The 57,671-nt window shown below is 37.3% G+C and carries 48 protein-coding genes (2 of these 48 running past the window's edge); 32 read left to right on the forward strand and 16 right to left on the reverse strand.

Annotated elements, in window-relative coordinates; all coding sequences use genetic code 11:
- The 10 genes from PXG98_RS01260 to argH all read left to right on the forward strand — a co-directional run.
- A protein-coding gene (locus PXG98_RS01260) for an MptA/MptB family glycosyltransferase (RefSeq protein WP_276388560.1) crosses the window boundary here: on the forward strand, positions 1 to 103 show its 3' end. The gene continues 1,259 nt to the left of window position 1, outside the view; 103 of the gene's 1,362 nt are visible here — the last part of the coding sequence; the start codon falls outside the window, past its left edge; the stop codon is at positions 101 to 103.
- Between the two features lie 214 nt (positions 104 to 317).
- Positions 318 to 932, forward strand: coding sequence for a GNAT family N-acetyltransferase (locus PXG98_RS01265; protein WP_276388562.1), 615 nt, complete (start codon positions 318 to 320; stop codon positions 930 to 932).
- Positions 929 to 2,119: an argininosuccinate synthase gene (locus tag PXG98_RS01270; protein WP_276388563.1), complete on the forward strand. Its 1,191-nt coding sequence runs from the start codon at positions 929 to 931 to the stop codon at positions 2,117 to 2,119. Before PXG98_RS01265 ends, PXG98_RS01270 begins: the two co-directional genes overlap by 4 nt.
- Positions 2,112 to 3,086: an N-acetyl-gamma-glutamyl-phosphate reductase gene (gene argC, locus PXG98_RS01275; RefSeq protein ID WP_276388565.1), complete on the forward strand. Its 975-nt coding sequence runs from the start codon at positions 2,112 to 2,114 to the stop codon at positions 3,084 to 3,086. Before PXG98_RS01270 ends, argC begins: the two co-directional genes overlap by 8 nt.
- A 15-nt stretch (positions 3,087 to 3,101) precedes the next feature.
- Positions 3,102 to 3,896, forward strand: a complete 795-nt coding sequence (gene proC / locus PXG98_RS01280) for a pyrroline-5-carboxylate reductase (protein WP_276388567.1) — start codon at positions 3,102 to 3,104, stop codon at positions 3,894 to 3,896.
- Between the two features lie 12 nt (positions 3,897 to 3,908).
- On the forward strand, positions 3,909 to 5,036 hold the full coding sequence (locus PXG98_RS01285; RefSeq protein WP_276388569.1) for an aspartate aminotransferase family protein: 1,128 nt from the start codon (positions 3,909 to 3,911) through the stop codon (positions 5,034 to 5,036).
- Positions 5,033 to 5,977: a Rossmann-fold NAD(P)-binding domain-containing protein gene (locus tag PXG98_RS01290; protein ID WP_276388570.1), complete on the forward strand. Its 945-nt coding sequence runs from the start codon at positions 5,033 to 5,035 to the stop codon at positions 5,975 to 5,977. Before PXG98_RS01285 ends, PXG98_RS01290 begins: the two co-directional genes overlap by 4 nt.
- A 23-nt stretch (positions 5,978 to 6,000) precedes the next feature.
- The gene (gene argB, locus PXG98_RS01295) at positions 6,001 to 6,783 is read left to right on the forward strand and encodes an acetylglutamate kinase (RefSeq protein WP_338150217.1); all 783 of its coding nucleotides are present in this window, start codon (positions 6,001 to 6,003) and stop codon (positions 6,781 to 6,783) included.
- Positions 6,780 to 7,850 carry a M20 family metallo-hydrolase gene (locus PXG98_RS01300; RefSeq protein WP_276388572.1) on the forward strand — a complete coding sequence of 357 codons (1,071 nt, stop codon included), beginning with the start codon at positions 6,780 to 6,782 and terminating at the stop codon, positions 7,848 to 7,850. Before argB ends, PXG98_RS01300 begins: the two co-directional genes overlap by 4 nt.
- Positions 7,851 to 7,880: 30 nt before the next feature.
- Positions 7,881 to 9,164, forward strand: a complete 1,284-nt coding sequence (gene argH / locus PXG98_RS01305) for an argininosuccinate lyase (protein ID WP_276388573.1) — start codon at positions 7,881 to 7,883, stop codon at positions 9,162 to 9,164.
- Between the two features lie 16 nt (positions 9,165 to 9,180).
- Here the strand turns inward: argH and PXG98_RS01310 are convergent, their stop codons facing one another.
- From PXG98_RS01310 to PXG98_RS01330, 5 genes are all read right to left on the reverse strand, one after another.
- Complete coding sequence (locus PXG98_RS01310; RefSeq protein ID WP_276388575.1) at positions 9,181 to 10,023, reverse strand: pseudouridine synthase; 843 nt, start codon at positions 10,021 to 10,023, stop codon at positions 9,181 to 9,183.
- Between the two features lie 62 nt (positions 10,024 to 10,085).
- Positions 10,086 to 11,036, reverse strand: a complete 951-nt coding sequence (locus PXG98_RS01315) for a carbon-nitrogen hydrolase family protein (RefSeq protein ID WP_276388577.1) — start codon at positions 11,034 to 11,036, stop codon at positions 10,086 to 10,088.
- Positions 11,036 to 11,941, reverse strand: coding sequence for a geranylgeranylglycerol-phosphate geranylgeranyltransferase (locus tag PXG98_RS01320; RefSeq protein ID WP_276388579.1), 906 nt, complete (start codon positions 11,939 to 11,941; stop codon positions 11,036 to 11,038). The genes PXG98_RS01315 and PXG98_RS01320 overlap by 1 nt, the downstream gene beginning before the upstream one ends.
- A 10-nt stretch (positions 11,942 to 11,951) precedes the next feature.
- Entirely contained in the window at positions 11,952 to 12,890 is a 939-nt protein-coding gene (locus tag PXG98_RS01325) for a mevalonate kinase family protein (protein WP_276388581.1), read from the reverse strand.
- A gap of 59 nt (positions 12,891 to 12,949) precedes the next feature.
- Positions 12,950 to 14,032: a diphosphomevalonate decarboxylase gene (locus PXG98_RS01330; protein WP_276388583.1), complete on the reverse strand. Its 1,083-nt coding sequence runs from the start codon at positions 14,030 to 14,032 to the stop codon at positions 12,950 to 12,952.
- 43 nt (positions 14,033 to 14,075) lie between these two features.
- Here PXG98_RS01330 and PXG98_RS01335 point away from each other — a divergent pair, with 43 nt between their 5' ends.
- Positions 14,076 to 14,600 (forward strand): TspO/MBR family protein, encoded by a 525-nt coding sequence (locus PXG98_RS01335; RefSeq protein ID WP_276388584.1) that lies wholly within the window; start codon positions 14,076 to 14,078, stop codon positions 14,598 to 14,600.
- On the opposite strand, the gene PXG98_RS01340 is transcribed toward PXG98_RS01335, so the two are convergent.
- On the reverse strand, positions 14,597 to 15,139 hold the full coding sequence (locus tag PXG98_RS01340; RefSeq protein WP_276388587.1) for a DUF1697 domain-containing protein: 543 nt from the start codon (positions 15,137 to 15,139) through the stop codon (positions 14,597 to 14,599). The two genes, PXG98_RS01335 and PXG98_RS01340, sit on opposite strands and share 4 nt — an antisense overlap.
- A gap of 105 nt (positions 15,140 to 15,244) precedes the next feature.
- Between PXG98_RS01340 and glpK the strand changes: the two genes are divergently transcribed.
- Together glpK and PXG98_RS01350 are read left to right on the forward strand one after the other, a co-directional pair.
- Positions 15,245 to 16,741: a glycerol kinase GlpK gene (gene glpK / locus PXG98_RS01345; protein ID WP_276388589.1), complete on the forward strand. Its 1,497-nt coding sequence runs from the start codon at positions 15,245 to 15,247 to the stop codon at positions 16,739 to 16,741.
- An 11-nt stretch (positions 16,742 to 16,752) separates the two neighbouring features.
- On the forward strand, positions 16,753 to 17,484 hold the full coding sequence (locus tag PXG98_RS01350; protein ID WP_276388591.1) for an MIP/aquaporin family protein: 732 nt from the start codon (positions 16,753 to 16,755) through the stop codon (positions 17,482 to 17,484).
- 2 nt (positions 17,485 to 17,486) lie between these two features.
- On the opposite strand, the gene PXG98_RS01355 is transcribed toward PXG98_RS01350, so the two are convergent.
- The 7 genes from PXG98_RS01355 to PXG98_RS01385 form a co-directional block, all read right to left on the reverse strand.
- Positions 17,487 to 18,761 (reverse strand): BaiN/RdsA family NAD(P)/FAD-dependent oxidoreductase, encoded by a 1,275-nt coding sequence (locus PXG98_RS01355; protein ID WP_276388593.1) that lies wholly within the window; start codon positions 18,759 to 18,761, stop codon positions 17,487 to 17,489.
- Entirely contained in the window at positions 18,761 to 19,519 is a 759-nt protein-coding gene (locus PXG98_RS01360; RefSeq protein WP_276388595.1) for a glycerophosphodiester phosphodiesterase, read from the reverse strand. The genes PXG98_RS01355 and PXG98_RS01360 overlap by 1 nt, the downstream gene beginning before the upstream one ends.
- 55 nt (positions 19,520 to 19,574) lie before the next feature.
- The gene (locus PXG98_RS01365) at positions 19,575 to 21,371 is read right to left on the reverse strand and encodes an alpha-amylase family protein (protein WP_420909543.1); all 1,797 of its coding nucleotides are present in this window, start codon (positions 21,369 to 21,371) and stop codon (positions 19,575 to 19,577) included.
- A 79-nt stretch (positions 21,372 to 21,450) separates the two neighbouring features.
- Positions 21,451 to 23,283, reverse strand: coding sequence for a glycoside hydrolase family 13 protein (locus PXG98_RS01370; protein ID WP_276388599.1), 1,833 nt, complete (start codon positions 23,281 to 23,283; stop codon positions 21,451 to 21,453).
- Between the two features lie 112 nt (positions 23,284 to 23,395).
- The gene (locus tag PXG98_RS01375) at positions 23,396 to 25,708 is read right to left on the reverse strand and encodes a glycoside hydrolase family 65 protein (protein ID WP_276388601.1); all 2,313 of its coding nucleotides are present in this window, start codon (positions 25,706 to 25,708) and stop codon (positions 23,396 to 23,398) included.
- A 23-nt stretch (positions 25,709 to 25,731) separates the two neighbouring features.
- The gene (gene pgmB / locus PXG98_RS01380; protein WP_276388603.1) at positions 25,732 to 26,406 is read right to left on the reverse strand and encodes a beta-phosphoglucomutase; all 675 of its coding nucleotides are present in this window, start codon (positions 26,404 to 26,406) and stop codon (positions 25,732 to 25,734) included.
- Between the two features lie 18 nt (positions 26,407 to 26,424).
- Entirely contained in the window at positions 26,425 to 27,450 is a 1,026-nt protein-coding gene (locus tag PXG98_RS01385; RefSeq protein ID WP_276388605.1) for a LacI family DNA-binding transcriptional regulator, read from the reverse strand.
- 349 nt (positions 27,451 to 27,799) lie between these two features.
- Here PXG98_RS01385 and PXG98_RS01390 point away from each other — a divergent pair, with 349 nt between their 5' ends.
- From PXG98_RS01390 to PXG98_RS01465, 16 genes are all read left to right on the forward strand, one after another.
- Positions 27,800 to 30,865 carry a SusC/RagA family TonB-linked outer membrane protein gene (locus PXG98_RS01390; protein WP_276388606.1) on the forward strand — a complete coding sequence of 1,022 codons (3,066 nt, stop codon included), beginning with the start codon at positions 27,800 to 27,802 and terminating at the stop codon, positions 30,863 to 30,865.
- 18 nt (positions 30,866 to 30,883) lie between these two features.
- Complete coding sequence (locus PXG98_RS01395; protein ID WP_276388608.1) at positions 30,884 to 32,470, forward strand: RagB/SusD family nutrient uptake outer membrane protein; 1,587 nt, start codon at positions 30,884 to 30,886, stop codon at positions 32,468 to 32,470.
- A gap of 118 nt (positions 32,471 to 32,588) precedes the next feature.
- Positions 32,589 to 34,073 (forward strand): xylulokinase, encoded by a 1,485-nt coding sequence (locus PXG98_RS01400; protein WP_276388609.1) that lies wholly within the window; start codon positions 32,589 to 32,591, stop codon positions 34,071 to 34,073.
- 1 nt (position 34,074) lies between these two features.
- Positions 34,075 to 35,400, forward strand: a complete 1,326-nt coding sequence (gene xylA / locus PXG98_RS01405) for a xylose isomerase (RefSeq protein ID WP_276388610.1) — start codon at positions 34,075 to 34,077, stop codon at positions 35,398 to 35,400.
- A gap of 97 nt (positions 35,401 to 35,497) precedes the next feature.
- The gene (locus PXG98_RS01410; protein WP_276388611.1) at positions 35,498 to 37,150 is read left to right on the forward strand and encodes a sodium/sugar symporter; all 1,653 of its coding nucleotides are present in this window, start codon (positions 35,498 to 35,500) and stop codon (positions 37,148 to 37,150) included.
- A gap of 382 nt (positions 37,151 to 37,532) precedes the next feature.
- A complete protein-coding gene (locus PXG98_RS01415; protein WP_276388612.1) occupies positions 37,533 to 40,892 on the forward strand; it encodes a VCBS repeat-containing protein in 3,360 nt (1,119 codons plus the stop codon).
- The gene (locus PXG98_RS01420; RefSeq protein WP_276388613.1) at positions 40,855 to 44,136 is read left to right on the forward strand and encodes a VCBS repeat-containing protein; all 3,282 of its coding nucleotides are present in this window, start codon (positions 40,855 to 40,857) and stop codon (positions 44,134 to 44,136) included. Before PXG98_RS01415 ends, PXG98_RS01420 begins: the two co-directional genes overlap by 38 nt.
- Positions 44,137 to 44,141: 5 nt before the next feature.
- Positions 44,142 to 45,491 carry a vanadium-dependent haloperoxidase gene (locus PXG98_RS01425; protein ID WP_276388614.1) on the forward strand — a complete coding sequence of 450 codons (1,350 nt, stop codon included), beginning with the start codon at positions 44,142 to 44,144 and terminating at the stop codon, positions 45,489 to 45,491.
- The gene (locus PXG98_RS01430) at positions 45,491 to 46,384 is read left to right on the forward strand and encodes a GyrI-like domain-containing protein (RefSeq protein WP_276388615.1); all 894 of its coding nucleotides are present in this window, start codon (positions 45,491 to 45,493) and stop codon (positions 46,382 to 46,384) included. The genes PXG98_RS01425 and PXG98_RS01430 overlap by 1 nt, the downstream gene beginning before the upstream one ends.
- 1 nt (position 46,385) lies before the next feature.
- A complete protein-coding gene (locus PXG98_RS01435) occupies positions 46,386 to 47,234 on the forward strand; it encodes an NHL repeat-containing protein (RefSeq protein ID WP_276388616.1) in 849 nt (282 codons plus the stop codon).
- 67 nt (positions 47,235 to 47,301) lie between these two features.
- On the forward strand, positions 47,302 to 47,844 hold the full coding sequence (locus PXG98_RS01440; RefSeq protein WP_276388617.1) for a lipid-binding SYLF domain-containing protein: 543 nt from the start codon (positions 47,302 to 47,304) through the stop codon (positions 47,842 to 47,844).
- Between the two features lie 104 nt (positions 47,845 to 47,948).
- Positions 47,949 to 48,695: a porin family protein gene (locus tag PXG98_RS01445; protein WP_276388618.1), complete on the forward strand. Its 747-nt coding sequence runs from the start codon at positions 47,949 to 47,951 to the stop codon at positions 48,693 to 48,695.
- Between the two features lie 4 nt (positions 48,696 to 48,699).
- Positions 48,700 to 49,749 carry a hypothetical protein gene (locus PXG98_RS01450; protein WP_276388619.1) on the forward strand — a complete coding sequence of 350 codons (1,050 nt, stop codon included), beginning with the start codon at positions 48,700 to 48,702 and terminating at the stop codon, positions 49,747 to 49,749.
- Between the two features lie 142 nt (positions 49,750 to 49,891).
- Positions 49,892 to 50,305, forward strand: coding sequence for a hypothetical protein (locus PXG98_RS01455; RefSeq protein WP_276388620.1), 414 nt, complete (start codon positions 49,892 to 49,894; stop codon positions 50,303 to 50,305).
- 10 nt (positions 50,306 to 50,315) lie between these two features.
- Entirely contained in the window at positions 50,316 to 50,867 is a 552-nt protein-coding gene (locus tag PXG98_RS01460) for a DUF4136 domain-containing protein (protein WP_276388621.1), read from the forward strand.
- A 36-nt stretch (positions 50,868 to 50,903) separates the two neighbouring features.
- The gene (locus tag PXG98_RS01465; RefSeq protein ID WP_276388622.1) at positions 50,904 to 51,830 is read left to right on the forward strand and encodes a transporter; all 927 of its coding nucleotides are present in this window, start codon (positions 50,904 to 50,906) and stop codon (positions 51,828 to 51,830) included.
- Between the two features lie 4 nt (positions 51,831 to 51,834).
- On the opposite strand, the gene PXG98_RS01470 is transcribed toward PXG98_RS01465, so the two are convergent.
- The gene (locus PXG98_RS01470) at positions 51,835 to 52,476 is read right to left on the reverse strand and encodes a hypothetical protein (RefSeq protein ID WP_276388623.1); all 642 of its coding nucleotides are present in this window, start codon (positions 52,474 to 52,476) and stop codon (positions 51,835 to 51,837) included.
- A gap of 54 nt (positions 52,477 to 52,530) precedes the next feature.
- Complete coding sequence (locus tag PXG98_RS01475) at positions 52,531 to 54,237, reverse strand: amidohydrolase (protein ID WP_276388624.1); 1,707 nt, start codon at positions 54,235 to 54,237, stop codon at positions 52,531 to 52,533.
- Between the two features lie 142 nt (positions 54,238 to 54,379).
- Here PXG98_RS01475 and PXG98_RS01480 point away from each other — a divergent pair, with 142 nt between their 5' ends.
- Positions 54,380 to 55,393 (forward strand): DUF481 domain-containing protein, encoded by a 1,014-nt coding sequence (locus PXG98_RS01480; RefSeq protein ID WP_276388625.1) that lies wholly within the window; start codon positions 54,380 to 54,382, stop codon positions 55,391 to 55,393.
- 4 nt (positions 55,394 to 55,397) lie between these two features.
- Here the strand turns inward: PXG98_RS01480 and PXG98_RS01485 are convergent, their stop codons facing one another.
- Positions 55,398 to 56,069, reverse strand: a complete 672-nt coding sequence (locus tag PXG98_RS01485) for an ion channel (protein WP_276388626.1) — start codon at positions 56,067 to 56,069, stop codon at positions 55,398 to 55,400.
- A gap of 301 nt (positions 56,070 to 56,370) precedes the next feature.
- Between PXG98_RS01485 and PXG98_RS01490 the strand changes: the two genes are divergently transcribed.
- Both PXG98_RS01490 and PXG98_RS01495 read left to right on the forward strand, forming a co-directional pair.
- Positions 56,371 to 57,033, forward strand: coding sequence for a hypothetical protein (locus tag PXG98_RS01490; protein WP_276388627.1), 663 nt, complete (start codon positions 56,371 to 56,373; stop codon positions 57,031 to 57,033).
- A 236-nt stretch (positions 57,034 to 57,269) separates the two neighbouring features.
- On the forward strand, positions 57,270 to 57,671 hold the 5' portion of the coding sequence (locus PXG98_RS01495; RefSeq protein ID WP_276388628.1) for a lipid-binding SYLF domain-containing protein. It continues 156 nt past the right edge of the window; 402 of the gene's 558 nt are visible here — the first part of the coding sequence; the start codon lies at positions 57,270 to 57,272; its stop codon lies beyond the right edge, outside the window.

Raw genomic sequence — 57,671 nt, forward strand, 5'->3', positions numbered from 1 at the left:
AAATTATATTCTGTTATTAATTGAGTATTTCGTATTATTTGCCATCATGGTCTATGAAATATTTATTAAAAAAGGTGAATTATTATCAATTCAGAAAAATTGATCTTCAAACCTTGCCAGTTCCATCAAATTTGTACATTTGAATTGAAATGAAAATAGAAACACAAATATTATTATTCCCTAAGCACGCCAATTCTACGCGTCCAGTATTCCGTTTTCGTCCCCGCCCGTAAGGGTGTTCCATTCTCATGGAAATAGGTGAGTCCATTTCCGCAATAAGCATTTAACCATTTTATATTATCTAAAAACAGCTAGCAATGGAAATAATAATTGCTAACGAGTCGCATTTTAAATACGCCAAAATAATAAGTGATACCATCTCAGAATCAGCCAAGGTTCGGGGCACTGGAATTGCCCAAAGGACACCTGAATATATAATTAAACGATTGGAAAATGGAAACGCAGTAATTGCCTTGGAGGGAGATCAATTTGCTGGTTTTTGCTATATCGAGGTTTGGGGCCATAAAAAGTTTGTTGCTAACTCAGGACTAATTGTGCATCCTGATTTCAGGAACCAAGGTCTAGCCAAAAAAATTAAAAAAGCAATTTTTGAACTTTCCAAACAGAAATTTCCAGATGCAAAAATTTTTGGAATTACCACTGGGCTTGCAGTAATGAAAATGAACTATGAACTGGGATATAAACCAGTGACATTTTCGGAGCTCACAGAAGATCCTGCATTTTGGAAAGGCTGTCAGACTTGTAAGAATTTTGACGTACTCACCAGAACAGACCAAAAAATGTGTTTGTGTACGGGAATGCTTTATGATCCGGTTGCTGCCAAGTCAGAAGAAAAGAAAGTAAACGCAAAAAGTTTTAAAAGGTTGAAAAGTATTAAAGAGCACCTTTTTTTAAAAAGAAAAAATAAATGAAAAATTTAGTATTAGCCTATAGCGGAGGGCTAGACACCTCATATTGTACCAAATATTTGTCTAAAGAAAAAGGCTTCCAAGTACATGCCGTTAGCGTAAACACCGGGGGGTTTTCGGAAGCAGAATTGACGGAAATGGAAAAAAAAGCATTACTCCTAGGAGCCAGTTCTTTTAAGGCCATTGATGCCATAGACGGTTTCTATAATAAGGTTGTGAAATACCTCATTTTCGGAAATGTCCTGAAAAATAATACCTACCCACTTAGCGTAAGCGCCGAAAGAATTATTCAGGCAATGGAAATTGTCCTTTATGCCAAAAAAATCGGAGCGCAGTATATTGCCCATGGGAGTACTGGTGCTGGTAATGATCAGGTCAGATTTGATATGATTTTTCAAATTATTGCTCCTGAAATCGAAATTATTACTCCTATAAGGGACATGACCCTCTCTAGAGAGGAAGAAATTACCTATTTGCAAGAGAATGGTATAGACTTTTCATGGGAAAAGGCCAAATACTCTATAAACAAAGGTCTTTGGGGAACGTCAGTTGGTGGTGAAGAAACATTAGGTTCTGCCAAGGCATTACCATCTTCGGCCTACCCTTCTCAGTTAGAAGATTCTGAGCCGAAGGAAATTAGTCTTGGATTTGAAAAAGGAGAGCTAGTATCCCTAGACGGTGTGGTTAAAGATCCAATAAGTAACATTCAAGAATTATCCGAAATAGCCTCAAGATTTGCTATAGGCAGAGACATACATGTGGGAGATACGATAATTGGAATAAAAGGAAGGGTTGGTTTTGAGGCAGCTGCCCCACTATTAATTATAAAAGCGCATCATCTATTAGAAAAACACACCTTGAGTAAATGGCAGCAATATCAAAAAGAACAATTAGGAACTTTTTATGGAATGCTACTGCATGAAGGAAATTACATGGATGAAGTTATGCGAAACATTGAAGCTTTTCTGTCAGATACGCAAAAAAACGTTTCTGGCGAGGTTTTTCTGACACTTCATCCCTACAGATTTGAATTAAATGGAATCCATTCTAAGTTTGATTTAATGAATGCCTCCTTTGGACATTATGGAGAAACGAACAAAGCCTGGACTGGCGAGGATGCTAAAGGCTTTATTAAAATGTTATCTACCCCTGCAAAAATATCTAATCAAATCTCTGGCAAACATGCTTAAAATTGGAATAATTGGTGGCTCTGGTTACACTGGAGGCGAACTTATCAGGCTTTTAGTAAATCACCCAAAAGTGGAAATTGATTTTGTCTATAGCACTACTAAAGCCGGTAAACCTGTTACGGAAACACATTTAGATTTGATAGACCAGAGTGAAATCAAATTTACGGATATAATTAATCCAAAAGTAGACATTCTCTTCCTTTGCCTTGGGCATGGTAATTCAACTAAATTTCTAGCAAAAAACACAGTTTCAGAAGACACAAGAATAATTGATCTAAGCAATGACTTCAGATTAAAAGAAAATGCGACCTACAAAGGCTTAGATTTTATTTATGGTCTTCCTGAACTAAATAAAGAGGCAATTAAACAAGCGAAAAATATAGCTAATCCAGGTTGTTTTGCCACCTGTATCCAACTAGCCCTGCTGCCTTTGGCCGCATCGGGAGAACTTAAAGACGATATCCATATAAACGCTACCACAGGTAGTACTGGAGCTGGTGTAATACCCAGCGCTACTACTCATTTTAGTTGGAGATCTAATAATTTATCTTGGTATAAACCTTTTACCCACCAACATCTGGGTGAAATAGAGCAGAGTGTAGATCTTCTGCAACCCAAGAAAGGAACAATACATTTTTTACCTAATCGGGGGAATTTCGCAAGAGGCATTTTCGCAACGGCGTATACCAAATATGACGGTAGTATTACGGATGCCCAAACTCTTTTTCAAGACTTCTACCGAGATGCTGTATTTACAAAAATGGCTTCTCAAGAAGTAAGCCTTAAACAAGTGGTTAATACCAATTACTGTCATCTGCATCTCCTAAAGCACAAGAATCTTCTCCTGATGACCTCAGTGATAGATAACCTCCTAAAAGGGGCCTCAGGACAGGCAATACAAAATATGAATTTAATGTTTGGCTTCCCTGAAAATATGGGACTTCAATTAAAAGCAATGATTTATTAAAAAAAAAAGTACAATATGAAAATAGCGATTATTGGCGCAGGGAACTTAGGACTTTCCATAGCAAAAGGGATACTACACACAAACGGTGCTACTACGATGTATCTCACTAAACGCAATATTGAAAGCATTAAAGAGTATGAGAAATATGGAAATGTTAGCGTAACTCAGAACAATAGAGAGGCCGTTACCAATTCTGATATTTTGGTTTTTGCAGTACAACCCGGACATTTTGCGGCTATCCTTTCGGAAATAAAAGATTTACTAAATGACAATCATGTGGTAATATCTACCATTACAGGTTTTGGTATAGATAAAATAGAAAGCATTCTGGGAGAAGATAAATATATAATTAGAAGTATGCCAAATACGGCCATTTCAGTAGGAAAATCAATGACATGTATTTGTAGTAACCATGCAGGTAAAAAGAGAATAGAGCTAGCGAAAGCCATATTTAATAGAATGGGGCACTCCATGGAAATTCCTGAATCTCAAATGCAGGCAGCAACCGTAATCTGTGCAAGTGGTATTGCCTTCTGGATGCGACTCATTCGGGCTACAACCCAAGGAGCTATACAATTAGGTTTTGATGCAAATGAGGCGCAAGAGCTGGCTATGCACACCTGCGACGGCGCCGCCGGTTTATTAATTGCCTCAGGCAATCATCCAGAGGAAGAAATAGATAAAGTTACTACCCCAATGGGCTGTACTATTCAAGGATTAAATGAAATGGAGCATCAAGGTCTTAGTTCTTCTCTGATACGTGGTATTGTTGCTTCTTTTGAAAAAATAAGTGAATTTAAAACCAAGTAAAAAGTTGAATCCATGAATTTATTTGATGTTTATCCTCTATATAAGGTTACCCCCGTGGCTGCTAAAGGTTTGGTAGTAGTTGATGACAAAAACCAGAAATATTTGGATTTCTATGGAGGACACGCGGTTATCTCTATTGGCCATTCACACCCGCATTATTTAATGCGAATAACAACACAATTAGATAAGATCGGATTTTATAGCAACTCAGTACAAAATCCTATACAACAGGAGTTGGCCAAAAAACTAGGAGAGCTATCTTCATGTGAGGATTATGATCTTTTTTTATGTAATTCAGGGGCGGAAGCCAATGAAAATGCTCTAAAACTAGCCTCTTTTCATACCGGTAATTCTCGCGTAATTGCCTTTACCAATAGTTTTCATGGTAGAACTTCCGCCGCAGTCGCTGCAACAGATAACACTAAAATAAACGCCCCCATAAACAAACAACAAAAGGTCAGTTTTCTTGATTTTGAAGACATTCAAGGATTTGAGGAAGAATTAGATAAAGGCGATGTCTGTGCGGTTATTATGGAGAACATTCAGGGAGTTGGTGGTTTAGACCAGCCATCTTCCTCCTTTATTAAAAAGGTATGCGCTATTTGTAAGGAAAAAAAAGTTGTTTTTATAGCCGATGAAGTACAATCCGGATATGGTAGAAGTGGTTTGTTTTTTGCCTTTCAACACCATGGAATAGAACCTGATATAATTACAATAGCCAAGGGCATGGGTAATGGATTTCCTATTGGAGGTGTATTAATTCATCCAGTAATTAAGGCCTCTTATGGGCTTTTAGGAACTACTTTTGGAGGAAATCATTTGGCCTGTGCTGCAGGACTTGCCGTACTAGAAGTTATTGAAAAAGAGAATCTCATTGAAAATTCAAAAAAAATGGGAGACTATTTTATAAGTAAGGCCAAAGACATTCCTGAGGTAAAGGAAATTAAAGGTAAAGGACTTATGCTAGGGCTTAAGTTTGATTTTGAAATAGGAGAACTCAGAAAGAAGCTAATCTTTAATCAACACATCTTTACCGGTGGTGCCAAGGATAAATACATTCTGAGAATTCTTCCTGCATTAAATGTTTCCAAAGAACAAATAGACGTGTTTTTTAATGCCTTAAAGATTGAATTATCATGAAAAACTATCTAACCACTAAAGACATTGATTCATTGCCACAATGGCTTTCTGATGCTTTTAAGATTAAACAAAATCCTTTGGCAAATAATAAATTGGGGTTAAATAAAACCTTGGGCTTATTCTTTTTTAACAATAGTCTTAGAACTCGATTAAGTACTCAAAAAGCAGCCATTAATCTTGGTATGGATGTTATGATAATGAATTTTGGAGAAGAAGGTTGGGCCCTAGAATATAAAGACGGCAGCATTATGGATAAAGGAAGTGCTGAGCATGTCAAGGAAGCCGCTCAGGTTCTTTCGCAGTACTGTGATATTATCGGAATAAGAGCATTTGCCGGATTAAATAACAAAAAATTAGATGAAGAAGAACTAATACTAAATTCATTTAAAAAATACACCACAGTACCCGTCATTAACATGGAAAGCTCGCTAAGTCATCCATTGCAGGCATTAGCGGACGTGATTACCATAACGGAGCATAAAAAAAATGTGAGCCCTAAAATTGTCCTCTCCTGGGCACCTCATCCTAGGGCTTTACCTCATGCAGTTGCCAATAGCTTTGTAAAAATGATGCATCTAAACAAAGCTGATTTACTAATTACCCATCCTGCCGGATATGAATTAGATCATAGGATTACCATGAATACTCCAATAGAATACAATCAGGAAAAAGCCCTTGAGAATGCCGATTTTGTCTATGTAAAAAACTGGAGTAGTTATAATGATTATGGCATGGTCATGAATACTAGTCCAAACTGGATGATTACTTCAAAAAAGTTAGACCAGGCCAAGTTTATGCACTGCTTGCCAGTTAGAAGGAATGTTGTAGTAGAGGACTCCGTCTTAGACGGAAACCAATCACTGGTAATTGAACAGGCTAATAATAGGACCTATGCAGCACAGTTGGTCTTACAAAAGCTCCTAGAAGACCAACGCATTTAAAATGAAGCCATGATAAAGTTAAAATGATGAAAGAGACGCTTGTTGTAATTAAAATTGGGGGAAATATTATTGAAGATACCGTGACTCTCGAGGCTATTTTGGATTCTTTCGCCAATCTGAAAGGGCCAAAGATTTTGGTCCATGGTGGAGGTAAAAAAGCTACTGAACTAGGAAATAAGCTTGGAATCACAACCACTATGGTTAATGGGAGAAGAGTTACTACTTCAGAAAGCCTGGAATTGGCCGTAATGGTTTATGCCGGATTAGTTAACAAAAATATTGTTGCACAGCTACAGGGCAAAGGATGTGACGCCCTTGGATTATCTGGGGCCGATGCTAATGTAGTCACAGCTAAGAAAAGAAGGGTCAAGGAAATTAATTTTGGGTATGTGGGTGATGTCTCTAAGGTAAATTCCCAGGTAATTTCGAAATTTCTTTATGCCAACATTAGTCCTGTCTTTTGTGCCTTATCCCATGATGGGCATGGACAATTATTAAACACCAATGCAGATACTATTGCGGCAGAAATTGCATCATCTATGAGCAAGGATTTTGAGGTGACACTTTTTTATTGCTTTGAAAAAAAAGGGGTTTTAAAAAATATAGACGAGCCGGATTCCGTGATTAAAAATATTACTAAAGAAAGCTATAAAGAATTATTAGCCGCAAATACAATATCTGAGGGAATGCTTCCAAAAATAGACAACTGCTTCTATGCATTGTATAACAAAGTTTCTAAAGTCTGTATTGGAAATCTCCATATGATAGGAGGAAAAGAAAAACTTTTTACAACGATAAGCTTATGAAAACATCATTGTCCAAATTAACAGAAAATGCGATAGTACTGTTAAAAGAACTTATAAAGGAGTCTTCTTTTTCAGGACATGAGGACAAGACTGCAGAACTTATACAAGACTGGTTCAATTCTTATAAAATACCTTTTCAGAGAGCTAACAACAACATTTATGCTTTCAATGAGGCTTTTGATGCTTCCAAGCCAACAATCTTGCTTAATTCTCATCATGATACGGTGAAACCCAACTCCGCCTATACAAAAGACCCTTTTACTCCTATTGAGGAGGATGGAAAACTCTTTGGACTTGGAAGCAATGACGCCGGTGGTTGTCTGGTGTCTCTGATAGCTGCATTTACCTATTTCTTCCATCAAGAAAACCTGAATCACAATATAATTATTGCCGCTACTGGAGAGGAAGAGAACTCCGGGCCAAATGGCTTAAATAGTCTTTTAAAGATACTTCCACACATAGATGTAGCAATTGTTGGAGAGCCCACGCAAATGCAATTGGCAATTGCTGAAAAAGGATTAGTTATTTTTGATGGCATCGTTCATGGAACGCCATCCCATGCAGCTCATCCCAATACTAATAATGCTATTTATAATACCATTTCGGTATTAGATTGGTTTAAAAAATACACTTTCTCAAAAACCTCAGAAGTATTAGGGGATGTTAAACTTACGGTGACTCAGATAAGCGCTGGAAGCCAGCACAATGTGGTTCCGGCAAAGGTTGATTTAGTAATCGATGTCCGCGTTAACGACTGCTATACCAATAAAGAAATTTCAGACCTGTTACTAAGTGAAGCGCCGTGTGAATTAAAAGCAAGATCCTTGCGACTTAATTCCTCGTCTATTCCTAAAGATCACGCATTGGTGCAATCTGGCATTATGCTGGGAAGGTCAACCTATGGCTCTCCTACTCTATCCGATCAGGCGGCTCTTAGTTGTCCTTCTTTAAAACTTGGACCTGGCGATAGCACAAGATCACATACAGCAGACGAGTTTATTTGTATCCAGGAAATTGTGGAAGGAATAGAGTTATATATTGAAATATTAAAAGGGTTTCTCCTTTAACGTAAATAAATAGAACTTAAAAATTACCAGATGAAACTTTGGGACAAAGGCTTTAGTACCGATAAAAAAATAGACCACTTTACCGTTGGCAATGATAGAGAGCTCGATTTACTCCTTGCCAAACACGACGTGGAGGCTTCGTTAGTGCATGCCAAAATGCTCGAAAAAATAGGTATTATTACCAAAAAAGAACGGATTGTGCTAACCAAAGAATTAAAACATATCGGAACATCCGTAAGAAAAGGAGAGTTCACTATTGAAGATGAATTCGAGGATGTACATTCCAAAATAGAATTTCTTCTTACCCAGAAACTCGGTGATATTGGGAAAAAGATTCATACGGCGCGCTCCAGAAATGATCAGGTTCTGGTAGCCATGCAATTGTATATAAAAGAAGAGTTGACAGAAATAAAATCAATGATAAATGATCTTTTCGAGCTGTTGATTAAGTTGGCCAGCAGGTATCAGAACATTCTACTACCTGGTTATACCCATTTACAAATTGCAATGCCATCGTCCTTTGGACTATGGTTTTCTTCATACGCCGAAAGTTTAATAGACGATGTGTTTTTAGTAAATGCCGCCGTAAAAATAACAAACCAAAATCCATTGGGTAGTGCAGCAGGTTACGGGAGTTCTTTCCCAATAGACAGGAAATATACAACCAAACAATTGGGATTTGAAACTATGAAATACAACGTAGTGGCAGCACAAATGGGAAGAGGTAAGGTAGAAAAATCTGCTTCTTTCGCCATTTCTTCCATTGGAAGTACCATAGGCAAAATGGCAATGGATATTTGTCTTTACATGAATCAAAACTTCAATTTTATTTCTTTTCCTGATTCCCTTACTACGGGGAGCAGTATTATGCCGCATAAAAAGAATCCCGATGTTTTTGAACTAATCCGGGCTAAATGCAATAGTATACAGGCTATTCCTAATCAAATAAATCTTATTACAACAAATTTGCCAAGTGGTTACCACAGAGATTTACAAGCGGTTAAACCATTAATGATTTCTTGTATTCAGGATATAAAATCTTGCTTGGAAATGCTGCATTTTAGTTTAGAAAACATTCAGGTTAATAAGGATATACTAAGCAATCCTATGTACGACTATCTTTTTAGTGTCGACACCTTGAATGAGTTAGTGCTTTCCGGTATGCCCTTTAGAGATGCCTATAAAAAAATGGGAGAAGACATAGCCTCAAACCAATTTGTTCCCAAAAGAGATATACAGCATTCCCACGAAGGTAGTATAGGCAATCTATGCCTTGAAGAAGTTAGTGCGAAGATGAAAAATGCCCTAAAGTAATTCCGAAAATAAATAACTATTGGTTCATTCCGAGGTTAATTACTTCTTGTTTTGTAAGATGCCTCCAATGTCCACGAGGTAAATCCTTTTTGGTTAAACCTGCAAAAATAACTCTGTCTAGTTTAATGACATCGTATTCTAAGTGCTCGAAAATTCGACGAACAATTCTGTTTTTGCCACTGTGAATTTCAATTCCAACTTCCCTTTTTGGCGAACCGGTAATATAACTTACTTCGTCTACTTTAATTGGGCCATCTTCTAAATGCAGACCCTCTTTAATCTTTTTAAGATCTTCTGCTCTTAAACTCTTATTCAATTCTACATGATATATTTTACGAATACCATATTTTGGATGGGTAAGCTTTTTTGCCAAGTCTCCATCATTTGTAAAGAGTAAGAGGCCGGTAGTATTCCTATCTAAGCGACCAACAGGTACAAGTCTAGATTTAGAAGCCTTCGATACCAATTCCATTACGGTTCTTCTCCCTTTTTCATCACTGGTAGTCGTAATAAAATTCTTAGGTTTATTTAATAGAACATATTCCTTTTTTTGTGGGTTTAACAAGCGGCCGTCAAACTTTACCACATCAGATAGTTTCACCTTAAAACCCATTTCTGTGATGGTTTTACCGTTAACGGTAACATTACCGGAAGCAATATAGGTATCCGCATCCCTCCTTGAGCAAACTCCAGAATTGGCAATATAACGATTAAGTCTTATTAAATCAGGATTGGAAACCTGAGGTTTAGACTTTGGAGCAGAATACTTTTTAGGTCCTTTTTTAAAGGATTTCGTGTCCTTATAACGCTTGTCTTTAGGACTAGAATTCTTATCCTTATTGTTGTCAAATTTACCCATGGGCTATTTTTTTTGCAAAGGTAGTGAAGGCAATTGAATGTTAATCTACAACCACCGAAATATTAATCCTTGGTATTTAAAACAGATTGTCTTTCTCTATTGACGGATAAACAGGTAACATCCGGTCTGGAATAGTGTCCTGAGGGATCAAAATTCTGCCTTTCTTCGTAAATTCTGTTAAAATCGATAGTCTCGTAAAAAATATCTTCTTTTCCAATAATTGGCTCCATAAGCCATTCACCATCCGGACCGGCAACACAAGAACCTCCATTTGCCAAGACTTGTGGCATTTGCATTAATAGATGTTCTCTGAATGGAGTATCTTCCGGAAGTGCTTCCTTAGTCATTATTGAAGATACAGAAACTACATAACTCCTAGATTCGCGAGCGATAAACCTTGTAACATCCTTGGTGTTATGATCACTTCCGGGCCATACGGCTATATGTAGATTTTCCCCTAAAGCATACATACTTGAGCGGACCATTGGCATCCAATTCTCCCAACAATTTAGCCCGCCAACGGTAAAACTCTTTAGCTTATGTGTTTTTAAACCATTACCATCTCCAGGAGACCATGTAAGCCTTTCGTCATATGTGGGTTGCAATTTTCTATGCACAGATTGTATAATTCCATTGCTATCGATATAAATCAAAGAACAGTACAGACTATGACCACCTCGATCTGCAGGGCGTTCTATAGCCCCTAAATAGACTGCCAACTTAAACTCCTTGGCCAATTTACAAACAACATCTATATCTCCGGCCTCTATCTGGATAGCTGCCCTTGCATAAGCAGCGTGAAGCTTCTTGTTTATGGGTAGGTTCCACCCTGCACCATTCGTATACGCCAACCAAAAAGGATAGCCCGGTAGCAATCCCTCGCCAAATACAACTAAATCTGCGTCTTCGGCAGCAGCCTTTTCCATGGAAACACAAATTTTATCTATAGTCCCCTTTTTATCCAGCCATACCGGACTAATCTGCGCCAAGGCAATTTTTAATAAATTTTGCATTATACTATTCGATTTAAAACCAGGTCTATGTCTATCAATAAAATACTAAAAACCCCTAGAACAATAATAAATTTAAGAATATTGTGTAATCTAATATAGTCTTCTTTCCCTTTGGCCTTCCATAAGAGATATAAAAAACCAATCAAGAAAAAAATACAACTTATAAAATAAATATACATATATCCCACATCAAACTTATTTATCAATAAAAGAGCCGGGATAATGGTTAAGCCAATCAAAATGGAAATAATCATTTTAGAAAATGATACGCCATACAATATTGGGATTGTCCTGTAACCCTGAACAAGATCCCCAGCTATATTTTCCATATCCTTTATCACCTCCCTGGCAAGAATTATAAGAAATAAGAAGATTGCATGTACAAAAATTACTGGTTCAAAATTTCTATAATAGACCAGAATGGCAAAAAAAGGTACTATAATCAAGATTGCAGAGACCATATTCCCAAGAAAAGGAATCTTTTTAAAACGATGAGAATATAACCATATACCAAAAATGTAGATGGAGAAAAAAACTACCGCTCTAAAGGAAACATAGCTAGCAAAAAAAACGGCCAAAAAATTAAAAACAAAATAGGCGCTTAGTTTTGTTCGTTGATTAACTAGCCTATCTAACATAGTCTTATGAGGCCTGTTAATCAAGTCTTTCTCCGAATCATAAAAACTATTAATAATATATCCTCCGGAAATAACCAATGCAGAAGCCAAAACTAGTACAAATAAATTAGGATCAAAGATTATTTGTCTTAAAGGTAGATCGGGCGCCAAAATATAAACCGATGCCATATATTGAGCCAAGGTTATCATCAGTACATTATAACCTCTTATTATTGAAAATAAGCTCAGGCCTTTTAAAAGCAAGAGTTTATTTTTTCTACTAAGCATTTTGAATTTTCTAGAAGTTATATACAACTTCTAAGTGATGGTCTTTTAAGGCAATACGTGCTTTTTCTAGATCTTCCGTAAAACCTAAAATATAACCTCCACCACCAGAGCCACATAATTTTAAATAATAATCGTTAGTTTCAATCCCTTGCTTCCATAGCTTATGAAACTCTTTTGGTATCATAGGTTTAAAATGATCCAAAACAACATTAGATAACTGCTTTAGATTGCCAAAGAGGGATTTTACATTGCCGCTTACGAAGTCTTCCACACAGGCGTCTGTATGTTTGATAAATTGATCCTTTAGAACGTTTCGGAAACCTTCTTGTTTCATTTTTTCCATAAATATCTGGACCATAGGCGCTGTTTCCCCTATTATACCACTATCCAAAAGAAAGACTGCTCCTTTCCCATTTAAATTTTGCGAGGGAATGCTTGTAGATTCAATGTTATCCCGAGAATTAATTAATATTGGCAGACTTAAATAACTGTTTAAAGGATCTAAACCGGAAGATTTTCCATGGAAGAAAGATTCCATCTTACCAAAAATTTCTTTTAGTTTCAACAACTTTTCGCGCGTTAAATTCTCTAAGACAGTAATTTTATTAATTGCATATTTATCATAAATAGCAGCTACGAGTGCACCACTACTTCCTATCCCATAGCCTTGAGGAATAGAGCTGTCAAAATACATCCCCTTCTCAACATCTTGTTTTAGGCTATCTAATTTGAAAGAGATTAAACCTGGCTCACTACGCTGTAAATTTTCTAAATACGTATAATAGTTCCGCAAACTATCATTAGACTCCTGAGCGTTAGCAGATAGGGTGTCTTCAGACTTTAGAGCACCTTTAAAAAAATTATAAGGTATGGAAAGACCTTTGGAGTCTTTAATAATTCCATATTCTCCGAACAATAGAATTTTAGAATAAAATAAGGGTCCTTTCATTTATTACTCTCAATTACTTCTCTAATATAACGCCAATTAGTCTTATATATGTCTTTAAATCACATTTTTTTAGCGCCACTACCAACATGGTCGCAAATATAGTGTCCATTTTCGCAATACGCAACGAGTTCTTTTTCAATGAAATCCTTAATAATTTCCTTCTCTTCCTCTGGATATAACAAATGAACATTGGCTCCTGCATCTAAGGTGAAACATAGATGGCTTCCACTCTTTTGCCTATGTTCCCAAACCCTTTCAATAATTTCTAACGTATTTGGTTTCATTAAAACAAAATAAGGTAAACTACTCATCATCATCGCGTGGAGATTGAGGGCTTCACTCTCTACAATTTCTATAAATTTCTTTAAATCACCGCTTGCAAAAACCGGTTTTAATTTACTTAGATTAGCCTGTGCCTGTTCAAAGCGCTGTTTTGCATAGGGATGATCATTCATCAAATTATGTCCAACAGAACTGCTAACAGTTTTAACCCCTTTGTGGACCAAGAGAATGGTGTCTTGGTAGTTTTTAAAAACCTTGTGTACCTCAAAAGGGTATTCAATACCATACAAATTAGAACTATTTGGGATAGACTTTTGAATTCCCCATTCTACGAGGCTCCCTTTTATACTTCTGCAAGCACTACCAGAACCTAAACGAGCGAGGAAAGAAGCTTTTCGATAGAAAAATTCATCTGTCATAGATTTATTAAACCGTCTTTCCATTTCCATTAGACATAAAGCCAATGCGGCCATGCCACTAGCTGATGAAGCAATTCCACTACTGTGAGGGAATGTATTGGAAGTATTTATTTCAAAATTATAATCCCGCACAAAAGGCAAATAAGGTTCAATTCTTAAAAAAAAAGTTTCAACTTTTGGAAGGAAAGAATCCTTTAGCTCTCCTTCAAAAAAAACCTTGATTCTTAAGTCTTTATCCGCTTTACTTTTTTTAATATATGTGAGAGTAGTCTCTGATTTACAGTTATTTAGAGTAAAACTGACAGAGGCATTTGCTGGTATTTGTGAAGGGTACTTACCCCAGTATTTTACGAGAGCAATATTACTGGGAGCACTCCACTGAGTTTTTCCCGCATCGGCTGAAAAAGCATACGACGGTAAGACAAAGTCAGATTCGGTCATATTTCTAATAATTTCTGCAAAGATAGTTTTTACCTACTTTGCCATGGCCTCTATTAAAATAAATTACTATTTTAGACAACTTCAGCACAGACTATTGAAAAAAACACTAACATATATAGCCATCTCTGTAACCATTTGTTTGGCTATTGGTTTTTTATCCGGATTTGCAACACAGTCCTCCGTAAATGATTGGTACCTGGAGTTAAACAAACCTAGCTTCACCCCTCCTAATTGGCTCTTTGGACCAGTCTGGACAATATTATATGTTTTGATGGGAGTTGCAGCCGGACTAGTTTGGGCCAAAGGATTCTATCATGTATGGGTTAAAACGGCACTCTATAATTTTGGCTTTCAATTATTAGTTAATGCCCTTTGGAGTATTGTTTTTTTCGGATTAAAAAACCCCTTTATTGCCTTGTTAATAATCTTGGTATTATTGGCTTTGATTTTGTTAACTATAAAATGGTTTAATGTAGTAAGTAAAACGGCCGCCTATTTATTAATCCCTTACTTTATCTGGGTCTGTTTTGCCACTATTCTCAATTATAAAATTTGGGAATTAAATTAAACTTTTAACAGTTCATAGAGCTTCATCATAGTTCTTTGGTTTCTTGCGGTAGCCGAAACATCCAGTATTTTTTCAATTCTGCTCGTATTAAATTTAGCTTTGCCCATGCCTTTAAAACACTCTAAATAAACATAGTTCTTATACAGTTTAAATCTTTCGAATTCGTAGGCAGATTGCTCTAATTGAGACTTTTTTTCTGGTATTACCTCTTCTTTTAAAAAAATGTAGTAAATCTTACTTTGGGATTCTTGAAGCCCGTCCTGAAATGGGGTAGTGTTAATGGCCTTTTTAACTTCTTCTTCATTAAGAACCAAAATTGGAACAGCATATCCAAAATATTTTTGAAACTCCTTTTCAAGTATTCCCTCTAATTCCTTATGGTTTTTCTTCTTAGAACTAAAAACAATATTTCCACTTTGAATATATGTCTGTACCTCTGTAAAATTTAACGCTACGAAAAATTCTCGCAGCGCCTGCATACGAATGAGGTTATGACCGCTCACATTAATCCCTCTCAACAAAGCTAAATACTTAGGCATATTATTTATGAATACTTTCCTAAAGTAAGAAATTATGAAGTATTAAATAAATAAAGTACATTTAGTAACTTTCTAAAAACTAAAAAATCCAAGTACTATTTTGCTATGGAAACCTTTATTCTAGCCTTAGATCAAGGAACTACTAGTTGTCGCGCTGTTATTTTTGACAAGAGTGGTAATATTATTTCATCTGCCCAAAAAGAATTTACGCAATTCTTTCCCAAACCTGGATGGGTAGAGCACGATGCCACTGAGATATGGACAACTCAACTAACAATGGCTACTGAGGCCGTTGTAAAAAAAAGTCTATCCTCAGAAAATATTGCCGGTATTGGTATTACTAATCAGAGAGAAACGGTGGTGGTATGGGATAGGTTTACAGGAAAACCAATTTATAACGCCATTGTTTGGCAAGATAAAAGAACCGCAGACTTTTGTGATGAGCTTAAAAATAAAGGGAAATCTGAATGGATTAGACAAAAAACCGGACTTGTAATTGATGCCTATTTTTCAGGAACAAAAGTAAAATGGATTTTAGACAATGTAGAAGGAGCACGGGCGAAAGCAAATGCCGGAGATTTGGTGATGGGAACAATAGATTCTTGGTTGATTTGGAATATGACCAAAGGAGATTTACATATAACCGATGTTACCAATGCCTGCAGAACCCTGCTTTTTAACATAAACACTTTGGATTGGGATGAAGAATTGCTAGATCTTTTTACGATTCCGAAATCGATGCTACCTCAGGTTAAACAGTCTAGTGAAATATATGGACATACTCATAATAGTCTTTTTGCAGCGAAAATTCCAATTGCCGGGATTGCCGGAGATCAACAAGCTGCACTTTTCGGGCAAATGTGTACTAGGGCAGGTATGGTTAAAAACACCTATGGAACTGGCTGTTTTATGCTAATGAACATTGGAGATCGACCAATTGTTTCGAAGAATAACTTGCTTACTTCCATTGCCTGGCAGATTAATGGCAAGACCGAATATGCCCTGGAGGGTAGCATTTTTATTGCGGGAGCAGTAGTTCAATGGCTGAGAGACGGCCTGAAAATTATTAACTCTTCAGACGAAGTTGAAAAACTGGCTTCTATGGTAGAGGATTCCGATGGGGTCTATTTTGTACCTGCATTTGCGGGCCTTGGAGCGCCACATTGGAATCAACACGCTCAGGGGACAATGTTTGGTCTTACCAGAGGAAGTACCGATGCTCATATTGCCAGAGCTGCATTAGATGCCATTGCATTCCAAACCATGGATATTTTAAAAGCTATGGAAGCAGATTCTGGAATTTCCATTAAAGAACTGCGGGTTGATGGCGGTGCAACAGTGAACAACCTCCTCATGCAATTTCAGGCCGACGTTTTAAATACCACAACAGTAAAACCAAAAATTGTAGAGACTACGGTAATGGGTGCAGCTTTTTTAGCCGGATTAGCCATAGGCTACTGGCAAGACCTTGAAGAAATCCAGGATATTTGGGAAACAGATGTCAGCTATATCCCCAAACAAGATAGAACTGAAATAAAATCTCAGATTAAGGGCTGGTATAGGGCTATTGATGCCTTAGAACACTGGTCAAAATCTGACTAATTTAGAGAACAATGACAGCATTTAATGCAGAAATTATAGGCACATTTTTATTGATATTACTCGGCTGCGGCGTTAACGCAAATGTCTCTTTAAAGCAAACCTACGCAAGTGGAAGTAGCTGGATGGTTATTTCCACTGGCTGGGCTTTTGCTGTCTTTGTTGGTGTTGTAGTTGCCGCACCGGCAAGTGGAGCGCATTTGAATCCGGCTGTTACTGTTGGCTTAGCATCGGCAGGTGTTTTTTCATGGCAATTAGTTCCAAGCTATATTTTGGCCCAATTAATAGGTGCTTGCATGGGGGCTTTTGCCGTGTGGATGGTATATAAAGAACATTTTAAAATTACGATGGAAAAGGAATCTATTTTTGGTGTTTTTGCTACGAGTCCTGCCATAAACAAGCCTTTGTCTAATTTAATGGGGGAGTTTTTTGGGGCCTTTGTTCTGGTATACGCTGTTCTATTCTTCACCGATGCTTCTATCCTAGAATCGGATTCAAAAATTGGTCTTGGCTCCTTGGGTGCTCTTCCGGTAGCCCTGGTAGTATGGGGTATAGGTCTGTCTCTAGGAGGTGTTACGGGCTATGCCATCAATCCGGCACGAGATCTTGGCCCAAGAATTATTCATGCCATCCTTCCAATACCAAATAAAGGTTCTAGCAATTGGTCTTACGCATGGATTCCTATAACAGGCCCGCTATTGGGAGGAGTTTTTGCCGCTGTATTGTTTTTGATTTTTCCTGCCTAAGCTTAGTTTAGGTAGGTATTGGCTATTGCTTTGGCAGCAATATACCCCCCTGTCCAAGCGTTTTGAAAATTAAATCCTCCAGTAATAGCATCTATATTTAGCACTTCTCCGGCAAAGTAAAGAGAGGGGTGTATCTTACTTTCAAAGTTTTTAAAGTCTACCTCCTTTAGCTCTACGCCACCTGCCGTTACGAATTCTTCTTTAAAAGTACTTTTTCCATTAACGCTAAATTCTGTTGCCGATAGCTGTTTAGAAAGCTTCTCTAATTTAAGCTTGGAAATTTCTGCCCACTTTTCTTCTGAACTAAGACCAGCACTTTTAACTAATTTCATCCACAATCTAGATGGGAGACCAAAGGCTTTTGTTTTATAAATCGTCTTTTTGGATTCTCTGGTGCGGAGATCGTTGAGGCTAACATACAATTCATTTATACTTAGATCTGGCAACCAGTTAACTACTATTTTAAATTTATAATCGCATTCGTTTAATTCTCTTGCAGCCCATGCTGATAATTTAAGAATGGCCGGGCCACTTAAGCCCCAATGCGTAATCAAGAGAGGTCCCGAAGAAATAAAACTATTGCCTCTGCTCTTTTGCCTACTGCCTTTAAAAAAATTTATCTGTAATTTCACTTCTGCGATAGTGCTTAGTCCTGGGATGTCCTCAATTAACTTATCTTTAATATTAAAAGTAAACAAAGACGGAACAGGTGGCACTATAGTATGTCCCAAGCTCTCTATAGTCTTCCAAGTTTTTGGGCTACTTCCCGTACAAACCACCAAGTTACTACAGTAAAAATCTCCCTTATTCGTTTCTAAGGTCCATCCAGGATCTATTTTATCTTCCCCCTTGTAATTATTTACAATTTCAACTACTGTTGTCTCTTTGAAAAGAAGTATGCCTTTAGACTTAACTTCCTTTTCAAAACAATCAATTATGGTTTGGGAAGAGTTTGAAACTGGAAATATTCTACCATCATCTTCTGTTTTTAAAGAAACATTCCGACGCTCAAAAAAATCAATGGTGTTGTTCGTAGAAAAGTTATAGAAAGGTCCGAGAAGTTCTTTTTTACCCCGTGGATAATGTTTAACCAATAAGGAAGGTTCATAAGCCGCATGGGCGACATTGCATCTACCCCCTCCTGATACTTTTACTTTGGCGAGGGTCTTACTGCTTTTTTCTAAGATCGCAATTTTTAGACTTGGATTAAACTCCCCAATATTTATGGCGCAAAAATATCCAGCTGCACCACCACCAACAACTATAACATCGTACATTATTTTGCTCTTTCCGGAAAATTTGTAAATATGCCATCTACACCAAAGCTCCGCATTTTTTCAATTTCCTCTGGTTCATTTACGGTATAGGTATACACCTTAAATCCAAGCTCCTGAATATTTTTAACCATTCTTTTTTTCAAGGTTTTATAGTATGGGTTTATGGCTATTGCACTTAGGGCTTTTGCCGTGGAAACGGCATCCAAAGGATTTTTATCTGTAAGTACTGCTATCGCAATATGGGCATTGGCCTGACGCATTAATTGAAGCTCTTCCCAATTAAAACTAGAAATTACAAAGTCATCTAATTTCCAGCCATATTCCTCCATATACTTTTCCAGAATTGCACTAACCTTATTGGCTGTATTAGCTCCTTTTAATTCAATGTTTAATCTTACTTTATGATTTACAAGGTCTAACACCTCGGTCAAAAGTGGAATTTTATGATTCCCTTCCAGGGTAAGTGACTTAACCCCCTCCAGATTTAAACTCTCCAAACTTCCCTTACTGTCTGTAAGTCTATCTATTCTATCGTCATGAAAAACCACAATTTCTCCACTGGCAATTTGGAAAACATCAATTTCTATCATATCTACTTGCATATCCAAAGCCTTTTGAATAGAAGCGAGACTGTTTTCTGTCTCGTGACCCATAGCCCCTCTATGTCCTATAATCAGCATACTATCTTGCATTGAAACAGTTAAAATTCCTAATCCATAGAAAAAACCCCATAGTATTAGTTTATCAAATAAAATCATGTTCTCAATATATTATTTATAAAACGATCTGGATTTGTCCTGCGAACATAAGTTCTCATAATTTAAAAATGTATGAGTCTAAAGGAGAAACCTTCACAGCAATATAACCTTTTCCATCACGCACATCAAGTAAGTAATCTGAATCTGATGTAAAGACTTCTTTTAGTCTGTGTTGACCATCCCTTAAGTCCCATGTGCTAATTATGGATTCCGGTATCTTTAAAGTAAAGGAATAGGTAAGGCTATCATCAAAATTGGAAAGAACTATAATTCTCTCCTTTGCACTCCATCTTACAAAGGATAGAAGTTTGTGATTATACTCTTCCGTTTGCTCTCTGTTGTAGTAATGAATGTCGGCATATTGCCCCATTAAAGCCTCGCTTGTAATAGTGAAAGTTAATAGTCTCTTGTAAAAACTTCGCAAGGATTTCTCTTCTTCTGTAAGTTGGCCTCCGTCGAACTTCTTATTATTTACCCATTTCTGGTGGCTTGGCACACCCACATAGTCAAAGATAGAAGTCCTTGTAGCACCGCCAAAACCAGGGTTTTCACTGGCTGGCTCGCCAACCTCCTGACCGAAATAAATCATTGTTGGAGAAGTACTAATTGTCGCAGAAACCACCATAGCCGGTTTCCCTTTCTTCGCATTCCCGGCGAAATCAGGACTGGCAATACGCTGTTCATCATGGTTCTCGAGGAAGTGTAGCATATGATGCTCAATGTCCATTAAACCTTTTTGAACGATAGGCATATGATCTGTCCAACCATGGCCCTGCATAATATGTTTAAGACTATCGTAAAATTCTACCTTGTCGTATAGATAATCCATTTTCCCTTTATGGATGTATTCTCTATAAAGGCTGGGGTTGTAAACTTCTGCCAAGAGTATCGCGTCGGGTTTCTGCATTTTTATATGCGAATTTAAATAGCTCCAGAACTCTACAGGGACCATTTCTGCCATATCAAACCTAAAGCCATCTACCCCTAAGGCAAGCCAATACAAGGCAATATCTCTAAATTTTATCCAAGATGAGGGGACGCTCTTACCTTTCCAATAGTCGTAATGTTTATCAATATCCTCTTCGGCAAATCCGTCTGGAAGCTGGTCAAAATCATAACTTCCATCCGGACGAACTCCATAGTTTATTTTTACTGTTTCATACCAGTCATTAAAATGGGGGTGTGCCTTTCTAGAGCCATTCCCAGTCCATTTGGCAGGGTTCTCTTGAAACTTCCCATCTGCCAAAGGGTGTTCTCCACCTCCCAGTGGAAGATATCCATCTTGCCAGTCTGGCACCTGAAATGCCTGATTTGGAATATAATAGTAATTGTTATCCCTTGAATACTCCAAACTACTATCATCATTTAGCCCAAAGGATTCCGCTCCGGAAGGAGTTGACAGGCCTTCATATTTTCGTGCCACATGATTTGGGACTATATCGATAATTACTTTTAAGTTGGCCGCATGAGTTCTATCTATTAAGGCCACAAACTCTTCAAGTCTTTTAAACGGATCGTCCGCCAAATCAGGATTCACGTTATAATAGTCTTTTACGGCATACGGAGAACCCGCCCTGCCTTTTACAACATCGGGATCGTCATTACTTATACCGTATTTTGTATAATCTGTAACTAAGGCATGATGCGGTATTCCAGTGTACCATATATGGGTAACCCCCAAATCTCTAATTTCGGAAAGTGCCACCTCGGTAAAATCAGAAAATTTCCCAACGCCGTTTTCTTCTATTGTGCCCCATGGTTTATTGGTTGTATTGGTATTGCCAAATAAGCGGGTAAATACCTGATATATTACTTTTTTATGTTCTTTTTTGTGTTCTTTCATAGTAATCATATTTGTCTTTGCCTTTTCCGGCCGACAAGTTTGCAGGAATAGTATGCCGATTAATATCATTCCAATCGCTTTCTGCATCCTAATTCTTCTTGCTGTATAAAATTAAACATCCTTTTGTTTCAATTCGCATACTGTTCTCCAAAATGATTTCTTTATTTTTCTGAAGATCAACGAAGGTCTTTCCGGCAAGTTTTATCTCGCTAAATCGACCCAAGTCTAAGTCGATGGCTTTTTCATTTTTATTTAATACTAACATTACTACTTCGTTTTCATCTACTCTAAAAAGAACATATATACCATTTTCTGGGGAAAAATGAACCGTTTCACCCCGATGAATTGCCGTGCTATTTCCTCTGAAAACCAATAATTTTTTAAGAAATGCCTGTATATCTTTCTGTTCAGCTGAAAGGCCCTTTCCAGAAAATGCGTTTATGGCATCTTCCTTCCAACCCCCAGGAAAATCAGTGCGTATTAACCCATGGTCTCCGGGTTTGTTGCGATTTTCAAGCAGCACTTCTGTTCCATAATAAATTTGTGGAATACGAGGTGCTATTAATATAAAAGACAAAGCCATTTTAAGCTTAGACAAATCTTCCTCTAATTGGGTATAAATTCTATCCATATCATGATTGTCCCCAAATAGCATCATAGAAAACGGATCGTAATATGCAAAATCATTTGCCAGGCCTTCATACAATTTAATTAAACCAGAATTCCAAGCCTCCTCTTCTTTAAGACTGGCAATTAATTGTTTTTGTAAAGGGAAGTCCATAGTTGTTTTAAGGCCAGACTGATAACCGTCGTGATTTACACTTCCGTCTTGCCAATAAGCAACCAATAAGGGATTATAGCTCCATTCCTCCCCCACTATATTAAAATTGGGATATTCCTCCATGATAGAATGGGCCCATTTCGACATAAAATCTTTTTCCGGATAAGGATAGGTGTCTTGCCTGATTCCTCCCAAATGCAGGCTTTCAATCCACCACAGACTATTTTGAATTAGGTAGTTTGCCAAATGAGGATTATTCTGATTTAAATCGGGCATTGAAGGCACAAACCATCCGTCATTCATCAAATCTCTATCGGCCTTTGAGGCATATATATCCTGGTTAATTGTTCTTCTGTGGTTCGTTACCGGAACCTGTTTACCTGCCTCAAAATCGTTCTGAAAATTCACCCAGTCCTTAAACGGCAAATCTTGCATCCACCAATGATCCAAGCCACAATGATTTACAACCTGATCCATGATAAGTTTCATGCCTCTGCTTCTGGTCTCTTTGGCAAGAAGAATATAGTCTTTTAGACTTCCGAATCGCGGATCAACTTTATAAAAATCCGTTATAGCATAGCCGTGATATGATTGCTCTTTCATATCATTGATCAATAAAGGTGTAGGCCAGATTGCCGTAAAACCCATCTCCTTTATGTACTCTAGATGCTGTCTCATACCTTCAATATCCCCACCATGTCTTGCGTAGTTATTTTTTCGGTCTACCCCGGTTTCCCTAAGACCTTCAATACTATCAATGGCAGAATTTCCATTGGCAAAACGATCTGGAGTAATTAAATAAATAACATCAGAACTATTAAAGCCGATAAAATTGTTGGAAGAATCTACTCTTTCTAATAAAGGATATGCTTTTTTAAAACTAGAGCCTCCTTTTACCGCAGAGAATTCTATATCGAAATCTCCAGCCTTGGCTTCTGAGTTTATTTCTATTTCTAGAAAAAGATAATTAGGACTATCACCCTTATCAAAGTGTTTAAGTTGAACCCCCGGATAATTAATAGTGGGGACATAAGTGCCTATGTCTTTTCCATAGACCATAAGTTCAATAGAAGAGTGTTTCATGCCTACCCACCAATTGGGCGGTTCAATCTTTTCAATCTGTGAAAATGAAAACTTCATTATTAAAAACAAGAAAACAAATAGCCTGCCTTTAGCCATTTTGCAAGCGCGATTTTTCCTTATACGAAGACCAAATTTCATAGATTATGGCATTCTTATAGGATTAAACTAACTAGTTCTTAATTATCGTCTCGTCTGAAGGTTTAAGCAATACCCTTTTTCCCTTAACTCTAATGGTCATATCCGAAGTTCCCTGATATTCAAAACGACTTTCCTTGGCAGAGATGCTAATCTTGATAATTCTATTTCTAAAATTTACTTTAAAAGAATAAGACTTCCACTGGTTTGGAATTCTCGGGTTAAATGAAAGCTTGTCATCTCTCATTCGCATTCCTCCAAATCCTTCAACAATACTCATCCATGTACCGGCCATAGAAGTTATGTGCAGTCCCTCTTCCACCTCTTTATTATAATCATCGAGGTCTAGTCTAGAAGTACGTAAATAGAAACGATACGCCTGTTCCATTCTTCCTAGTTTAGCCGCTTGTATACTGTGAACACAGGGAGACAAAGAGGATTCGTGTACCGTAAAAGGCTCATAGAAGTCAAAATGTTTCTCTAAGTCCTCTAGGCTAAACTGTTCTTCAAACAAATAAAAACCCTGCAAAGTATCCGCCTGTTTAATATAAGGAGAACGCAATATTCTATCCCAACTCCACTTCTGATTGATAGGTCGTTGTTTGGGATCTAAATCCTCCACGGTAATTAACTCTTTATCCAGGAATCCATCCTGTTGTAAGAAAATACCCAGCTCTTCTGAATATGGAAAATAAAGGTTACTGGCAACTTCCTGCCAGGCCTCCGTTTCGGACTTGCTTAGTGAGGTATGGCCTATTATTCTTTCATAATCTTCTCTATAGCCTTCTTTAACCTTTTCTAGCTGTTCTAAAGCAAAATTTAGGCACCATTTAGCCAAATAATTTGTATACCAATTGTTATTAACATTATTCTCGTACTCATTAGGCCCTGTAACGCCTAGTATCACGTACTGCCCCTTTGCTTTGGAAAAGGTTGCCCGTTGCTCCCAAAACCTCGCAATACCAATTAATACTTCTAGACCCATTTCTGGGATATACGTATAATCGCCTGTATATCTGTAATAGTTGTAAATAGCGAAAGCAATAGCCCCATTTCTATGAATTTCCTCGAAGGTAATTTCCCACTCGTTATGACATTCCTCTCCGTTCATTGTAACCATTGGGTAAAGAGCAGCACCATTTTCAAACCCTAATTTTTCGGCATTCTCAATGGCTTTTTCCAAATGATTATATCTGTATTGTAACAGATTCCTAGCAACCGTTTGATCCTTTGTAGCCATATAAAAAGGAATACAATACGCCTCAGTATCCCAATAGGTACTACCTCCATATTTCTCGCCCGTAAATCCTTTTGGACCAATATTTAAAGTAGAATCTGTTCCTAAATAGGTTTGGTTTAAATGAAAAATATTGAAACGAATACCTTGCTGCGCTTTAACATCCCCTTCAATTTGTATATCACTCATTTCCCAAATCTCGTTCCAGGCTTTCTTTTGAGTTTCAAGAAGTTTATCAAATCCAATCGCACTTACTTCTTTAAGGATACTTTTGGCTACTTTAGATAAATCGGCTCCCTTATGATTTCTGGAAACACAATAGCCCCCATATTTAATTAAAGATACGGTCTCACCGGCTGGAACCGTTTGCGAATAAGTTTGCCCTACACTAAGTTCCTTTACCTCTTCTTTCGTTGGGATGTTTATATTTTCATTTTGAAATACCAGCTCTGACTGCATAAAAGTACATACTTTAAAAATTGTCTTTAAAGTATGTGCCTCAATAAACGCCTGGTTATTGTTTGAGCGTACATTAGTCACTTCCCAAAACTTATCGTCCCAATTACTATCTTCATTAGTAATGCCATTATCTAAATAAGGGGTGAAAACAATGTCAGCTTCAACATCAATTGGACTAACAGTATATTTTATCGCGCCAATCTCATCATGATTTAAAGAGAGAAATCGCAATGAACTAACGGCAACTGACATTCCATTTTGCAGAGTGGCGGTAAAGCTCCTTTTATACCATCCCTCTTTCATATTTAATTCTCTCCTAAAATCATTTACTGCTTTGCAATTATTTAAATCTAAAGTTTCACCATTAATAGTTACTCCGATACCTATCCAACTTGGTGCATTAAGTACCTTGGCAAAATATTCCGGATAACCATTCTTCCACCATCCAACCCTTGTTTTATCCGGATAATATACCCCTGCGATATAGCTTCCCTGAAAAGTAGGTCCACTGTAGTCCTCTTCAAAATTAGCTCTTTGCCCCATGGCCCCATTTCCGATACTAAATAAACTCTCTGAAGATTTTACGTTATCTGTATCAAAGCCCTCTTCAATAATGGACCATTCGTTTGGTGTTATGTATTCTTTATTCATAATCTCTATTTAGGTGTACGTAACTACTTTATTCTTTCCTCTAAGGTATCCACTAGTTTGTCTAAAAACTCTATATCCATTTCAGTAAAGTCCTCAAAACTATAGGCAGCCTGCGATAATACTTCGGAGTTTCCTATGCCAATACTCAGCATTTTCGCAGAATTGGCGGCTTCTATCCCAGCGACAGCATCTTCGAAAACCACACAATGACTTGGATTTACGCCTAATTCTTCAGCTGCAATTAAAAATACTTCTGGATCAGGTTTGGCTTTAGTAACCGCATTGCCGTCTACAACTGCCTTAAAATAAGGCAATAATGACACTTTCTCCAAAATAGGAATCGCATTTTTACTCGCAGAACCTAAAGCCATGGGAATATCCCGTTCTTTTAAATACTCCAGTACTCTTTGGACATTTGGAAGTATTTCTGTCTCATCCATTTTACTAATATAGCGCAGATAGTCTTCGTTTTTCTCTTGCAACCAAGATTCAAACTGCTCATCGGATACCGTAATACCTCCCATTTCGAGTAAGATTTCCAAACATCTTCTTCTACTTACTCCCTTAAATTTTTCGTTGTCCTCCTCCGTAAATTCGATTCCTAATTCTTCTGCCAAGTTCTTCCAAGCCAAGTAGTGATATTTAGCGGTATCAACTATTACCCCATCCAAATCGAATATAAATCCGGTTTTATTCATTTATAAATATCTTTGAAATTAATTATTGGTAGTTTCCCTTTCAATTAATGTAGACTCAAGCACTTCCGTTCTAAAAATTTCTTCTTCCACAAGGTTTTCATTTTCAATTTTATCGATTAACATTTTGGCAGCTACAGCTCCCATTTTCTCTCCATGCTGTGCCACTGAGGTCAGCGCAGGGTTTGCTAATCTGGATAGTATACCATCGGTAAAACCAATAAATGCAACATCTTCAGGAATACTTAATCCATTTTTCTGAGCTAAACGCATGCAACGTACTGCAAAAATTTCATTCACGCAAAGTACGGCATCCATCTTTTGTGTCCTAAAAAAGTTTTCACTAATGGATTCATCTTCATACTGAAAAGGAAGTCTAAGAACCAAATTTTTATCAAGTGGTAAATTATAATCTTTCAATGCTCTGTAATAACCTTGGGCCCTTTTTTCACTTACATTCAAATAGGTTTCAGTGGTAACCAATGCAATATTCTTTCTACCATCTTTTATTAACTTCTCAACTGCCATATAGGCCGCCTCAAAATCATTTATAACAACTTTATCACATATTACGTCATCGGTCACCCTATCGAAAAGCACTAAAGGCATTCCTTGATCAATAACCTCCTTTATATGATGGTAGTCATTCTTTAGCTGGGTTTCTGCAGAAAGTGCCATTATAAAACCGTCAATACTCCCATTGGCTAACATTTCCATGTTAATTACCTCCTTATCAAAAGACTCATCCGAAACACAGGCGATAACATTATATCCCTTTGTATCTGCGTACTGCTCAATTCCCCTAAATACAGTGGTGAAAAAGTGATGGACAATGTCGGGAATTATGACACCAATATTCTTGGTTCGCTTATTTTTTAAGCTCAGCGCAATGTTATTTGGTTTATAATTATAAAACTTAGCAAATGCCTTTATCCTTTCCTTGGTTTCAACACTAATTTCATCGCTATTTTTAAGCGATTTTGAAACCGTTGAAATTGAGACATCCAATTCTCTTGCTATTTGTTTTAGTGTAATTTTCTTTTTCAAAATGCTAAGTTGGGTTTTCTAAAAGGTTAAGATAGGGAATAATAACTCAAATTATATTTCACCTAAATTTAACATTACTGCCTAATTTAAAGTATCTGTGTCTTATCACAAATTATTCTCGTAAACAAAAAAAAACTATCTTTGTTTCGAAATTAATAAAGAATATACCTTTAAAATAGTAATAACATAATTTTGCCAATTGTGTTTTGTTAGTCCAATAATTTACAAAAGTTATTAACACGAAACCGTTTTCGTGAAGGCGCATTATATCTTTATAAAGATTTTAACAATTATTTTACATAGGTTTACTCTTTATAGTAAAAAAAACTAAACTTAAATTTAACTTTATATGAAGAAGACGCTACTAAAAGGCTTTTTATTAGTTGGAGCAATTTTATGCTTTGGACTAGTTGAAGCTCAAGAAGTATCTGGTACTGTTTCTGATGCTAGCGGCCCCTTGCCAGGAGCTAGTGTTGTAGTTAAGGGAACTACTAATGGTACACAAACCGATTTTGATGGTAATTTTACCTTGAACAACGTAGATGATGCCGCTACTATTGTTTTTAGCTACATTGGCTACAAATCGCAGGAAGTTGCCGTAAGTGGCCAATCCTCAATTAATGTAGTTCTAGAGGAAGATGCTGAAGCCTTGGATGAAGTAGTAATCATAGGTTATGGTACTACTACAGTAAAGGATGCAACTGGTGCCGTGGCATCTGTTTCTTCGGAAGATTTTCAACAAGGTATTATTTCCTCACCTGAACAGTTAATCCAAGGTAAGACCGCTGGTGTACAAGTTACACAGGCAAGTGGTGAACCTGGTGCAGGAATTACACTAAGAATTAGAGGTACTGGTTCTGTTAGAGGAAACAACAGTCCCTTATTCGTTATTGATGGTGTACCTGTTTCAAATGAAGATGTTTCTGCTGAAGGAGCAGATTTAGGTACTGGTACCAGTGGCGCTAAAAACCCATTAAACTTTTTAAACCCGAATGATATTGAAAGCATGAGTGTTCTAAAAGATGCGTCTGCTACTGCAATTTATGGGTCAAGAGGTGCTAACGGGGTTGTTGTAATAACAACTAAATCAGGAAAAGCCGGGGGAACTCAAGGTCAATGGGGGTTCTCTACTAACCTAAGTATCTCTTCCCCTGCGAAGACTTATGACCTCTTAACTACGGAAGAATTTATAGAAAGAGGTGGTAATAATTTAGGCGGTGCCACAGACTGGCAAGATTTTATTTTCAGGACTGCCGTTTCTACGGATAACAATTTGTCTTACTCTCAAAACTATGGAAAAGGAAATGTAAGGGCTACTGTGGGGTATTCGAAACAATTTGGTATTATCGAGAATACAGATTTTGAAAGAATGACTGGTAGAATTAACGCCAACCATAGATTTTTTGACAATAGGTTAAAAGTAAACCTTCAAGGAACTATCTCAAGGACAAATGACCAGGCTCCTTTTATAAGTAGAACCTCAGGAAGTACTGGAGATTTGTTGGCAGCTGCTTATTATTCTAATCCTACCCTTGCTGCAAATGCAAATATTGGTGCCGACCCTGATAGAAATCCCGCAAACTTGTTAGCCTATTATGATGACAATACAGGAACAACAAGGTTTCTAGGAAACTTAGCACTAGATTATGCCATTACAGAAGAACTTTCGGCCAAGGCAAATTTTGGGTATGATACTTCAAGCTCAACAAGAGGTCAGGTAGCCGGTCCTCAAATTCTGGGTATCGACAACGGAGCACAGGATAATGGTAGAGCCGCAGTAAGTAACTTAGATGCACAAAGTAAGTTATTAGAACTAACTATAAACTACAAAAAGAACTTTGACAATTCTACACTAGATGCCTTAGTAGGTTATTCTTTTCAGGATTTTAGAAGAAAAGGTCAAAATATATTAGCCCAAGGTATTCCTGCCACTGACCTTAATGGAATTCAGCGGATTACGGAAGAAACTTACAATGAAACACGAAATCTTGCGTCTAACTATCAAGGTTATGGAATCGGTACTTTTCAAAACGACCCAGCTGCTGGGCCTCAATTTATATCCTTAGGATTGAATCCAAGTGTTAACCAAACGGTAGGCGCCTTACCAAGTGTTCGTACCACTGCTCTGTCTGTAGACACCTTTGATTTTACTGATGAATTACAATCGTTTTTCGGAAGAGTAAATTACAGCCTATATGATAAGTATTTATTTACTGCTACTGTTAGAGCTGATGGGTCTTCAAAATTTGGTGGTAACAATAAATATGGTGTCTTTCCTTCTGCAGCATTCGCATGGAAGTTAAATCAGGAAGATTTTATCAACGAAGACGTTTTTTCTACCTTTAAGCTAAGAGTGAGTTGGGGTATTACTGGTAATCAAGATGGTTTAGGTTATGGCCAATATGTGAATAGAACAAGATGGAGTGATTTAGAAATTGCAGCTAATTCGCAGTTATCAGCTCCGGCTACTGAAGAAGTGGCATTTGCTAACCCAGACCTTAAATGGGAAGAAACCGCACAATATGGTTTTGGTATTGACTTAGGTTTCAATTATGACCGTTTTACTGCCAGTGTGGATCTATATAGAAAAGAAACTACTGATATCCTCCTAAACTTACCAGCTGTACAACCGGCAACTGTTCCTTTCGTTTTTCAAAACGTGGATGGTAAGATTATAAATCAAGGGATAGAATTAGGTCTAAACTGGGATGCCATAGTTACTGAGGATTGGAACTGGAATATTAATGCTAACATCTCTTATAACAACAATGAGCTTACGAATTATGATGGTCCGGACATACAAGCAGGTAACCTTTACGGTCAAGGGCTTTCAGGAAGTACATCACAAGTTTTAACAAATGGAAGACCTTTATACACTTACAATTTACGTCAGGTGGATGAGAACTTCCAAGTGGATACAAATCCTTCCATTCTTGAAGAATCGGGATTACCTAAGGTTGTCTCAGGATTAAACACAAGTGTAAGTTATAAGAACTGGGATGCATCTTTATACTTTGCCGGTCAATATGGCTTTTATGTATATAACAACACTGCAAATGCCTTGTTTGCTTCCCCTCAAATTGGAAGTAGAAATAATTTAAAGAGTGTTATGGACGCCAACGTTGTTTTATCGGCTACCAACCCTAGTACATACTTTTTAGAAAAAGGAGATTTTGTAAGACTTCAAACAGCATCAGTAGGCTATAATGTACCATTATCTGGAGATGGTGCTTTAGATAGTATGCGCTTAAGTCTTGCCGGACAAAACTTGTTTTTAATAACAGGGTATAGTGGTTTAGATCCAGAAGTTAGTACTACTGATATCCCCTTAAATGGATTACCGTCTGCTTCAATAGATTATCTATCCTACCCAAGACCGATAACGGTTACCCTTGGAGTAAATGTTACATTTTAAAAAATAAAAAATAGTATTATGAAAAAAATTATAAGTTATTTATGTTTAACCCTGCTCTTAGTCTTTACATTTTCATGTACAGATTTGGAGATAGAACCGACAGATTCTTTAATAACTGAGGGTTTTGCAGGTGTTGCCAATGTTGAAAGTGAGGTTGAAAATCTTTCCAATATTATAGCCAGAGGTAACCTGGCGAGTCAAGACGGTCTCTTTGCTTTAAACGAAGTCTCAACGGATGAATACGTGGTAGCCACCAGAGGAACTGATTGGGGTGACAATGGTAGATGGCTGGCCATTCACAGGCATTCTTGGGATGCAGATTTACAGGATATACGTTTTTGTTGGCAAGAACTAAATAGTGTTACAATAAACGCTACACGTGTAATTAATCCTCAAAGTACCAATACTGAGGGAGATTTAGTAACGGAAAAGGCACAGGCTAGATTTTACAGGGCTTGGGCGATGACTTGGATACTCGATATGTGGAGACAAGTTCCATACAGAAATGTAGATGCACCAAACAGTGAAATTCCTTCTGTACTTACCGGACAAGTTGCAATAGACAGTATTGTGGCCGATTTAAATATTGCCATCAGAGATCTTCCAACTGTGACCTCCAGTAACGGTATTGATTTAAAGTCGTCCCCTACAAAGGCTGCCGCAAATCATTTGTTGGCTAAGTTACATTTAAACAAGCACGTTTATTTAGGCACAAGTCCTGATAATGCCGATATGCAAGTGGTTATTAACGCAGTTAATGCCATAGAAGCTGATGGCTACCAACTTGCAGCATCAGGAGACTTTTTTGATATTTTTAGACCAAGTAACGATGTTGAAACAATTTGGTGGTCCCCAGCAGATGCTGGTCCTAGAATTTGGCCTACATTACACTATAACCTAAATACTCCGAGTAATACTGGAGGTGGCTGGAATGGGTTTACTACACTTTCCGAATTCTACCAGTTATTCGAGGGTAACCCAGATACCAATTACCAGGGCGATGGTCAGGAGGAGCGTAGAGGTTTTGTTCCTGATCCTTCCACTGTAGATGAAATTAATCTGGGGATTGGTTATGGATTCTTAATCGGACAACAATATGACGAAAATGGTGCTCCATTAACTGCAAGATCTAATGTTGGTGCTGTTCCTTTAGTATTTACCAAAGAAGTAACCAAGGCTGAATATTCGTCTCCGGCAGATGATGCCGTATTGGAAACAGATGGTACCAGAATGTTCAAATATCATCCCAACGAAGATGGTGGTGACAGAAGATTGCACATTGTGAATTATAGATATGGTGACGCTTATTTAATGAAAGCAGAAGCTATGTTCAGAATGGGTACCGATGTAACCGCTATGATCAATACTTTAAGAACAGTCAGAGGTGCATCTAGTTTAGCCTCTGTAACTGAAGCTGATTTACTAGCCGAAAGAGGTAGAGAAATGTATGCAGAGGTTACAAGAAGACAAGATTTAATTAGGTTTGGCCAATACCTGAGAGCCTGGAACCTTAAAGAAGCTAGCGACGCCAATAGGGAGATTTTCCCTATACCAATAGCAGATGTTCTTGCAAATCCTAACCTTGTACAGAATCCTGGATATTAATAAATAAAGTTTAAGTTGATAAAAGAACCCTGATTGTAATGATCAGGGTTTTTTTTATGGTTCCTTGCCACATAGAACCAAAAGCAATATCTTACCACGTACAAACAAAACTAAAAGCATGTATAATTTGGGTTATGATCTTGGCAGCTCTTCTATCAAAGTTGCACTTGTATCTTGTACCACGGGTGAGCGTATTGCCGTTGTAAGTGAGCCTAAAAAAGAAATGGAAATGCTGGCCTTAGAAAATAACTGGGCAGAACAGAATCCCGAAGACTGGTGGTATCATATATGTAATGCTACAAAAAGAATACTAAAAGAAACAAAAACTAATGCCTCAGAAATAAAGGGCATAGGGATTTCTTATCAAATGCATGGTCTTGTTATTGTAGACAATGAAGGGAAACCTTTAAGAGATTCCATTATTTGGTGTGATGGCAGAGCCGTTTCTATCGGAAATGAGGCTTTTGAAAAGCTGGGAGAACAAAAATGTTCTGAACACCTCTTAAATTCACCAGCTAATTTCACGGCCTCAAAGCTGAGATGGGTTAAAGAAAACGAACCAGAACTATATTCCAAAATATACAAGGCAATGCTTCCCGGTGAATTTATTGCCTATAAACTAAGTGGTAAATGCGTTACAACCATTTCTGGTTTATCTGAGGGTATTTACTGGGATTTTAAAGAAGGAGAAATTGCACAATGGTTATTAGACTATTACCAAATAGACAAGTCTCTACTAGCGGAAATTCTACCCACTTTTTCAATTCAGGGAACTGTTACAAAAGGAGCAGCGGAAGCAACTGGCCTGTCCGAGGGAACTCCCATTGTCTATAGGGCGGGTGACCAACCCAACAATGCCCTTTCGCTCAATGTATTTAATCCTGGAGAAATTGCGGCTACTGGTGGCACCTCTGGTGTTATCTATGCAGTTACCAATAACCTATCCGTTAAAGAAAGTTCAAGAGTTAATAACTTTGCACATGTAAACTTTTCTGAAAACCAAACCTCAATAGGCAAGCTTTTATGTGTTAATGGCTCCGGAATAATGTACCGTTGGTTACTGAATAATCTTCAGGTAAATTCTTATGAAGAGATGAACGATTTGGCAGAAAGTATTCCTATAGGATCTGGCGGAGTTACTATACTACCCTTTGGAAACGGTCCGGAACGTATGCTAGAGAATAAAAATATTGGCGCTGTAATGGGAAATATTAATCTCAATAAGCACTCAAAAGGACATTTGTGCAGAGCAGCTTTAGAGGGTATAGCCTTTTCTTTCGTATACGGCATGGAAATTCTAAAATCCGATGGGGTTCGTCCTTCCGTGATAAGAGCAGGAAACGATAATTTATTTAGATCCTCTATTTTTTCTAATACTATTGCTACCTTAATCGACTTTGAAATTGAAATTTATAATACCACAGGAGCTATTGGCGCTGCCAGAGCTTGTGAATTGGTAAATGGTGATTTTGATAGTTTTGGAAAGCAAATTATAAATAATGACTATGTCATGACCTATAGTCCATCTGCTGATAAAGAGGCCTATAGAAAAGCTTATCGAATTTGGAAAAATGAACTTGAAACAACTTTAAACAACAAATAAAATGGCATTAATTGGTAATAGAGAATACTATAAAGGTATAGGCGAAATCCGTTATGAAGGTAAAGAATCTGACAACCCTTTAGCTTTTAAATACTATAATCCCGATCAGCTAGTTGCAGGTAAAACTATGCGAGAACATTTAAAGTTTGCCGTAGCCTATTGGCATACATTCTGTGGTGTTGGAGCTGATCCCTTTGGGCCAGGCACACAAGATTTTCCTTGGGACAGACATTCTGACCCAATTGATGCGGCAAAGGCAAAGGCCGACGCAGCTTTTGAATTTATTACCAAAATGGGTTTTGATTACTACTGTTTTCACGACTATGACTTGGTGAGAGAGGCAGAGAGCTTCTCCGAATCAGAGAGCAGACTTCATACCATAGTAGACTATTTAAAAGACAAGATGAAGGCCTCAAAAGTAAAATTACTCTGGGGTACAGCAAACTGCTTTTCTAACGCTAGGTATATGAACGGTGCCGCTACCAACCCTGATTTTAATGTATTAGCCAGAGCTGGAGGCCAAGTAAAACTAGCCTTAGATGCCACTATTGCTCTAAATGGGGAGAACTACGTCTTTTGGGGAGGAAGAGAGGGCTACATGTCACTCTTAAATACCAACATAAAAAGAGAGCTTGATCATATGGGCCGTTTTCTTGCCACGGCACGAGACTATGCGAGAAAAAAAGGATTCAAAGGTACTTTCTTTATCGAACCAAAACCAATGGAACCAATGAAACATCAATACGATTTTGATGCCGCAACCGTTGTTGGGTTCTTAAATCAATATGGCTTACAAGACGATTTTAAACTAAATCTGGAAGTGAATCATGCCACCCTGGCAAATCATACCATGCAGCACGAAATGGAGGTTGCTGCTGCCAACGGAATGTTGGGAAGTATTGATGCCAATCGGGGAGATTATCAAAACGGTTGGGATACAGATCAATTTCCTAATAATATCACGGAAGTAACAGAAGCAATGATAACTTTTTTACAAGCCGGAGGTCTCCAAGGAGGTGGGATTAATTTTGATGCAAAAATAAGAAGAAATTCTACCGATTTAGCCGATGTTTTCTATGCCCATATTGGAGGTGCTGACACTTTTGCCCGGGGCCTTTTAATTGCCGACAAAATTCTGACTTCTTCCCCATACACTAGTCTAAGAGAGAAACGTTACGCTTCTTTTGATACTGGTAAAGGATTAGAATTTGAAGAAGGGAAATTAGATTTAAATGACTTATATGATATTGCCAAGATAAATGGCGAAATACCATTACAAAGTGGCAAGCAGGAATTATTTGAAAATATAATAAATCAATACATATAAGAACTTAACATCTAATTAAAGCAAGGCTATTATAAGTCTTAAAAAGATTTTATTTACCTTGTTCAAAACCATTACTAAATAACCAACTAGACTAACTATGACTTCTTCATTCGAATTTTGGGATTATTTTATTTTTATTGCCTACGCCATCTTAATTTTAGGAGTGGGTTTATATGTCTCTAGAGACAAAAAAGGACATCAAAAAAATGCCGAAGACTACTTTCTTGCGAGCAAATCATTGCCATGGTGGGCAATAGGCGCATCGCTAATAGCTGCCAATATTTCTGCGGAACAGTTCATAGGGATGTCTGGTTCTGGTTTTGCCGTTGGTTTGGCAATTGCCTCTTATGAATGGATGGCGGCCATTACCCTAATTATCGTAGGAAAATATTTCCTTCCCATTTTCATCGAGAAAGGACTTTATACGATTCCAGAATTTGTAGAAAAAAGATATTCTACCAATTTGAAAACTATTTTGGCTGTTTTTTGGATTGCACTTTATGTGTTTGTCAATCTTGCCTCCGTACTCTACCTAGGCTCTCTAGCATTGGAAACAATAATGGGAATTCCTATGATCTATGGCGTTATTGGGTTGTCTCTTTTTGCCGCAGCCTATTCTCTTTACGGTGGATTATCCGCAGTTGCATGGACAGATGTAATTCAGGTAATTTTCTTAGTTCTTGGCGGACTGGTAACTACTTACCTAGCGCTTAACACCGTTTCAGGCGGGGAAGGGGTCATGTCTGGAATGCAAATTGTCTTCGACGCCGTACCAGAAAAGTTTGCCATGATTTTAGATGAATCTAATCCGGAATATAAAAACCTCCCCGGAATTGGAGTCCTTGTAGGAGGGCTTTGGGTCGCAAATCTTTATTACTGGGGTTTTAATCAATACATAATTCAAAGAACCTTGGCCGCTAAATCGCTCAGAGAATCCCAAAAAGGTATTCTTATGGCAGCCGTTCTTAAATTGATAATTCCGGTTATTGTTGTTGTTCCAGGAATTGCGGCCTACGTAATGATTAATGACCCTTCCATACTTGGAAGCCTTGGAGAAATGGGAACAAACAATCCTCCGTCAATAGGACAGGCAGATAAGGCTTATCCATGGCTATTACAATTTTTACCTACCGGTCTAAAAGGAGTAGCATTCGCCGCCTTAGCTGCAGCCATTGTTTCCTCCTTAGCCTCCATGTTAAATTCTACCTCTACTATTTTTACTATGGATATATACAGACAGTATATTAACAAAAATGCCTCGGATAAGGCTACTGTAAATGTTGGAAGACTTTCTGCGGCTGTTGCCCTAGTCATAGCAGGTATTATGGCTCCTTTATTAGGCGGTATAGACCAGGCCTTTCAATTTATTCAGGAATACACAGGTTTGGTTAGCCCCGGAATATTAGCTGTATTTATGCTGGGATTATTCTGGAAGAAGACGACGAATAAAGCAGCAATTATTGGTGCCCTTGTATCCATTCCAATTGCTCTATATTTCAAGGTAGCTCCTAATGGATGGTCTACCAATGCCTTCTTTGTAGATGTTCCCTTTCTAGATCAAATGGGGTACACAACACTACTAACCATGGGTGTTATTGCCATTGTTAGCTTATCACAGAACAAAGGTGAAGATGATCCTAAAGGGATTCCGATTACTAAAGGGCTTTTTAAAACTAGTCCGCTATTCAATATTGGAGCCTTTGCCGTGATGATTATCATAGCCATGCTTTATGCTCTTTTCTGGAATTAATTTTCTCTAATTTTAAAAAATATTGAATACGTCTAGAGTAGCCCTTACTACAAAGATTTTCTGATTCATCGAATTTCATTTTACTTGATTCCAAAACGGATTCTTTATGAATCATAATTTCAAAGAAAGACGAATCTACAGATATGTTAATTGTTAAGTTCTGTGGCGAATTTGCACTGAATTGGATAGGATGGATGCACAACATCGTGTATTTTTGCATGGAGACAAAAACGGTGGATTTTTCGCTAAGAAATTTCAATAATATCTGTCACGGGAACTACCAGAAATAATAAATCTATAAACATAATAGAAAACTGAAACAGCAAGAGTATTAATAGATACTCTCCTATTTTTCTGTCAAAATATTAAAGATTAAATTATTATGTCACAATCTGCAATAAAAAAAATACTTTATCCTACTCTTATTCTTTTGTTTTTTTGGTCTTGTACTCTGGACAAGAAAAATGAGGAACTGGCTGAGGCAACAGAAAAAACCTTATTTACATTACTAACGTCTAACTCAACCAATATCAACTTTATTAATAAGGTTGAAAATCAGAAGAACTTTAACATCTTTAAATACAGGAACTTCTACAACGGTGGAGGGGTAGCCATTGGTGATATAAATAATGATGGCATGGCAGACATTTATTTGACTGGGAATATGGTAGAAAATAGGCTGTACCTTAACAAAGGCAACATGGTCTTTGAAGACATCTCTAAAACAGCAGGCGTTTTAGGCTCCAAACCCTGGTCTACTGGAGTTGTAATGGTAGATATTAATAATGATGGGTTTTTAGATATCTACGTCAGCAATGCCGGCAATATGGAAGGCAATAACCATGACAACGATCTCTATATAAACAATGGTGATCTAACGTTTTCCGAGAAAGCAGCGGAATACAATTTAGCGAAAACAGGTTTTTCTACTCATGCTTCTTTTTTTGATTACGATAAAGACGGAGATCTAGATGCATATATTCTAAATAATAGTAATATCCCTGTAAGTAGCTTAGGTTACGAGGAACAGCGAGATGTTAGAGCTCAGGACTGGGAAAACGTACCAGATATATTTCGAGGCGTGGGTGATATGCTATTGAGAAACGACAACGGTAAGTACGTGGACGTTAGTGAAGAAGCAGGCATTTATGGTAGTTTAATTGGTTTTGGTTTGGGGGTAATGGTAACGGATATTAATAAAGACTTGTACCCAGATATATACGTTTCTAACGATTTTTATGAAAGAGATTATTTATACATTAATAACAAAAATGGCACCTTTACCGAAGACATAAAGAATTGGACATCCCATTTGTCCTTGTCGGCCATGGGAATTGATATGGCCGATATTAATAATGATGGGAACTCCGAAATCTTTATTACAGATATGCTACCCGAGCTAGACGAAAGGGTAAAGTCTGTCATGGAATTCGAAGGCTATAACGTTTTTAAATTAAAACAGAGTAAAGATTTTTACCAGCAGTACATTCAAAACACCCTACAGCTGAATAATGGAAATGAGTCCTTTTCTGAGATTGCATATTTTAGCGGAGTTGACGCAACAGACTGGAGCTGGGCAGGTTTGCTTTTTGATATGGACAATGATGGTCTCCGAGATATTTATATTACAAATGGCGTAAACCATGACCTTACCGACCTTGATTTTGTAGATTTCTTTGCCAATGAGATTATTCAGAAAATGGCCCTAACCGGAAAGAAAGAGTCTATAGATTCTATTATCAATAAAATGCCTGTAAGACCTCAACCTAACTATGCGTATAAAAATAACGGAGATTTGACTTTTGAAAACGCCAATAAGTCTTGGGGCTTCGAGATTCCAAGTCTTTCTAATGGTGCGGCCTATGGAGACTTAGATAACGATGGCGACTTAGATGTTGTAGTTAACAACGTAAATATGGAATCCTTTGTATATGAGAATAATACCAACTCCTACAACGACTACAATTATTTAAAATTGAAATTTGAAGGAGAAGGGAAAAATAAATTTGCCGTTGGCACCTCAATAAGCCTTTACTATCCAAACAATGAAGTGCTTCAGGAGTTAATCCCTTCAAGAGGGTTCCAATCTTCAATGGACTATATAATGACCATTGGCTTGGGTAATACCTCTGTCATAGATTCTCTTCGTGTTATTTGGCCAGACTCTCGTACACAGCTTTTTAAGAATGTGGATGCTAATCAGTTGTTAACTTTAAAACAAACCAATGCGAGTGAAATTTATGTCCCACCTTCCAAAATTACGGTTGTGCCCTGGATAAAAGAGCTGCCAAACAACCAGCTTATTAGTCATTTAGAAAATACCTATAACGACTTTGATTACGAAGGACTTATTTATAGACAACTGTCCCAGGAAGGACCTGCTATGGCAATAGGCGACATAGACGGAGATGGTAATGAAGATGTATTTATTGGAGGAGCTAAGAATCAGCCAGGAATTATCTATAAACATAAAGGAAAAGGCAAAATTGCACCCAGTATTCAAAAGGCCTTAGAAAATGATGCTTCCTATGAAGACACTGCTGCTGCATTTTTTGACGCAGATAACGACGGAGATCTTGATTTAATGGTGGGTTCCGGTGGTAACGAAGTAGGAAGTGAAAATACCTATAGGGCCAGATTATATATTAATAACGGATTAGGAAAATTCACCGCTTCCGAAGACAAAATCCCCTCAGTATTTACCAACATAGCAGTCATTGCACCCTCAGACTTCGACAACGACGGTGACGTCGATGTATTTGTTGGTTCTAGAAGTATTGTTGGCACTTATGGCGTAGATCCGGAGCACTTATTTCTAATTAATAATGGAGATGGAACTTTTGAAAACGGTACAGAGAGGTATGCTTACGACCTTCGAAATACAGGAATGATTACTAGTGCCCAATGGGCGGATATTAATGGAGATGGAAAAAGTGATTTAATCACTACCACCGACTGGGGAAGCCCCAAAATATTTAATAATTCAGGAAGGAGGCTAATCGCCCATAAATCTTCCCTGGATAGTTTATCAGGTTGGTGGAACGTTGTTGAAACGGCAGATCTGGACAATGATGGAGATTTAGATTTAGTGTTGGGGAATCAGGGTGGAAATCTTCACTACAAACCGGAAATGGAAAGTCCAATGAAAATGTGGATTAATGATTTTGACAATAATGGCACTATTGAACAAATAGTTACGCTGCAGCGTGATGGAAAGGACTATCCACATCATCAAAAGAAGGATCTGACAAATCAGATGGTAGCCTTAAAAAAGCAGAATTTAAAAGCCTCTGAATATTCTAAAAAGACCATAGAAGAGCTTTTTCCACAAGAAGTAATTAAAAATTCTATTGTAAAACAGGCCCGAATCTCAGAGTCTATTATTGCCATAAACGATGGACTGGGTAATTTTACCTATAAGCTACTTCCTCCTAGAAGTCAACTTTCTTGTATTTGTGGAATAAGTTGTAAAGATATTAATATGGATGGGCATTTAGACCTTATCTTAGGAGGGAATAATTTTGAATTTAAACCACAATATTCCAGATTGGATGCTGCATATGGCACCGTTTTGTTTGGGAATGGTGCTATGGATTTTGAATGGAAAGACTACAATACTTCAGGTTTTTTTATTAGAGAAGAAATAAAACATATTGGCTTGTTTCAAGACAAAACCGGACAACAGTTTCTAATTACCGCAATTAATGAAAAAGAACCGAAGATATTCGAGTTTGGTGGATAAGGGTATTTTAGTGCTCTTGTGTGCCTTCTTTGTATTTGGATGTACTTCCAATGAAGGAGATCTATTCACTAACCCCTCTTCTGAAAAAACAGGTATTGCCTTTGAGAATACCTTATCAGAAACCGATGAGCTGAACATTTTAGATTATTTATACTACTATAATGGAGGAGGTGTATCCATAGGTGACATTAATAATGATAGCTTAGTAGACATCTATTTCTCCGGAAATACGGTTAAAAATAAACTTTATCTTAACAAAGGAGGTTTACAATTTGAAGACATAACAGAAATAGCCGGGGTAGAGGGAAATAGTAGTTGGAATACCGGAGCTGTAATGGGAGATGTTAATGGCGATGGTTTATTAGACATTTACGTATGTGCCGTAGTGGGAATAAATGGATTCCACGGCTATAATGAACTGTTTATTAATAACGGAGATAATACGTTTACGGAGCGTGCTTCTGAGTTTGGACTCGACTTTGATTCTTATAGTTCCTCGGCTGCCTTTTTGGACTATGACCTAGATGGCGATTTAGATATTTATTTACTAAATCATGCCGTACATACCCAGGAATCTTTTGACAAGGCCGACTTGCGCCTTAAAAGAAATTACGAAACTGGGGATAAACTTTTGAGAAATGATGGAGACACTTTTGTGGATGTCAGTGAAGAGGCTGGCATTTATGGTGGCATCAATGGATATGGTTTAGGAATTTCTATTTCCGATTTTAATCAAGACGGAGCTCCTGATATTTATATAGGAAACGATTTTCATGAAGATGACTACTATTATTTAAATAATGGAGATGGAACCTTTAGAGAAGAAGCCAAGAAATATTTTGGGCACACCACAAGGTTTTCCATGGGGAATGATGTTGCCGATCTTAACCATGACGGGTATCCGGATATACTTTCACTAGATATGCTACCTGAAGACGAGGTAGTACTAAAATCTTCAGAAGGAGATGACAATGTTCAGTTACAAAAAATGAAAACCGAAATCTTTGGCTATCATTATCAGTTTACCAGAAACATGCTGCAACTTAATAGGCCTGGCAGTAGTTATGCCGAGATAGCTCTTTACAGTGGTATTTCAGCAACAGACTGGAGTTGGAGTGGTCTCTTTGGAGATTTTAATCAGGATGGAGAACAAGATTTATTTATAGCCAATGGAATTCCTAAAAGGCCTAACGACTTGGATTTTATCAATTTTGTATCGAACGATCAAATAAAGAAAAAGATAAATAATACCAAATTAGTAGATCAAGAGGCCCTAGATAAAATGCCCTCTGGAAAGACACATAACTACATTTTTAAAGGAAGTGAAAGCCTCCAGTTTCAAGATATGTCTGGGGCGTGGATTTCTACTGACACTCTAATTTCAGGTGCTTCGGCGATAGGAGACTTGGACAATGATGGAGACTTAGATTTAGTTACCAATAATTTAAACAGTCCTGCACGGATTTATGTGAACCAAACCAACCAACAAAGCAATTATCTCAAAATAACTTTTAACTACAAAGCCCCAAACAACCACGGAATTGGGACCAAAGTGTTTTCCTATCACCAAGGGAAGCTCCAATATAAAGAACTATATACGGCAAGAGGTTTTCAGGCTTCTTCCGAACCACTTATCCATTTTGGCTATGGGGAGCATAAAATGGTGGATTCTTTAAGAGTAATTTGGCCAAATGGAAGTTATCAAGTGCTAAAAGAAATCTCTACCAATCAGGAAATAGTTATTTCCCCACAGAACTCCCGGCCCTTTAACTATCTCGGCATCACTCCATCATCAGATAGAATATTCAAAGAAGTTAAGGATAACCTTGGCATAGACTACGTACATAAAGAAGATAATTATATAGATTTTAACAGGCAGAAACTAATGCCTTACAAACTTTCTGATCGAGGTCCGGCGGTTGCCATTGGAGATATTAATGGAGACAAGAAAGAAGATATCTTTTTTGGAAGTTCTAAGTATACTCCTTCGAAAATATATGTTCAACAAGACAGTAGTTTTGTAACACAAAAAATAGGCCCAATTGCCCAGGATTCAATAAATGAAGATCTAACAGCCGTCATAGCCGATTTATCGGGAAATGGAGAAGCAGATCTTTTCGTCGGTACTGGAGGGGCCGATTTTTATAATAAAATGAAACCTCTTTTAGACAGTTACTACCTTCAAAAAAAAGGTGTATTTGTAAAAGCTAATCTTCCAGACTATTTCGAAAATGCCTCAGTTGTGAAGGTCGCAGACTACGATCAGGACGGTGATCTTGATCTTTTTGTTGGGAATCAGGGAACTTCAAATGATTTCGGCAATATTCCCAGCTCGTACTTATTAAAGAATAACAATGGCCATTTCGAATTAGATGTGCAAGAAGAAGTGCGCAATGCGGGTATGATATCGGACGCCATATGGGATGATTTTGACCTGGACGGACATATCGATCTTATCTTAGTAGGAGAATGGATGTCTCCCAAGTTTTTTAAAAATGATGGCGGTAATTTTAAGCAAATCATGCCCTTAAAAGAAGAGCTTAATGGACTTTGGCAGGCAATTATTGCTTTTGATATTGATGAAGACGGAGATCAGGACTATTTGTTAGGGAATTGGGGACAGAATTCCAAGTTTCGGGCTAGTTCCAAGTGGCCATTAAAAATGTATTATGCAGACTTTGATGAAAACGGAAATACAGAAACTGTTTTGGCGCTTCCAAAAAATGAAAAATACTATCCGCTTGAAAGTCTAGATGGTATAGCCAGTCAGTTGGTTCAAATTCGTAAGAAGTATAATAATTATAACTCTTTTGCAGGAAAGACTATTGAGGAAATCTGGGATAGTCAGTCTTTAAAGAGGGCAAAGCTTTTTGAGATAACCGAACTGCGGTCAGGGTATTTGGAGAACATCAATGGTAAATTTAAATTTCATCCTTTTCAAAAAGAACTTCAATACGCCCCTGTAACTACCTTTTTATCTTTCGACTTTGATAACGACGGAAGTTTAGAAGTATTGGCAGCTGGAAATTATTTTGGAGTAAAACCCTACCATGGCAGATTTGGTTCTTTTTCAGGAGCTATGATAGAAAATAAAAATAATGTAATTTTGGGGCATGATATGGGACTTGATCTTTCTCAAAAATCAGCTCGCCATCTCAATATTATTACCGTAAACAACCAGCCGTATTTACTAGTCACCTTCAACGATGAGAAGGCGCGTGTGTATGAATTAATTAATAAATAATACAAATGAAGAAGATTTATGGGCTTTTAAGTGGGTTAATTATCCTAAGTTCTTGCCAGAAAACCGTTGAGCCAATAGTTGTGCAACAAGAAGAATTGCATATGGCTATTGACAAAGTTACTGAGATTATGATCCACGATATTTTCTCTCCTCCTGTGGCTAGTAGGATCTTTGCTTATCCAAATGTTGCTGCATATGAAATTATTGCTCTTGAAGATGAGCAATATCTTTCCTTAGCAGGACAGGCACATGAACTAACTACTATTCCTAAACCTCCGGCAGACAAAAAAATTAATTTTCAGTTAGCTGCCTTAGTTGCACATATGGACGTGAGTAAAAGGTTAATTTTTTCGGAGGAAAAACTAGAATCTTTCCGAGATAGCCTGTATACCAAATGGGAAGGTCAAAATCCTCAGGAATTTGAAGCTGCAAGAGATTACGGTCTTGTTGTCGCAAATCACATTTCAGAATGGATGAACAAAGATAATTACAAGCAAACCAGGACTATGCCTAAGTTTACTGTAGACACCGACGAGCCTTCCCGATGGCAACCCACTCCCCCGGCATATATGGATGGAATCGAGCCGCACTGGAATAAAATTAGGCCTTTTGTAATTGATTCAGCAAACCAATTTATCCCTGTGCCTCCTCCTCCTTTTTCAATGGACGAAGATTCCGAATTCTATAAAGAACTAAAGGAGGTTTATGATATTAGCGTAGAAATAACTGCCAAAGGTGATTCCTCAGAAGAAATTGCCATCGCTCAGTTTTGGGACTGCAACCCTTATGTTTCAGTTACTCGTGGGCATTTAATGTTCGCAACCAAAAAAATCACCCCAGGAGCCCACTGGATAGGGATTGTAAAAATCGCAACCAAAAAAACAAACTCGGATTTTAATAAAACTGTTTATGCCTATACAAAAACCTCTATGGCCATTGCAGATGCTTTTATTAGTTGTTGGGATGAAAAGTATAGAAGTAATTTGATTAGACCGGAAACACTTATCAATGCACACATAGACGATAGTTGGAAACCTGTTTTACAAACTCCGCCATTCCCTGAGTACACCAGCGGGCATAGCGTAGTATCCGGTGCAGCCGCAACAGCTTTAACAGAGATTTTCGGGGATAATTTTGCATTCGACGATGATACAGAAATTCCTTATGGCCTTCCGATTAGAAGTTTTAATTCTTTTAATGAAGCCGCAGATGAAGCTGCTATAAGCAGAATGTACGGAGGTATCCACTACAGAAAGGCAGTTTCCGTAGGCGTAAAACAAGGAAGGGATTTGGGCCGTTTTATGTTAGATAATTTACAAATGACTACAAAAAAAGAACTTGCTAGTAACAAATAATGCAAAATAAAATTGGAGGCTTCCTCGCTGTAGCCGTAATAGGATTTTTAAGTTGGTACTTGTTTATAAAACCTCATGATTATGCTGTTTCATTTAAAACAAAGGCCCTACCTGGAATTGTTAAACAAAGTCTCCTACTTTGGACTACCCAACAAGACAGTATACAAATCCTAGAAGAAAAGGAAGATTACATTGTAGAAAATGTTTTTAGCGGAGGTGATTCTATCCACCAATATCGCTGGGAAATAAAACCCATTAATGACTCGCTTACCAATGTAACAGCCTATGTTAGCGACATTAAACATAGCTTTATAAATAAAATTACGATTCCCTTTCAGAAAACCGTATTTGAAGAAACAACTACCAATACAGTTATTGATTTTAGAGATAATTTAAAAAATCACTTATCACAATGGAAAGTTCGTATCGAGGGCGCATCTGAACTCGAAGGAACTTATTGCGCCTATACAACTGTCAATACTATCCAAATAGGTAAAGCAAAAGGGATGATGATTAACTTTCCTTTATTAAACTCCATCCTGGCACAAAATAATATTGCCTTAAATGGTAGCCCTTTTATTGAAGTTACTTCATGGAACAAATTAACAGGAGCTCTTAGCTTCGATTTTTGTTATCCAATTTTAAAGACAGACAATTTGCCCTCCCATCCAGATTTGAAGTACAAAGAATTTAAGCCTAGAAAAGCTATTAAAGCAACCTACAATGGAAATTATAGCACCTCAGACAGAGCCTGGTATGCGCTGTTGAATTATGCCAAAAAAGAAAAGATCGAGGTGGTAGAATTGCCTGTGGAAATTTTTTTTAACCAACCAGTATCTGGAGGGTATGAGTTAAATTGGAAGGCAGAAATTTATATGCCATTAAAAAATTAGTTTGAATAAATTTATCTCCTTATTAATTATCTGCTCCTGTGTTTGTTGTACCAATTATGGGCAACTGACTAAGATTGCCAAACTTCCCAAAATTCTAAAAGAAAATTCCGGGATGGCCATAGGAAAAGATAGTACTCTCTGGATGATAAACGACAGTGGTAATGAGGACGTACTTTATCAGATAGACTTAAGCGGGAAACTGATAAAGGAACTTAAAGTTAAAAATGCTAAAAATAAGGATTGGGAAGATCTAGCCAGAGATACATCGGGAAACTTATACATAAGTGACTTAGGAAATAATGCTAACAAGAGAACGGACTTAGTAATTTATAAAACCCCGAATCCAGACAAGGAGAAAGGAAGTAAAATTACCGCTGAAAAAATAGAGCTTCGCTATCCGGATCAAAAAAAATTTCCACCTAAAAAGAAAAATTTAAAATTTGATTCTGAGGCCATATTTCATTTTGGAAACCAGGTCTACATCTTAAATAAAAATAGATCTAGCCCTTTTTCAGGAGATGTAACAATTTATTCCGTTCCTGACGTACCAGGTAAATATATCGCCAAACTTATAACTACTATCGATACCTGTGAGGCAAGCGACTCTTGCAGAATTACAGCTGCAGACATTTCCGAGGATGGAAAAACACTGGTTCTGCTGAGCTATGGAAAGGTATTGGTTTATACAGGCTTTGTATTACCAAACTTTACTTTTGAGGAGCTTAAAACGATAGATCTAAAGTCGAATACCCAACTAGAGAGTATCCTCTTTATAAACGAGAAAACACTGCTGCTTTCTGACGAACAAACGGGTAAAAAAGGGAGAAATCTATATAGTCTCAAGTTATAGGAAGACTTTTAAGAATTGTTAAAAAATATATGTATCTTATCCTTGAATTTTTTAATTTTTAACTATTATGAGAACTACGCTAAAGAAAAAACTACTAATCCCCTTTTTTTTATTCCTAATGGCCCTAACGGCTTCGTATGGACAGGCAGGTTGGAATCCTGATCTGGAAAAAGACTGTAATGAGGCAATTGCTGAAATGAAAAAAGTTTCGCCTAAATTGAGTTCCTTCTTTGCCAAAGCCTATGGTTATGCGATATATCCAAAAATTACTAAAGCAGGCTTGGGTATCGGAGGTGCTGGTGGAAAAGGAATAGTTTACCAAGGTGGTAAGGCCACAGGTGAATCTAAACTGGGCCAAGCATCTTTTGGTCTTCAGGCGGGAGGGCAACAATTTAGTGAGCTTATTTTCTTTGAAGACAAAGGTGCTTACGACAGATTTACAGGAGGTAAATTTAAATTTGGCGCACAAGCATCTGCTGTGGCAATTACTGAAGGAGGAGCCGCCGTGGCACCTTATCAAGATGGTGTTGCCATTTTTACTCATGTCAAAGGAGGTTTAATGTATGAAGCATCGATTGGTGGACAAAAGTTTACTTTCGACCCTAAGTAAAATAAGAATTTCTCTAAGCTGAAAATGCCAAGTAAAGATTCCCTTTTTTGGCATTTTCAATTTATTATAAGTGTACTAATCCAAAGCAATAGAAGTCGCTACTTATGAGACATAAAATCCTACTATTTACTCTTCTGCTATGTTTAGCATCATGGAAAAGTCACTCTCAAGTTTTAATTGCGGCAGTATTCGGGGATAAACTAAATTCTCCTGATCTTGAATTTGGCCTAGAAGGAGGTTACAATTTTTCTAATATTTCTGAATTAAATAACGGCAAGAGTCTTTCTGAATTGAACCTTGGTTTTTATTTCGACATACGAATGAAAAATCAATGGTACTTATATACCGGAGTTTTGGTCAAAGGTAGATTAGGGGCTGGGGAACTTAGCCCTGCCGATCTTGAACTACTGGGAATTGAGACGCAGGAAGGGGAAGGGGACTACAGTCAGAAAATTAGTTATTTTATGGTTCCTGCACTTATCAAATACCGATTTAAAAACAGGATTTATCTTGAAGTTGGCCCACAATTTGGTCTTATGCACAAGGCCTTTGTAGAATATGAGACTGATGAAAATAATATTGAAGTTAGGACAAGGCAGGATAATAAAGATGCAATTAATAGATTTGGGGCTGGCGCTACATTCGGAGGTGGATATCGCCTTTCAAACAGAGCCGCAGGAATTACTTTGGGATTAAAATATTATTACGGTTTCACCAATGTTTACAAAGACATAAGTGGACCAAAAAACAGCTCTTTATTTCTTAAGTGTAACATCCCAATTGGTGTAAAAAAGAGTCAGGAATTAAGAGCAAAGAAAGCCCTAGAGAAAGAAAATAAAGAAAAAGAATAACGAAATGGCAATTTTTAGATCAAGCTTAATTATCATCCTTCTTTTTGCGATAAATAGCGTTTCCGCCCAGTATGCGACTACAAGAGTACGCACCCAACATCAGAAGTATACAGATAGTTTAAAACAGGTTAAATACGATAATATCTTACCTATTTGGGGCCAAAAAGCCTATAAAAATGGTTTTGACATCCCTTACCCTACAGGTGCCATGATCAATTTTATTTGGGTTAGGCAACAAATTGTTATTGATAATATTTCTCTGGGACTCCTAACTGATGATGTAGATATTCCTCTTACTGAGGTTGATTTTCTGGAATTTGGAGAAAACTACTCGGACGCAAATACTGTTTTGTTTAGACCAGATATTTGGGTTTTCCCATTTTTAAACTTATATGGGCTATTTGGTCTAGGCTCTTCCAGAACAGAAGTAAACTTAACCGTTCCTGTTGATCTTAATTCTGTGGTTGATCAGAGACTTACCACCTACGGTTTTGGAGCCACCGCTGCTGGAGGGATAGGTCCCATTTGGGTTGCAGTGGACGGAAACATTAGCTGGAGTAAACCAGAACTCCTGGATACTCCGGTAAAAGTTACCACTTTTGGGGTAAGGGTGGGTCATAACTTTGTTCATGATGACAAACCCTATCGTAATTTTGGTGTCTGGTTAGGAGCTATGAAAGTTACCCTAGCCTCGGAAACCGTGGGTGCAATTCAATTAAAGGACGTACTACCACAAGACGTCTTTGACAGGGCTCAGGAGATTGAGGCTAACTATTTTGAATGGTACAACTCCTTAAATCCAAATAACCCAATTGACGCTAAAAAAATCGAGGTTGCAGATGAGGTGCTTACACCAATATTTGAAAGAATTGGTGCAGCCGATGGATCTGCCACCGTGCGATATAGCCTAGAAAAAAAGGTTAAGGAGCCATGGAACGGTGTCATTGGTGCGCAATACCAAGTCAATAAAAATTGGATGTTCAGGGCAGAAGGTGGGGTAATTGGAGATAGAAAATCCTTATTACTTTCTGTAAATTGGCGCTTTTTACTTTAACAGCTTCTTTGTATTCTATCATCATCAAATAAGCGACCATTACTGCAATTATTTGAGGGGCATTTGAATTCAGTCTTTTAAAAGGTGCTATCTTTAAGGCAAAGTATTTAATTACTTTAGCAATGTTCTAATATTTCTGATTATGAAATCTATACCATACGTATTCTTAGCCATCATCCTTAGTATATTCTACCCTCTAGGTTTAAAGGCGCAGGCCGTTGCTCCGGAAGACAAAGTAGAAATATTTTCTTCCAAAGAAAAAGACAATCTGCAAATATGGTTTCATGAGGAAGTAAAAAAAATGAAGCTTTCCGAAGAAGAGATGAACCAATATACTAGCGTCATCACCTATTACATCGCAAAAATTGCCAGGTTAGATGATAAAGACAAGGGATATTCAAAAGATCGATTAAAGCAGGAGCTGAATACACTCCTAGGCAAACAGGACGACGAACTCAAAGAATTATTAAACCCCGAACAATACGCTGTTCATAAGGATATTTATGCGGAATTTCTTAGATCCGCCTATAAAAGATGGGGGATTTCCAATCCGTAAAAATATAGCCATGAAAAATTTTATGAGAATAGTATTTGTTTTGTTATTATCCATGGGAATAGGACATTCCCAAGTATTAATTGGCTCCAATAAATCGCCTACGGCCGACTTTAAGAGTTATAAGACTTTTAAAGTTTTTGGCTTAGATATTAATAATGTTCCAGAGTTTGAGCCCAAAAAGGAAAGTTTAAACTTCCTTGTAGAAGAGATAAATAAACAAATGATTGCAAGAGGGTATGAAAAAGTATCCGACAATCCCGATCTTATTTTAAATATCGGAATAGTTATTACTCAGGAGGAAAAAACTGCAGAAACCTCCTTTAGAGACTCTCCGCGATATATGGGGCAGCGAACTTATCATTGGCAATCTGAAAAATATTTAGTACAAGTCTACAAAGCAGGCACCGTTACCTTAGATGTGGTAGATAATGCCCTAAATGAAATGATTTGGCAGTCCAGAACCAAAAGCATGATTAAAGAAGGGCCTCAACAGAGCTACGACAATATTACTAAAACCGTAAAAAAGCTTTTAAAAAAGTATCCCGTTAAAATCAAAAAATAGCCCAATTTAGAATAAGGGTTATCACGATTTATACCCATGAAACAACTAAGTCTATATAAGAATTCATTATTCCTCTTTTTAGGATTTTTTTGTGTAACCCAGACCTTTTCACAAGACGTAGAACCAAGGAGATGGGCCTCTATGCCCTTAGGTTTAAATGCAATTGGAGTGGGTTATGCCTACACCTCAGGAGATGTATTTTTTGATCCATTACTAGGTGCGGAAGACGTAACATACAAAGGAAATAGTTTTGTTGCCTCATACGTCAGACCCTTTAAACTATGGAACAAGCTAGCTAGAGTAGATGTTTTGGTCCCCTTTTCATCCTCAAAGTGGCAAGGGCTGTTAAGTGGAGAGCCCACCTCGGTTCAAAGAACTGGTTTTGCCGATCCAAGAATTCGCTTTTCTCTTAATTTATCTGGTCCTCCTCCTGTTGGACCTAAAGAACTTCAGGAGTATAGACTTAATAATCCAGTTTTTACAACCTTTGGCGTATCTATGGCCATTACCTTTCCTTTTGGGGAATACTTTAACGATAAACTCATTAATCTTGGAGCAAATAGATTTATAATTAGACCACAGGCCGGATTAGTACATTATTGGGGAGCATGGTCTTTTGAATTAACCGGATCTGTTTTATTCTTTACAAATAACAACGACTTTTTTAATAATCAGGTTCAGAAAAAAGATCCAATGTTTGCCTTTCAGACCCATCTAATTAGACAATTTGGAAAAAAATACTGGGCCTCTGTAAGTGCAGGATATAACCAAGGTGCATCTTCTGTAGTTAACCAACAATTCAATGATGATCAACGTGCGAACTTTGTAACAGCTCTTTCAATAGGTAGAAGTTTCGCAGGAAACCAAGGAATAAAGCTAGCCTATATCTTTTCAGACACACAACGGGATGTTGGTTCTACCACAAACACCCTTCTGCTAACCTGGTCTATCTTATTCAAGTAGACGCTTAACCCCCGAGTGTAAATACTAGACCCCCGGAAACTGCTCCCATAACCGTAGTACCTCCCGAGTAAAATGCACCTCCGTAACCGTAATAATATCCTCCCCAAGAAACAGGAAACATTAAATCTGCTTGCAATTTAATACCGACCACATCACTTACATTAAATATAACCCCCCCTTTAATTAGAAAAGAAAACTCAGTAGAGGAATTCAAAGATCTATCGACAATATCGAAATTTTCATTTTTAGGAGTAAAGATCGTGACTCCCGCACTTAATCCTAAAAATGGCGTAATATCTCCGCCAGTATCAAAATAGCGATTAGTCCCGAGATGAATCCAATCCATGGCTAAGTCTGATAAACGTTCTTCTGAAGGACTAATAAAAAAGTCCCTAACCAATAAATCAGAGTTCATTTTCATATAAGTTAGCTCTAGCATAGTCTCACTCGCTAATTCAAATCCAACAATGCCTCTAAAAAATCCTCCATCAGTAGCTTTGACGTAGTTAGAGGAACCATAATTTAACTTCGTGCCCATTTGGTATCCATAATCCAGGGAAATATCAACACGCTGGGCTTCTGCCTTATATACTAATGCAAAAAGAAAAATTAATCCTAAAGCCTTAAACTTTTTAATAGAACTCATATGTAAATGTTTTTTTGGCAAGATAGAACAATATGAACAATTAAAGGCAAATCCCTATCTCCTATATATAGTTTTACCCTCCTTTATCGTCTGTAGAACTATAATATTTTTAATATTATCAATTGGAACTTTTAAAGGGTTCTCATCAAGTAGAACCATATCCGCTAATTTGCCTACCTCCAACGTTCCTTTTCTATCTTCCTCAAAATGCTGGTATGCCGACCAATCTGTAATGGCCTTCAGAGCCTTGTATGGTTTAAGCCTCTCCGTATTACCAATAATATCCCCTGAGCGAGAAGTTCTGTTGGAAGCAGTCCAAACAACACGCATTAAATTCGGGAGAGCCACTGGAGCGTCTGTGTGAATTGTAATTCTTAAGCCCTTTTTTAAGGCCGTTCTTGTTGGACTAATTTTATTTCCCAAACTATCCCCAATAATCTCCTTATGCCAGTCTCCCCAGTAAAAAGTATGAAGTGGAAATAGGGATGCGATAATATCAAGCTTTTTTAGGGAATCTAACTGATCTTCTCGTACATACTGCCCATGAATTAAAACATTTCTACGATCATTATTTCCATATTTATTCACACTTGGCTTTATTGTTCTTATCATTTGATCTATCGCCGCATCCCCGTTAGCATGTGTTAGTATCTGCCAATTGTTTTTTAAGGCTTTATCATAAATGTCCATTACATCCTCGTCCTTAGGAATTGCAGGATATCCGCTATAATCCTCGGATGCTCCATCGGGAGGAATAAGATATGGTTGTGTGCGCCAAGCTGTTCGTCCCTGAGGAGAACCGTCTAAAGTAAGTTTAGCCCCTCCGATTCTATAGTGGTTTATATAATCTTTACTATACCATTTTGTGGATAAATACTCCTCCATCAGGGTATAATCTACATAACTAATAACATCTAGTTTTAAATTACCATTTTCAGCTTCTTTCACCAATGCCAAATGATTTTGCATTGCACGCCCTTCCTGAGCAGTGGTATAGCCATAAGATAGTGCCATCTCTTGTCCTGCTTCCATAAAACGTCTCATCCCCTCTTCCGTGTTAGGGCTAATAACGCTTATCATATGAGGAATTGCGGCCAATTCCTCTAAAACACCATTAGGCTCATTAGATCCGGGTATTCTTCGAATAATACCGCCTTCAGGATCCGGGGTATTTTCGGTAATATTTAGTATTTGCAAGCCTTTAGAATTTACGGATGCGAAATGCCCTGAGATGTGAATAATAAAAACAGGAACTTCTGTAGAAACCTTGTCTAAATCTTCTTTGGTAGGAAACCTTTTTTCTTCTAATACAGAATCATCGAAACCCATACCAAAGACCCAGCCTGTTAGACTTAAGTTCTCTGGAGTATTCCACGATTTTAATATTTCTATTAATGTAGAAATATTTGCTGCTCCGGCATCTGGCGGTGGTAAAATTTGTGCCCCGATAGCCTGAGCGGAAAAAGCAGCGTAATGGGCGTGCCCGTCAATAAATCCCGGCAATAGTGTACCTCCTTTCAAATCAATTTCTTCATACTTGTTCCCATATAAATTTACCGCTTCATCTAAGGATCCCAGAAACGCGATTTTACCATCTTCCACTACGAGTGTTTCTTCATAGGTCGGCACATCTCCTTCCATAGTAAGTATATCGCCTCCATAATACAATTGTCTATCAAATTTGTCTTTGTCCTCTTTATTCTTGCAAGAGTAAAAAGAAGAAACTAACAACAAGGAAAAAAAAGTGAATAGTATTTTCATAGATTATAAGAATAAGAAAGTGAGAACGGCGAAAATTTTAGGTGCTAAGTACTTTAAATTGTGCACAACTCAAATTTAATAATTCTTTTTCGTTTCTTTATCTTGTAAGCCTTGTTTGTCCATTAAATCTAGGGAAACATCCATGCACAAATTTTTACCACTGTTTCTGTTTCTTATATGTTCTTTGGCCTTTGGGCAAAGAGACACGCTGGTTTTTAGAAATAAAGACATTGCAGTTGGGGAAATTAAAAGTCTAAACAACGGAGTCCTTATTTTAAAAACGATGTATAGCGACCAAGACTTTAAAATAGAATTTAATAAGGTAGACGAGCTAATTATTCAGAGAAAATCCCTTATACTTCTTACCAGAGGAAGAAGACGTTACGGCAATATACGCACCTATGAGCCAAAAAAGGTCAGGATTACCCTAACTAATGGGGAAGTGGAAGAGTACCGCTTAAGTGAGGTTGTTGCCTTACAGGAAGTCACAGATAGGTTTTGGGGTAGGTTTAAAGGAAATATAGACGCAGGTTTTACCCTAGCCAAAGCTAATAATAATACCCAGCTTACTGTCTCTGGCGCACTATCGTACAACGATAATAATTGGATAAGTAATTTCTCTATAGAATTATTAAATTCTTCCCAAACCAATACCGACCGGATTCAAAGAAACAATCTACAATTAGAACTCTTACGCCTCCTAGGAAGAAGTTGGTATGTCTATGGCGACCTTGCCTATCTATCCAATACGGAACAGGCCCTAAAAAACAGATATACACCCGGTGTGGGTGTTGGAAACCTAGTAATTAATACCCGCAAGTTAAATTTGGGAGTTTTGGGTGGTTTTACCTTTAATACAGAAGAATTTACAGACGATTCTCCAAGTAGAAATTCTGTTGAATTACTCTTGGGATCTACTTTTAATATGTTTGATTTTAAAGACTTTAGCTTAAAGACGAATATTAACTTTTTCCCCAGCTTATCTGAAAGAGGACGACTTAGGAGTGATTTCGATTTTAACTTAAAGTATGATCTTCCATTAGATTTCTATATTAAGCTTGGGTTTAGTTTTAACTATGATAACCAGTCTGCACAAACAGGTAGTGATTTTGATTATAATTTTACGAGCGGGTTTGGCTGGAAATTTAATAAATAGACTTCTATTCTGCCCTGTTTCGGATATACTTTTCTATTACCACCGCAGTTACGATCACTAAATAAAACTGTCCCAATAAACCAATTAAAACAGTCGCATTTCTGGCCAACCTAGAAACAGGTAAAATTTCACCATAACCTATTGTAAGCAGAGTTATATAACTAAAATAGGTTAAATCGTCTCGTTTATTGGCAAAGGTATGATCTGGTTCAGACAAACCTGCAAAAGAACCAGGTTCCATTAATTCAATGGTCATTAAGATAAAAAACCCAACAAGACCCAGACAAATATAACCACTCATAAGCCCTGTCATTACAGACCTATTGACACTTTTGGTATGCCAGACCTGATGAATAATATCTGAGGTCACCAAACAGTAAAAAGAAAACATTGTGGCAAATTCATAATAAGTGTAGGACCCAACTTCGTTCTGATCTATTGCAGATATTACAAATAAAATAATACTGGTAAATAGGATAAAAAAATAGAGGTAACGTGAACGCTTTTTCTTTGAAATTAAAAGTAGACCGGCAATTATATTGGTAACAAAAAAAATGGAATTCAAATAATTATCATACCAATTATTAGGAACAAATAAGGTGCCAAAAAGAATAAACAACAGGCTAATTAGAAACAGATCAAACCGATACGGATATAAATAATTAATTATTCTCATACTAAAAAAATAAAATTTACAATATCAATAGCTAATTCATTTGAAGGGTTTATGCTTTTCCATAAATATTAACTTGATGAAAGCCGTCCCTTAGGGTTGATTATTAAACACTTTTCGCAATCCAATCAAATTCCATGTATATTAACAAGAACATTAGTAATTAATTCGTAATTATCTCCTAAAGTTCTTTAATATTGCAAGGTTAAGAATAGTTTATTAATTATTCCATAAGAATGGCATTCTTTAATAGTAAATACAAACATAAGGAAGGCCAAAACGTATAACAAGTTAAACATATAAGATGCAAAAAAGAGTGTATTTAATAGTTTTTGTGGCTACAATTCTAACGAGTAGTTGTACTGGCTACAAGGTTATTAAAAATTGGAAAGCAGAAAACCCTTCAATGAAGGATAAAAGTATTTTGGTAATTGGAAGAGTTTCAAAAATGGAAATAAGGCAAGCCTATGAAGATGAAATTACAAAGAGACTTGTATCTAAGGGAGTTGATGCCGTTTCGAGTTATACTAAATTTCCCAACTTTGACCCAACTCAGAAAGTTTCAGAGGAACAATCTGAGAAGATAAAGTCTATCATAGAGGAGAACGGTTATAACGGGGTTATACTCACAGCCCTAAAAGATTACCAAGAAAACTCTAGAGAAATGGGACAGGGAGGCTACCAGGCCGCTGTAGACTATGGTGCAATGTACTATCCTAGTTACTATGGAGGCTTTTATAATTATTATTATAACCCTATGTCTATTTCCTCTGACATTGTTTATGTAGAAAAATCAGGTTCTACTATTACCTCTAAAACCTATATTCTGGAAACCGTGGTTTATAATTTAGATCTTCCTGAAGACAAGCAATTAGTCGCCTGGGTTACTGCTTCGATAGAGAATCCCGACAATGCCGTTGGCACTGCTAGTAACTACGCAAGTACCATCCTGAATAGTTTTAAATAAAAATATATTTGAACTATGGAAATTACAGACCAATAACCACCAGAACAAGGGCTGCGAATATAGATTTCTAAGGCAAGACAAGGCCGTGAATTATTTATTCCCCATCTTGTATTTACCATTCTTTTTTGTACCTTTTGAGACCTTTTTTAAGAGGTTAATTATTGAAGCTTTGGGATTAATTACCTCTTTAATTAGAACACTAAACAAAACACTATTTTAATAATTTTAATTTATCTATGATGAACACTATCCATTTTAAGAAAATGTATTTTTTAATGCTCCTAACCTGTGTGGCTTTTTCCTTTACTTCCTATGCACAAATAGGAGGTTGGAAACCAGAACTAGAGAAAGACTCTAGGGCGGCCTTGCAGCAAATGATTGATGATGTCCCAAAACTTCAGACCTTTAAAAATGAAGCTTATGGCTATGCAGTCTATCCAAAAATAACTAAAGCCGGATTGGTAATAGGCGGTGCTGGCGGTGAAGGAATGGTATTTAAAGGAGGCGCTGCAACCGGATCTTCCAAATTAGGGCAAGGCACTTTTGGTCTACAGGCGGGAGGACAGCAGTACAGCGAGGTAATTTTCTTCGAGAACAAAGCGGCCTATGACAGATTTACCGGAGGAAAATTTAAATTT

The organism is Eudoraea chungangensis (assembly GCF_029360665.1).
Taxonomy (GTDB): Bacteria; Bacteroidota; Bacteroidia; order Flavobacteriales; family Flavobacteriaceae; genus Eudoraea; species Eudoraea chungangensis.

Bases quoted from the DNA above. Each gene is read 5' to 3' on its own strand.
- PXG98_RS01265 (WP_276388562.1), top strand. From the start codon at position 318: ATGGAAATAATAATTGCTAACGAGTCGCATTTTAAATACGCCAAAATA.
- PXG98_RS01270 (WP_276388563.1), top strand. From the start codon at position 929: ATGAAAAATTTAGTATTAGCCTATAGCGGAGGGCTAGACACCTCATAT.
- argC (WP_276388565.1), top strand. From the start codon at position 2,112: ATGCTTAAAATTGGAATAATTGGTGGCTCTGGTTACACTGGAGGCGAA.
- proC (WP_276388567.1), top strand. From the start codon at position 3,102: ATGAAAATAGCGATTATTGGCGCAGGGAACTTAGGACTTTCCATAGCA.
- PXG98_RS01285 (WP_276388569.1), top strand. From the start codon at position 3,909: ATGAATTTATTTGATGTTTATCCTCTATATAAGGTTACCCCCGTGGCT.
- PXG98_RS01290 (WP_276388570.1), top strand. From the start codon at position 5,033: ATGAAAAACTATCTAACCACTAAAGACATTGATTCATTGCCACAATGG.
- argB (WP_338150217.1), top strand. From the start codon at position 6,001: ATGATGAAAGAGACGCTTGTTGTAATTAAAATTGGGGGAAATATTATT.
- PXG98_RS01300 (WP_276388572.1), top strand. From the start codon at position 6,780: ATGAAAACATCATTGTCCAAATTAACAGAAAATGCGATAGTACTGTTA.
- argH (WP_276388573.1), top strand. From the start codon at position 7,881: ATGAAACTTTGGGACAAAGGCTTTAGTACCGATAAAAAAATAGACCAC.
- PXG98_RS01310 (WP_276388575.1), bottom strand. From the start codon at position 10,023: ATGGGTAAATTTGACAACAATAAGGATAAGAATTCTAGTCCTAAAGAC.
- PXG98_RS01315 (WP_276388577.1), bottom strand. From the start codon at position 11,036: ATGCAAAATTTATTAAAAATTGCCTTGGCGCAGATTAGTCCGGTATGG.
- PXG98_RS01320 (WP_276388579.1), bottom strand. From the start codon at position 11,941: ATGCTTAGTAGAAAAAATAAACTCTTGCTTTTAAAAGGCCTGAGCTTA.
- PXG98_RS01325 (WP_276388581.1), bottom strand. From the start codon at position 12,890: ATGAAAGGACCCTTATTTTATTCTAAAATTCTATTGTTCGGAGAATAT.
- PXG98_RS01330 (WP_276388583.1), bottom strand. From the start codon at position 14,032: ATGACCGAATCTGACTTTGTCTTACCGTCGTATGCTTTTTCAGCCGAT.
- PXG98_RS01335 (WP_276388584.1), top strand. From the start codon at position 14,076: ATGGCCTCTATTAAAATAAATTACTATTTTAGACAACTTCAGCACAGA.
- PXG98_RS01340 (WP_276388587.1), bottom strand. From the start codon at position 15,139: ATGCCTAAGTATTTAGCTTTGTTGAGAGGGATTAATGTGAGCGGTCAT.
- glpK (WP_276388589.1), top strand. From the start codon at position 15,245: ATGGAAACCTTTATTCTAGCCTTAGATCAAGGAACTACTAGTTGTCGC.
- PXG98_RS01350 (WP_276388591.1), top strand. From the start codon at position 16,753: ATGACAGCATTTAATGCAGAAATTATAGGCACATTTTTATTGATATTA.
- PXG98_RS01355 (WP_276388593.1), bottom strand. From the start codon at position 18,761: ATGTACGATGTTATAGTTGTTGGTGGTGGTGCAGCTGGATATTTTTGC.
- PXG98_RS01360 (WP_276388595.1), bottom strand. From the start codon at position 19,519: ATGATTTTATTTGATAAACTAATACTATGGGGTTTTTTCTATGGATTA.
- PXG98_RS01365 (WP_420909543.1), bottom strand. From the start codon at position 21,371: ATGATTACTATGAAAGAACACAAAAAAGAACATAAAAAAGTAATATAT.
- PXG98_RS01370 (WP_276388599.1), bottom strand. From the start codon at position 23,283: ATGAAGTTTTCATTTTCACAGATTGAAAAGATTGAACCGCCCAATTGG.
- PXG98_RS01375 (WP_276388601.1), bottom strand. From the start codon at position 25,708: ATGAATAAAGAATACATAACACCAAACGAATGGTCCATTATTGAAGAG.
- pgmB (WP_276388603.1), bottom strand. From the start codon at position 26,406: ATGAATAAAACCGGATTTATATTCGATTTGGATGGGGTAATAGTTGAT.
- PXG98_RS01390 (WP_276388606.1), top strand. From the start codon at position 27,800: ATGAAGAAGACGCTACTAAAAGGCTTTTTATTAGTTGGAGCAATTTTA.
- PXG98_RS01395 (WP_276388608.1), top strand. From the start codon at position 30,884: ATGAAAAAAATTATAAGTTATTTATGTTTAACCCTGCTCTTAGTCTTT.
- PXG98_RS01400 (WP_276388609.1), top strand. From the start codon at position 32,589: ATGTATAATTTGGGTTATGATCTTGGCAGCTCTTCTATCAAAGTTGCA.
- xylA (WP_276388610.1), top strand. From the start codon at position 34,075: ATGGCATTAATTGGTAATAGAGAATACTATAAAGGTATAGGCGAAATC.
- PXG98_RS01410 (WP_276388611.1), top strand. From the start codon at position 35,498: ATGACTTCTTCATTCGAATTTTGGGATTATTTTATTTTTATTGCCTAC.
- PXG98_RS01415 (WP_276388612.1), top strand. From the start codon at position 37,533: ATGTCACAATCTGCAATAAAAAAAATACTTTATCCTACTCTTATTCTT.
- PXG98_RS01420 (WP_276388613.1), top strand. From the start codon at position 40,855: ATGAAAAAGAACCGAAGATATTCGAGTTTGGTGGATAAGGGTATTTTA.
- PXG98_RS01425 (WP_276388614.1), top strand. From the start codon at position 44,142: ATGAAGAAGATTTATGGGCTTTTAAGTGGGTTAATTATCCTAAGTTCT.
- PXG98_RS01430 (WP_276388615.1), top strand. From the start codon at position 45,491: ATGCAAAATAAAATTGGAGGCTTCCTCGCTGTAGCCGTAATAGGATTT.
- PXG98_RS01440 (WP_276388617.1), top strand. From the start codon at position 47,302: ATGAGAACTACGCTAAAGAAAAAACTACTAATCCCCTTTTTTTTATTC.
- PXG98_RS01445 (WP_276388618.1), top strand. From the start codon at position 47,949: ATGAGACATAAAATCCTACTATTTACTCTTCTGCTATGTTTAGCATCA.
- PXG98_RS01450 (WP_276388619.1), top strand. From the start codon at position 48,700: ATGGCAATTTTTAGATCAAGCTTAATTATCATCCTTCTTTTTGCGATA.
- PXG98_RS01455 (WP_276388620.1), top strand. From the start codon at position 49,892: ATGAAATCTATACCATACGTATTCTTAGCCATCATCCTTAGTATATTC.
- PXG98_RS01460 (WP_276388621.1), top strand. From the start codon at position 50,316: ATGAAAAATTTTATGAGAATAGTATTTGTTTTGTTATTATCCATGGGA.
- PXG98_RS01465 (WP_276388622.1), top strand. From the start codon at position 50,904: ATGAAACAACTAAGTCTATATAAGAATTCATTATTCCTCTTTTTAGGA.
- PXG98_RS01470 (WP_276388623.1), bottom strand. From the start codon at position 52,476: ATGAGTTCTATTAAAAAGTTTAAGGCTTTAGGATTAATTTTTCTTTTT.
- PXG98_RS01475 (WP_276388624.1), bottom strand. From the start codon at position 54,237: ATGAAAATACTATTCACTTTTTTTTCCTTGTTGTTAGTTTCTTCTTTT.
- PXG98_RS01480 (WP_276388625.1), top strand. From the start codon at position 54,380: ATGCACAAATTTTTACCACTGTTTCTGTTTCTTATATGTTCTTTGGCC.
- PXG98_RS01485 (WP_276388626.1), bottom strand. From the start codon at position 56,069: ATGAGAATAATTAATTATTTATATCCGTATCGGTTTGATCTGTTTCTA.
- PXG98_RS01490 (WP_276388627.1), top strand. From the start codon at position 56,371: ATGCAAAAAAGAGTGTATTTAATAGTTTTTGTGGCTACAATTCTAACG.